Source organism: Salinibacterium sp. SWN139 (genome assembly GCF_015864625.1).
GTDB lineage: Bacteria > Actinomycetota > Actinomycetes > Actinomycetales > Microbacteriaceae > Rhodoglobus.
Window position 1 is genome coordinate 346030 of sequence record NZ_JADYWV010000003.1, and the last position, 57671, is coordinate 403700.

50 protein-coding genes and 1 pseudogene (2 of these 51 only partly in view) are annotated in these 57671 nt (G+C 60.0%); 19 read left to right on the plus strand and 32 right to left on the minus strand.

What is annotated here, in order from left to right:
• The 4 genes from I6E74_RS11595 to I6E74_RS11610 all read left to right on the plus strand — a co-directional run.
• Positions 1-567: the final stretch of an ABC transporter substrate-binding protein gene (locus tag I6E74_RS11595; RefSeq protein WP_197125851.1), read on the plus strand. Its footprint begins 702 nt before the window's first position; the window shows 567 of its 1269 coding nt (coding positions 703-1269); the start codon falls outside the window, past its left edge; the stop codon is at positions 565-567.
• Between the two features lie 64 nt (positions 568-631).
• A complete protein-coding gene (locus I6E74_RS11600; protein ID WP_197125853.1) occupies positions 632-1621 on the plus strand; it encodes a carbohydrate ABC transporter permease in 990 nt (329 codons plus the stop codon).
• Positions 1622-1631: 10 nt separating this feature from the next.
• The gene (locus I6E74_RS11605; protein WP_197125776.1) at positions 1632-2513 is read left to right on the plus strand and encodes a carbohydrate ABC transporter permease; all 882 of its coding nucleotides are present in this window, start codon (positions 1632-1634) and stop codon (positions 2511-2513) included.
• A 51-nt stretch (positions 2514-2564) separates the two neighbouring features.
• Positions 2565-4880 (plus strand): glycoside hydrolase family 3 N-terminal domain-containing protein, encoded by a 2316-nt coding sequence (locus I6E74_RS11610; RefSeq protein ID WP_197125855.1) that lies wholly within the window; start codon positions 2565-2567, stop codon positions 4878-4880.
• 166 nt (positions 4881-5046) lie between these two features.
• Here the strand turns inward: I6E74_RS11610 and I6E74_RS11615 are convergent, their stop codons facing one another.
• The 3 genes from I6E74_RS11615 to I6E74_RS11625 form a co-directional block, all read right to left on the minus strand.
• The gene (locus I6E74_RS11615) at positions 5047-6897 is read right to left on the minus strand and encodes a S9 family peptidase (protein WP_197125857.1); all 1851 of its coding nucleotides are present in this window, start codon (positions 6895-6897) and stop codon (positions 5047-5049) included.
• Positions 6898-6983: 86 nt separating this feature from the next.
• Positions 6984-8501, minus strand: a complete 1518-nt coding sequence (gene glpK / locus I6E74_RS11620) for a glycerol kinase GlpK (protein ID WP_197125859.1) — start codon at positions 8499-8501, stop codon at positions 6984-6986.
• A 69-nt stretch (positions 8502-8570) separates the two neighbouring features.
• Positions 8571-10346 (minus strand): glycerol-3-phosphate dehydrogenase/oxidase, encoded by a 1776-nt coding sequence (locus I6E74_RS11625; RefSeq protein ID WP_197125861.1) that lies wholly within the window; start codon positions 10344-10346, stop codon positions 8571-8573.
• A gap of 149 nt (positions 10347-10495) precedes the next feature.
• Between I6E74_RS11625 and I6E74_RS11630 the strand changes: the two genes are divergently transcribed.
• Positions 10496-11527: a sugar-binding transcriptional regulator gene (locus I6E74_RS11630; RefSeq protein ID WP_197125782.1), complete on the plus strand. Its 1032-nt coding sequence runs from the start codon at positions 10496-10498 to the stop codon at positions 11525-11527.
• 113 nt (positions 11528-11640) lie between these two features.
• Here I6E74_RS11630 and I6E74_RS11635 read toward each other — a convergent pair whose 3' ends face one another.
• The gene (locus I6E74_RS11635) at positions 11641-13068 is read right to left on the minus strand and encodes an aldehyde dehydrogenase family protein (protein ID WP_197125863.1); all 1428 of its coding nucleotides are present in this window, start codon (positions 13066-13068) and stop codon (positions 11641-11643) included.
• Positions 13069-13279: 211 nt separating this feature from the next.
• Positions 13280-14059 (minus strand): enoyl-CoA hydratase/isomerase family protein, encoded by a 780-nt coding sequence (locus I6E74_RS11640; protein WP_197125784.1) that lies wholly within the window; start codon positions 14057-14059, stop codon positions 13280-13282.
• A 110-nt stretch (positions 14060-14169) separates the two neighbouring features.
• Here I6E74_RS11640 and I6E74_RS11645 point away from each other — a divergent pair, with 110 nt between their 5' ends.
• Positions 14170-15015 (plus strand): aldo/keto reductase, encoded by an 846-nt coding sequence (locus I6E74_RS11645; protein WP_197125786.1) that lies wholly within the window; start codon positions 14170-14172, stop codon positions 15013-15015.
• A gap of 65 nt (positions 15016-15080) precedes the next feature.
• On the opposite strand, the gene I6E74_RS11650 is transcribed toward I6E74_RS11645, so the two are convergent.
• The 10 genes from I6E74_RS11650 to I6E74_RS11695 form a co-directional block, all read right to left on the minus strand.
• Complete coding sequence (locus I6E74_RS11650; protein ID WP_197125865.1) at positions 15081-17432, minus strand: CoA transferase; 2352 nt, start codon at positions 17430-17432, stop codon at positions 15081-15083.
• Complete coding sequence (locus I6E74_RS14765) at positions 17429-18268, minus strand: MaoC family dehydratase (RefSeq protein ID WP_197125867.1); 840 nt, start codon at positions 18266-18268, stop codon at positions 17429-17431. The genes I6E74_RS11650 and I6E74_RS14765 overlap by 4 nt, the downstream gene beginning before the upstream one ends.
• A 186-nt stretch (positions 18269-18454) precedes the next feature.
• Entirely contained in the window at positions 18455-18919 is a 465-nt protein-coding gene (locus tag I6E74_RS11660; RefSeq protein WP_197125792.1) for an HtaA domain-containing protein, read from the minus strand.
• A gap of 77 nt (positions 18920-18996) precedes the next feature.
• Positions 18997-20355, minus strand: coding sequence for an MFS transporter (locus I6E74_RS11665; RefSeq protein ID WP_197125869.1), 1359 nt, complete (start codon positions 20353-20355; stop codon positions 18997-18999).
• A 109-nt stretch (positions 20356-20464) separates the two neighbouring features.
• Positions 20465-21904, minus strand: coding sequence for an aldehyde dehydrogenase family protein (locus I6E74_RS11670; RefSeq protein ID WP_231601516.1), 1440 nt, complete (start codon positions 21902-21904; stop codon positions 20465-20467).
• Between the two features lie 19 nt (positions 21905-21923).
• Positions 21924-23015: an NAD(P)-dependent alcohol dehydrogenase gene (locus I6E74_RS11675; protein ID WP_197125795.1), complete on the minus strand. Its 1092-nt coding sequence runs from the start codon at positions 23013-23015 to the stop codon at positions 21924-21926.
• Between the two features lie 46 nt (positions 23016-23061).
• A complete protein-coding gene (locus tag I6E74_RS11680) occupies positions 23062-24297 on the minus strand; it encodes an NAD(P)/FAD-dependent oxidoreductase (RefSeq protein ID WP_197125796.1) in 1236 nt (411 codons plus the stop codon).
• A gap of 2 nt (positions 24298-24299) precedes the next feature.
• Complete coding sequence (locus tag I6E74_RS11685; protein WP_197125797.1) at positions 24300-24524, minus strand: ferredoxin; 225 nt, start codon at positions 24522-24524, stop codon at positions 24300-24302.
• Between the two features lie 2 nt (positions 24525-24526).
• Positions 24527-25801 (minus strand): cytochrome P450, encoded by a 1275-nt coding sequence (locus tag I6E74_RS11690; protein WP_197125798.1) that lies wholly within the window; start codon positions 25799-25801, stop codon positions 24527-24529.
• Between the two features lie 37 nt (positions 25802-25838).
• Positions 25839-26756 (minus strand): SDR family NAD(P)-dependent oxidoreductase, encoded by a 918-nt coding sequence (locus tag I6E74_RS11695; RefSeq protein ID WP_197125872.1) that lies wholly within the window; start codon positions 26754-26756, stop codon positions 25839-25841.
• 350 nt (positions 26757-27106) lie between these two features.
• On the opposite strand from I6E74_RS11695, the pseudogene I6E74_RS14830 reads away from it, so the two are divergent.
• The 4 genes and pseudogenes from I6E74_RS14830 to I6E74_RS11710 all read left to right on the plus strand — a co-directional run.
• Positions 27107-27253 (plus strand): annotated as a pseudogene (locus I6E74_RS14830) (zinc ribbon domain-containing protein); the annotation flags it as partial.
• Between the two features lie 15 nt (positions 27254-27268).
• Positions 27269-27523, plus strand: coding sequence for an OB-fold domain-containing protein (locus I6E74_RS14770; protein WP_307784303.1), 255 nt, complete (start codon positions 27269-27271; stop codon positions 27521-27523).
• Positions 27520-28677 (plus strand): thiolase domain-containing protein, encoded by a 1158-nt coding sequence (locus I6E74_RS11705; RefSeq protein WP_197125811.1) that lies wholly within the window; start codon positions 27520-27522, stop codon positions 28675-28677. Before I6E74_RS14770 ends, I6E74_RS11705 begins: the two co-directional genes overlap by 4 nt.
• A 136-nt stretch (positions 28678-28813) precedes the next feature.
• The gene (locus I6E74_RS11710; RefSeq protein WP_197125812.1) at positions 28814-29461 is read left to right on the plus strand and encodes a GntR family transcriptional regulator; all 648 of its coding nucleotides are present in this window, start codon (positions 28814-28816) and stop codon (positions 29459-29461) included.
• A 60-nt stretch (positions 29462-29521) separates the two neighbouring features.
• Here I6E74_RS11710 and I6E74_RS11715 read toward each other — a convergent pair whose 3' ends face one another.
• Both I6E74_RS11715 and I6E74_RS11720 read right to left on the minus strand, forming a co-directional pair.
• Entirely contained in the window at positions 29522-30772 is a 1251-nt protein-coding gene (locus I6E74_RS11715) for an MFS transporter (protein ID WP_197125883.1), read from the minus strand.
• A 255-nt stretch (positions 30773-31027) separates the two neighbouring features.
• A complete protein-coding gene (locus I6E74_RS11720) occupies positions 31028-32467 on the minus strand; it encodes an NAD(P)H-quinone dehydrogenase (RefSeq protein WP_197125885.1) in 1440 nt (479 codons plus the stop codon).
• A 164-nt stretch (positions 32468-32631) separates the two neighbouring features.
• Here I6E74_RS11720 and I6E74_RS11725 point away from each other — a divergent pair, with 164 nt between their 5' ends.
• On the plus strand, positions 32632-33468 hold the full coding sequence (locus tag I6E74_RS11725) for a purine-nucleoside phosphorylase (protein WP_197125887.1): 837 nt from the start codon (positions 32632-32634) through the stop codon (positions 33466-33468).
• On the plus strand, positions 33465-35132 hold the full coding sequence (locus I6E74_RS11730; protein ID WP_197125889.1) for a phospho-sugar mutase: 1668 nt from the start codon (positions 33465-33467) through the stop codon (positions 35130-35132). Before I6E74_RS11725 ends, I6E74_RS11730 begins: the two co-directional genes overlap by 4 nt.
• 61 nt (positions 35133-35193) lie before the next feature.
• Here I6E74_RS11730 and I6E74_RS11735 read toward each other — a convergent pair whose 3' ends face one another.
• From I6E74_RS11735 to I6E74_RS11755, 5 genes are read right to left on the minus strand one after another with little or no spacing between them, the layout of a single operon-like run.
• Positions 35194-35466 (minus strand): PTS sugar transporter subunit IIB, encoded by a 273-nt coding sequence (locus I6E74_RS11735; protein WP_197107762.1) that lies wholly within the window; start codon positions 35464-35466, stop codon positions 35194-35196.
• Positions 35463-35912, minus strand: a complete 450-nt coding sequence (locus I6E74_RS11740; RefSeq protein WP_197125891.1) for a PTS sugar transporter subunit IIA — start codon at positions 35910-35912, stop codon at positions 35463-35465. Before I6E74_RS11740 ends, I6E74_RS11735 begins: the two co-directional genes overlap by 4 nt.
• A gap of 2 nt (positions 35913-35914) precedes the next feature.
• Positions 35915-37036: an adenosine deaminase gene (locus I6E74_RS11745; protein ID WP_197125892.1), complete on the minus strand. Its 1122-nt coding sequence runs from the start codon at positions 37034-37036 to the stop codon at positions 35915-35917.
• A 57-nt stretch (positions 37037-37093) separates the two neighbouring features.
• A complete protein-coding gene (locus I6E74_RS11750; protein WP_197125893.1) occupies positions 37094-37777 on the minus strand; it encodes an IclR family transcriptional regulator in 684 nt (227 codons plus the stop codon).
• Positions 37777-38955 (minus strand): adenosylhomocysteinase, encoded by a 1179-nt coding sequence (locus tag I6E74_RS11755; RefSeq protein ID WP_197125894.1) that lies wholly within the window; start codon positions 38953-38955, stop codon positions 37777-37779. The genes I6E74_RS11750 and I6E74_RS11755 overlap by 1 nt, the downstream gene beginning before the upstream one ends.
• A 48-nt stretch (positions 38956-39003) precedes the next feature.
• Between I6E74_RS11755 and I6E74_RS11760 the strand changes: the two genes are divergently transcribed.
• Positions 39004-39951, plus strand: a complete 948-nt coding sequence (locus I6E74_RS11760) for a nucleoside hydrolase (RefSeq protein ID WP_197125895.1) — start codon at positions 39004-39006, stop codon at positions 39949-39951.
• Here the strand turns inward: I6E74_RS11760 and I6E74_RS11765 are convergent.
• From I6E74_RS11765 to I6E74_RS11800, 8 genes are all read right to left on the minus strand, one after another.
• Positions 39948-41465 (minus strand): MFS transporter, encoded by a 1518-nt coding sequence (locus I6E74_RS11765; RefSeq protein WP_197125896.1) that lies wholly within the window; start codon positions 41463-41465, stop codon positions 39948-39950. The genes I6E74_RS11760 and I6E74_RS11765 overlap by 4 nt on opposite strands.
• A gap of 69 nt (positions 41466-41534) precedes the next feature.
• Positions 41535-42851 carry a thymidine phosphorylase gene (locus tag I6E74_RS11770; RefSeq protein WP_197125897.1) on the minus strand — a complete coding sequence of 439 codons (1317 nt, stop codon included), beginning with the start codon at positions 42849-42851 and terminating at the stop codon, positions 41535-41537.
• Complete coding sequence (locus tag I6E74_RS11775; RefSeq protein WP_197125899.1) at positions 42844-43260, minus strand: cytidine deaminase; 417 nt, start codon at positions 43258-43260, stop codon at positions 42844-42846. Before I6E74_RS11775 ends, I6E74_RS11770 begins: the two co-directional genes overlap by 8 nt.
• 4 nt (positions 43261-43264) lie before the next feature.
• Positions 43265-44545, minus strand: a complete 1281-nt coding sequence (locus tag I6E74_RS11780; RefSeq protein WP_197125900.1) for an ABC transporter permease — start codon at positions 44543-44545, stop codon at positions 43265-43267.
• Positions 44545-45831, minus strand: a complete 1287-nt coding sequence (locus I6E74_RS11785; RefSeq protein ID WP_197125901.1) for an ABC transporter permease — start codon at positions 45829-45831, stop codon at positions 44545-44547. The genes I6E74_RS11780 and I6E74_RS11785 overlap by 1 nt, the downstream gene beginning before the upstream one ends.
• Positions 45828-47342: an ABC transporter ATP-binding protein gene (locus tag I6E74_RS11790; RefSeq protein ID WP_197125902.1), complete on the minus strand. Its 1515-nt coding sequence runs from the start codon at positions 47340-47342 to the stop codon at positions 45828-45830. The genes I6E74_RS11785 and I6E74_RS11790 overlap by 4 nt, the downstream gene beginning before the upstream one ends.
• 123 nt (positions 47343-47465) lie before the next feature.
• Positions 47466-48605 (minus strand): BMP family protein, encoded by a 1140-nt coding sequence (locus I6E74_RS11795; RefSeq protein ID WP_197125903.1) that lies wholly within the window; start codon positions 48603-48605, stop codon positions 47466-47468.
• Between the two features lie 88 nt (positions 48606-48693).
• The gene (locus I6E74_RS11800; protein ID WP_197125904.1) at positions 48694-49815 is read right to left on the minus strand and encodes a mannose-1-phosphate guanylyltransferase; all 1122 of its coding nucleotides are present in this window, start codon (positions 49813-49815) and stop codon (positions 48694-48696) included.
• 90 nt (positions 49816-49905) lie between these two features.
• Here I6E74_RS11800 and I6E74_RS11805 point away from each other — a divergent pair, with 90 nt between their 5' ends.
• The 6 genes from I6E74_RS11805 to I6E74_RS11830 all read left to right on the plus strand — a co-directional run bounded on the left by I6E74_RS11805 (position 49906) and on the right by I6E74_RS11830 (position 55187).
• On the plus strand, positions 49906-51036 hold the full coding sequence (locus tag I6E74_RS11805) for a glycosyltransferase family 1 protein (protein ID WP_197125905.1): 1131 nt from the start codon (positions 49906-49908) through the stop codon (positions 51034-51036).
• A gap of 68 nt (positions 51037-51104) precedes the next feature.
• The gene (locus tag I6E74_RS11810; RefSeq protein WP_197125907.1) at positions 51105-51539 is read left to right on the plus strand and encodes a MerR family transcriptional regulator; all 435 of its coding nucleotides are present in this window, start codon (positions 51105-51107) and stop codon (positions 51537-51539) included.
• Positions 51540-51754: 215 nt separating this feature from the next.
• Entirely contained in the window at positions 51755-52165 is a 411-nt protein-coding gene (sdhC, locus tag I6E74_RS11815; RefSeq protein ID WP_374221069.1) for a succinate dehydrogenase, cytochrome b556 subunit, read from the plus strand.
• A 2-nt stretch (positions 52166-52167) separates the two neighbouring features.
• Complete coding sequence (locus I6E74_RS11820; RefSeq protein ID WP_197107795.1) at positions 52168-52614, plus strand: succinate dehydrogenase hydrophobic membrane anchor subunit; 447 nt, start codon at positions 52168-52170, stop codon at positions 52612-52614.
• The gene (sdhA, locus tag I6E74_RS11825; protein WP_197125910.1) at positions 52615-54429 is read left to right on the plus strand and encodes a succinate dehydrogenase flavoprotein subunit; all 1815 of its coding nucleotides are present in this window, start codon (positions 52615-52617) and stop codon (positions 54427-54429) included.
• Complete coding sequence (locus I6E74_RS11830; protein ID WP_197125912.1) at positions 54429-55187, plus strand: succinate dehydrogenase iron-sulfur subunit; 759 nt, start codon at positions 54429-54431, stop codon at positions 55185-55187. Before sdhA ends, I6E74_RS11830 begins: the two co-directional genes overlap by 1 nt.
• Positions 55188-55371: 184 nt before the next feature.
• On the opposite strand, the gene I6E74_RS11835 is transcribed toward I6E74_RS11830, so the two are convergent.
• Entirely contained in the window at positions 55372-56994 is a 1623-nt protein-coding gene (locus I6E74_RS11835) for a sigma-70 family RNA polymerase sigma factor (protein ID WP_197125913.1), read from the minus strand.
• Positions 56995-57590: 596 nt separating this feature from the next.
• Positions 57591-57671, minus strand: the final stretch of a protein-coding gene (gene ptsP, locus I6E74_RS11840; protein WP_197125914.1) for a phosphoenolpyruvate--protein phosphotransferase. Its footprint extends 1566 nt past the window's final position; the window shows 81 of its 1647 coding nt (coding positions 1567-1647); the start codon falls outside the window, past its right edge; it ends in the stop codon at positions 57591-57593.

The following is a 57671-nucleotide window of genomic DNA, read 5'->3' on the forward strand; positions in this document are numbered from 1 at the left end:
GCTCTCGACGCCATCGATACGGGCATCAGCTCACGCACTCCGTCGTGGAGTGAAGCGTGGAACGCCGGTATGAACAACGGTGACTTCGCCGTGCTTGCCGCACCAGCGTGGATGATGACGTACATCTCCCAGCAGGCGCCAGACACCTCAGGAAAGTGGGATATCGCAGCGGTACCCGAGAACGCCGGCAACTGGGGCGGCAGCCAGCTCGCTATCCCCGCTAAGTCAGACCACCCCGAAGAGGCATTCGCCTTTATCGAGTGGCTCATGTCGCCGGAGCGTCAGCTCGAGATTTTCCAGGCCCACGGCAACTTCCCGTCGACCCCGGAACTCTACGAAACGGAAGACATCCAGAACTTCACCAGTGAGTTCTTCAACGATGCCCCTGTCGGACCGATCTACGCCAACAGCGTGGCGTCCATCGAGCCGATCTTCGAAGGTCCGCAGCAGCGCATCATCGACACCGCAATCTTAAACTCGCTCTCGCAAGTCGAGAACGGTGAAGAACCTGCGGCTGATGCCTGGTCCACTGCACTTAAGAACGTCAAGACTGCCCTAGGCGGCTAGTGCTCCCGGGGCGGGCTCACTCGCGTGGGTCCGCCCCTTCCCATCCCCTGTCAAGGAGTTCGCCATGGTTCTGTCTGCCCCTCCCCGTTCCACCCCCGCGCCTCAGCGCCCCCAGAGCACCAAGAGCGCCAAGAGCACCGGCCTCAAGCCTCGCCGTCGCATCAAGTCGGCGTCGCGAGTGGATGCTTTTGCCCCCTACATGTACATTGCGCCGTTCTTCGCGCTCTTCGCCGTGTTCGGCCTGTTCCCCACCGTCTTCACGTTCTACGTCGCTCTCTTCGACTGGAATCCGATCGGCGGCCAGACCTTCATCGGCCTGGACAACTTCGTCACCCTCTACGGCGACGAGCGTTTCTGGAACGCGATGCGCAACACCTTCAGCATCTGGATTCTCTCGACTGTTCCGCAGCTGCTGCTCGCCCTCTTCCTTGCTCAGCTACTCAACAACGCTCGATTGAAGTTCGCGAACCTTTTCCGCATGACGATGCTCGTTCCTTACATCACCTCGGTGGTGGCGACAACGATCGTCTTTGCCTCGCTCTTTGGTCGCGACTACGGCCTTATCAATAGCTTCCTCAACTTCTTCGGAGTCGAGTCGATTGACTTCGCGGCCAACACGTTCGCCAGTCACATCATGGTTTCGACCATGGTGCTGTGGCGCTGGTTCGGGTACAACACTCTGATCTATCTGGCGGCGCTCCAAGCGATCCCCAAGGACATCTATGAAGCTGCCGCCATCGATGGTGCGGGAGGTTTCAAACAGTTCTTCTATGTGACGATTCCCTCGCTTCGTCCCGTCATCATTTTCACGATTATCGTTTCCACCATTGGTGGCCTTCAGGTCTTTACGGAGCCTCTACTACTCTCCGCTCCTGGCCTCACGGGCGGTTCCGGTCGCCAGTTCCAGACCCTCAGTCTGTTTATGTACGAGCAAGGGTTCGGCAACTTCCAGTTCGGCTACGGCTCCGCCATCGGCGTGACCCTGTTCGCCCTGATCGTCGTGTTCTCTGTCATCAACTATCTGCTCTCTCGTCGCATCACCTCAGACGACTAAGGACGCCATCATGACTACTTCCACCCCTGACGCTGTCGTCACCACTGCTCCTCGCCTCCGCAAACGTGCTTTCGCCGGTCGCGTGCGCTGGTGGACCTACGCGTTCCTCTTCGCCTCGGTCGCCGTGAGTGCGTTTCCGTTGTATTGGATGTTCGTCGTCTCGACGAATGACTCCGCAGCGGTTTCCCAAACTCCCCCGACTGTGGTGCCGGGCGGTAACTTCTTTGTTCTCGCGGAGCAGGTCTTTACGACTGTGCCGTTTGTGCAGAGCCTGGCGAACTCATTCGTCGTGGCGGGAAGCATCGCGATTTCTCAGATGATCTTGTGCACTCTCGCCGGCTTCGCTTTCGCGAAGCTGGAGTTCCGTGGGCGCGATCCGCTCTTCATCATTGTGCTCATCACGATGATGGTTCCCACCCAGCTCGCGGTGATCCCCCTGTACATGATCATGTCGAACCTCGAGTGGATCGATACCCTTCAGGCGCTGATCGTGCCCGGCATGGCAAGCGCCTTCGGCATTTTCTGGATGCGCCAGCACCTCTCGACCGTTCTCAACAACGAGCTCATGCAGGCGGCAAGAATCGACGGCTGCAGCACCTGGCAGATCTATTGGCGCATCGCCTTCCCCCTCGTGCGCTCCGCTGGATTCGTGCTCGGACTGCTCGCGTTCGTCACGGCGTGGAACGACTTCCTCTGGCCCCTGATCGTCATCCAGTCGCCCGAAAACTACACGGTGCAATTGGCCATCAAGGCGCTGCAACGGCAGTACTTCGTCGACTACGGCCTCGCGATGTCCGGGTCATTCCTCGCGACGATTCCGCTGCTGATTCTCTTCATTTTCGTCGGCCGCAAGATGGTTGCCGGCGTCATGGATGGTGCCTTCAAGGGGTAATCACCTTCCCCTGTCGGCATCACCAATTCGCTTCCACCCCAGAAAGAAACCATGACTCTCTTTATCACCACGCCCGCTGGCGCCAGCGAAACCAACGATCAGGTCGAGCACCTCATCGCACAGATGACCCTCGAAGAAAAACTCGCCCAACTCGTCGGCATCTGGGTAGGCGCTGGCGTCGATGGCCAGAGTGTTGCCCCCATGCAGAGTGCGCAAGACGACGGGGCCGACGACTTCAACGAATTCTCGAAGGACGGCCTCGGCCACCTCACCCGCGTGTTCGGCACCGTGCCGGTCAGCCCTGCCGCCGGTCGCTCCGCTTTGGGCCGCACCCAACGGTGGTTGCGAGACAACACTCGGCTCGGCATCCCGGCGATCGCCCACGAGGAGTGCCTGACCGGTTTGGCAGCGTGGCAAGCGACGACGTTCCCCACTCCTTTGGCGTGGGGCGCAACGTTTGATCCGGCCCTCATCGAAGAGATGGGGCACGCGATTGGCGAGAGTATGGCGAAGCTTGGGGTCCACCAGGGCCTCGCTCCCGTGCTCGATGTGATCCGCGACGTGCGCTGGGGCCGCGTCGAAGAGTGCATCGCCGAAGACCCCTTCGTCGTGGGGGAACTCGGTTCCGCCTACGTCCGTGGACTGCAATCCACGGGCGTGATCGCGACCCTCAAGCACTTCGTCGGGTACTCCAATTCGCGAGCGGGGCGCAACCTGGCTCCCGTCCATGCCGGCCCGCGCGAAGTGGCCGACGTGCTGCTTGTTCCCTTTGAGATGGCGGTGCTGGATGCGGGCGTGGGCTCGGTCATGCACTCGTACGCCGAAATTGACGGCGTGCCCGTGGCATCCGACCCCACTCTCTTGACCGACCTGTTGCGTGAGCGCTGGGGCTTTCGGGGAACCGTGGTGGCTGATTACTTTGGCGTCGCTTTTCTCGAATCGCTGCACCAGGTGGCGAGTGATCTCGGTGACGCGGCCGCTCAAGCCTTGACCGCCGGCGTCGATATCGAGCTACCCACCGGCAAGGCCTACTTGGCACCGCTCGCCGAGAAGGTTCGTAACGGCGACGTCGATATCGCCCTCGTCGATCGCGCGCTGCGCCGGGTGTTGGCACAGAAACAACAGCTCGGCTTGCTCGACCCCGAGTCCGCCGCTTTCTCAGTGGACGCGACTGACGAGGAGATCGATCTCGATCCCCCGCACCACCGCGCGATCGCCGCGGCCATCGCCGAGAAGTCGATCACGCTGCTGAGCGACGGCGGTATTCTGCCGTTGGCTCCGGATGCTCGCATCGCCGTTGTGGGCCCGAACGCTCACCGCACCGCTGCCCTCTTCGGCTGCTACTCCTTCACCAATCACGTGCTCGGACAGCATCCGGATGTCGCCATGGGCATTGAAGTCGAGACTCTGTTCGAGAGCCTTCACCACGACTTCGGTGGGGTGCTCGGCTACGCGCAGGGCTGCGCTGTGGACGACGACGACACCTCGAAAATTGCGGAGGCCGTAAAGCTGGCCACCGCTGCAGAGGTTGCCGTCATCGCCGTCGGTGACCACGCCGGCCTCTTCGGCCGCGGCACCTCGGGCGAGGGCTGCGACCGCGACTCGCTCGAGCTTCCCGGCGTACAGCGCCAGCTTGTCGAAGCCGTGCTCGATACGGGAACCCCGGTGGTGCTCGTCGTCATTTCCGGACGCCCCTACGCCATCGACTGGGCTGCTGCTCGCGGTGCCGCCATTATTCAAGCCTTCTTCCCCGGCGAAGAGGGAGCGAAAGCAATCAGCGGTGCGATCTCCGGCCGCATCAATCCCTCAGGCCGGCTCGCCGTTTCGGTGCCCCGCTCAGCAGGGTCGCAACCGTACTCGTACCTTCACCCGCGCCTCGGCGAACCGAGCGAAGTATCCAACCTCACGACGGCTCCCGCCTTCCCCTTCGGCTTCGGGCTCAGTTACACGAGCTTTAGCTATTCGGATGCGGGCGTCGCCTCCGAGACGATCGCTGCGGACGGCCGGTTCGACATCCAGTTCACGGTGACGAACACAGGCACTCTCGAAGGCGATGAGGTTGTTCAGGTGTATGCGCACGATGTCGTGGGTTCTGTTACCCGGCCCACGCGTCAGTTAGTTGCGTTCACTCGAGTGACGCTGAAGCCGGGCGAATCGCGCACTCTCGCGATGAGCATCCCGACCACGCGCATCGCGTTCAGCGATCGCAGCCTGACGCGCGTCGTCGAACCCGGCGACGTGCGGCTGTGGCTCGGCAGTGATTGCGAGACCGAAGCTGCACCGCTCGGAACGGTCACGATCTCCGGGCCCGTTCACTCCGTGACGACGAACGACAGCCGAAACGTCGATATCACCGTCGTCACCTAAGCGACCTGGCTTTCGGCGGGCGACTGAGCATCCCCCGCCGAAATAGCGGATGCCGCACCGCCCGCACTTGTCCCGCGGGCGCGCGGGCTCCGCGCACAACAGCGCCCCGGTCAAGATGGTGACCGGGGCGCTGCTGGAGCCGATCAGATGATCGGAGAGGGCGTACTTACGCTGCGGTGAGCGTGTTCGATACCGAGATGAGGGTAACGATTGCCGCGTTGATGAAGCCGGCGATGTACGGGTTGTTCGTCTCACGGTAGATCTTGCGCGAGATGACGGCGGTTACGGCCAGGATGAGGATGACCGGGTAGAGCCAGATGCTGAAGATTCCGCCGAAGCCGTCGATCGTGTACCCCGTGGTGAAGAAGTTGGTGTACTGAGCAACGACGAGAACGATGGGTGCCAGAGCGTTGAAGAACGCGAGCAGTGCCGTGTTGATCCACTCCTTGCCGCGGATGGAGAAGCGGTTGAAGGCGTTGACCGCCACCGAGTTCGCCACGAAGTAGATCGCGAAGAGCGGCAGGTACATGAGTGCAATGCCGACCTTGTCAGGCGTGAAGGCCTTGACAGCGACAACCCACCAGCGGAAGTCCGTCTTGAGGAAGTAGTCAAGCACGAAGACGATCGCGTACGCCGAAACAACGACGACAAACGACAGACCGAGTCCGTGGAAGAACTTCTTCCAGCCAGGCAGCACTCCAGAGGCACGAAGGTCGAGACCGTTCTTGCGCCCGAAGACCAGGTACGAGATCGTCATGATGATGATCGCGGCAATGGCGTTGACCGCAGCCCAGAAGGCGACGAAGAACACAGCGCCCTGAGGCATGAAGAACTGAACAGCGTTGAACGCAATCGCGCCCACCCACGGGGTGTTAGCGAGGATCAACCAGCTCCAACCGGAGATGATTGCCGAAACAACCAGTCCGCCCCAGAACCACGCGAGTCCCTTGCGGGTAGCGGGCACCACTGCTGCTGCAGGGGTACGGAGCCCAGCGAAGGCGCGGGTCGAGAGCATGGCACGCGTGAACGCGAGCAGGAAGATTCCGAAGCCGATCAGACCGAAGAGCGTGAAGGTCTCCTTGACCTGCCACACCTGTGAGCCCGAGGCGATCTCGTTGGGAGCACCGAATGCTTCTTGGAAGAACTCGATCTGGCTAGCAACCGTTGTCTGGGAGATGGTTCCCCACGGGTGGTTTTGTGCTGGCGTGTAGACAATACGGAGAGCATCCGTGCCATCGACGGAGTCGGTGTAGAACTCGCTCGCTTCGCGAACGTCAGAGGAAACCTCTTCCGGGTTTGCACCGAAGTGGAGGAACGACTGAGCGTTCGGGGTTCCGATGTAGTCGCGCGGCGGCGTGAGAACTTCGCCCTCGGGGCTGTAGCTGCGGAAGAAGAACTCGTCGTACTGGTCAGCAACGATTCCGACATCGCGGGCACCGTAGAGGTTGAAGTACGCGTTATCAGCTTCGGCATCCGTGTAGACGGCGTCGTTGTCGACGAGCAGGATGGCCGAGATGAGCTGTTCGTCAGCGGCGTTGTCGAGCACGGTCGAGAAGTTTGCTGCGCGCGCACCGTTCGAGTGACCGCTCACACCAATCTTGTCGGTGTCAACGTAGGGGAAGTCGGCGACGAGCTTCACAGCGTCGTACATACCGGTTCCGCCGAGCGTGACGTCCGTGGTCAGCGGCGAAGAGTTGCCGTGGCCGTACATGTCGATCGACACGACAACGTAACCGCGACGGGCAAGCTCAACGTAGTTGGCGTCTTGCATTTCGCGGTTGTTCCACCAACCGTGGCTCACCACGATGACCGGAGCCTTGTTGTCGACGGTTGCCGAGTCGGGCTTGAAGAGCAGTGCGCTCATCGTCTGACCCGACGAGGTCTCCCAGTTCATGTCCTTCACGCTGATGGAGCCTGCACCGGTTTGAACGATGGACGCACCAATGGAGGTGACCACCATCATGACTAGCGAGAGAACGAGCCAGAAGCTGTTCCTCTTTACTAACGAGGTTTTCATTGATTCCCTACCCCTTCGTGGGTATCGATTGCTGTGTGGTTATGAACGTGACTGACAGCACGTCCGTCATGGGTAAATCAGGCAGATTAGGTCTCCACGTCCTCATCAACCCAGCCCATGGTCTTGGTTACCGCTTTTTTCCAGTTGCGGTAAAGCTGATCTCTCTCGAGGCGCGCCATTTGCGGCTTCCACCTCTTGTCTTCGTTCCAGGTCGACAGCACATCGTGCTCGCTCTCCCAGAAACCGATCGCGATCCCGGCTGCAAAGGCGGCGCCGAGGGCGGTGGTTTCGGTGATGCGGGGGCGGATGACATCCACGCCCAGCTGGTCAGCCTGAAACTGCATGAGAAGTTCGTTTGCCACCATGCCGCCGTCGACGCGGAGCTCCGCGAGGTCGACTCCGGCATCCGCATTCATGGCGTCCATGACCTCGCGCGTTTGGTACGCGGTGGCTTCGAGCGCTGCACGAGCGATGTGGTTCTTGGTGACGTAACGGGTGAGTCCGAGAAGGGCTCCCCGAGCATCCGGTCGCCAGTAAGGAGCGAAGAGGCCGGAGAAGGCCGGCACGAAGTAGGCGCCACCGTTGTCTTCGACTTCGAGAGCGAGACGTTCGATATCAGGGGCGTCGGCGAACATGCCGAGGTTGTCGCGCAGCCACTGCACGAGCGATCCGGTGACAGCGATCGACCCTTCGAGGGCATAGACCGGAGCAGCATCACCGATTTTGTAGCAGACGGTCGTGATGAGGCCATTGTTGCTGTGCACGCGCTTGGTGCCCGTGTTGAGCAGCAAGAAGTTGCCGGTGCCGTAAGTGTTCTTAGCCATTCCTTCGTTGAAGCACGCCTGACCAAACGTGGCCGCCTGCTGGTCTCCGAGGATGCCCGCAATGGGCACTCCGGGCAGCGAACCGTGATCGCGGCAGTGGCCGAAGATCTCGCTCGATGAACGAATTTCGGGCAGCATCGACATCGGGATACCCATATCGGCGGCGATATCTTCACGCCACTGCAGGGTGTCAAGGTCCATCAGCATGGTGCGGGATGCGTTGGTCACGTCGGTCGCGTGCACTCCCCCGTCGATACCGCCGGTGAGGTTCCAGAGCAGCCACGTGTCAATGGTTCCGAAGAGCAGTTCACCGCGGTCGGCCGCTTCTTGAGCACCGTCGATGTAGCGGAGAATCCAGGTGACCTTGGGTCCGGCGAAGTACGGTGCGAGCGGAAGGCCAGTGATGGCTTTGTACTTTTCGAGTCCCTCGGCGCCCGCGAGCTCGTTCACGATGTGCTGAGTGCGAGTGTCTTGCCAGACGATTGCGTTCGTGACCGGCTTGCCCGTGAGCTTGTTCCACACCACCGTGGTTTCACGCTGGTTGGTAATGCCGACGGCGGCGATGTCCTGGTACGTGAGGTTCGCACGCGACAGCGAAAGGCCTACTGTCTCTCGAACGTTGTCCCAGATTTCCATCGGGTCATGTTCGACCCAGCCGGCGCGTGGAAATATCTGTTCGTGTTCGAGCTGCCCGTTCGAGACGATACGCGCGTCATGATCAAAGATGATCGAGCGAGAGCTCGTCGTTCCCTGGTCAATTGACAAGATGTACTGTGTCATTTTTGGCGTATCTCCATTGATCGTCTGTACTTCTGTAGGGCAGTTTCGTGCCCGGTTTCAGTAGTTCGGTTACTTCGATTCGAGTGCTGCGGGCGGGGTAACGAGCGGCACGATTTGCGGTGCTGCTTCGCGCACGGTGGATGCGGCTTCGTCATCGCGGGTGAGCGCGGCAGCAGCCACGGCATCCGCCATCTGGTGGTACACGGCAACTTCGTGAGCGGTGGTCTGCTCGTCCCAACCGAGCAAGCTCGCTGCGATTTCAGCGACCTCCGGCACGGCGGCCATTCCCTCGTTGAGGTACTCGTAGTTCATTCGAGTGCGTCGCGTCATGAGATCTTCGAGGTGCAAAGCGCCTTCATGCGTGATGGCGTAGGCGATCTCGGCACGAAGGTAAGCGGACGCGTGCGTGAGCGGCTTGCCCATCGTTGCGTCAGCATCCGCCATTGCAGCGATTTCGCTGATGTTTGCGCCATAGCGGTGCAGGAGGTGGTCGATCATCTGATCGCTCCAGCCGTACGTGGCGCTGAGGCCGGCGGCACTAGCGCGGGCCTCTTCGAGACCGTCAGCACCGAGAAGCGCAACACGAGCGGTGGTCGAAGGGTTAGCTTTGGCAGCGTCTTTGCCGATGGCAAAGTCGACGGCATCCTTGGCCATGACGCGGTAGGTGGTGAACTTTCCGCCGGCAATCACGGTGAGGCCGGGGATGGGCGACGCCACGGTGTGCTCGCGCGACACCTTGGCAGAGTTGGTGCCTTCCATCGTGCCGGGCTGCAGCAGGGGGCGAAGACCTGCCCAGGTGCCGATCACGTCGGTGCGGTCGATGGGGTGGGCGAGAACGGCGTTCGCTTCGGCGATGACGTAGTCAATGTCGTCGGCAGTCGCTGCGGGGTTGAGCAGGTTTTCTTTCCACGGGGTGTCCGTGGTGCCGATGACCCAGTAACGCGACCACGGAATAACGAAGAGCACGCTCTTGGACGTCTGCAAGATCAGCCCAGCTTCACCCTTGATGCGTTCACGAGGAACAACAATGTGGATGCCCTTGGAGGCCAGCACCTTGAGTCCGCCGCTTTCGTGGGCGAGCTCTTGGGTCTCGCCCGTCCAGACGCCGGTGGAGTTAATGACGGCCTTGGCGCGAACGGGGAAGGTCTTTCCGGTTTCGAGGTCGACCATGACGGCACCGTTGACGGCGCCATCCTCGTTGTGAGTGATTTCAATGACCTGGGTGCGGCTGGCTGCTGCCGCGCCGTGGGCGGAAGCGGTGCGGATGACGCTCACGACATAGCGAGCATCATCGACGTTGGCATCCCAGTATTCGATCGCACCAACGGCAGCGTCGTGAGCGAGGCCGGGGAATCGAGCCGCGAGTTGCTTGCGCGACAGGTGGCGGTGCCACGGCACGCTGCGCTTGCCGCGAGAGTTCTTGACCGTGACGGACGCGAGGAAGTCGTAGAGGGCGATACCGGCGCCGACGAAAGCGCGCTCCCACACGTGGTGGCGCAGCGGGTAAAGGAAGGGCAGCGGACGCACGAGGTGCGGTGCCACATTGTTCAGCAGCAGATCGCGCTCGGTGAGGGCTTCGTGCACGAGCTTGAAGTCGAGCATCTGCAGGTAGCGCAGTCCACCGTGGATGAGCTTGCTGGCGCGGCTGGAGGAACCCGCGGCCCAGTCTTGGGCTTCGACAACGACGGTGTCGAGACCCCGAGTTGCGGCATCCAGTGCGATTCCCGCACCGGTGATTCCTCCACCAATAACGAGCACGTCAAGCTCACGACCCGGCTGTGCACTATCAACGAGGCGCTGGATAGCGCTGTCGCGGGTTTCTCGAGTGAGGGACTGATCAGCCATGAACAATGCTCTTCTAACGTGTGGTGGTGGTACCGCCGAGGGCGGCTGTGAATCCTCTGAGATGAGTCACGTTGAGCAGCGTATTACGGTAGCTATACCCCATGACAAACTGAGCAGCACATCTGCACGAACGTGCAAGGATGGAAGGCATGGAACGCGAAGAGGCAATGCTGTCGGCATCATCGATGTATTACTTGCAAGACATCAAGATGGACACCATCGCCAACCACCTACATATGTCGCGCTCGAGCGTGTCTCGGCTGCTTCGAGATGCTCGCGAAAGTGGTCTCGTTGAGATCACTCTGCGCCCCACCCCCACGCGCGGTCCCGGTCTCGCGAAAAAGATCGAGGGTTGCTTCGGCGTCGAGACCCACGTTGTCCCGGTTGCTGACCTGGCGGATGAGGCAGAACGGCTCGATCAAGTGGCCCGTGCCACCGCCAGAATGGTGACCAGCTGGTTCGACTCCGACATGATTATGGGGGTTGCTTGGGGTACCACTTTGGCCGCGATCTCCAAGTATTTAGGCAAAAAACCCACCCGGGGAAGCGCCGTTGTTCAGCTCAATGGTGCGGCGAACGTGCGCACCTCGGGAGTCGAATACGCGGGTAATCTGATCGCCAACTTCGGTGACGCCTTCGATGCCCAGGTGCACCTTTTCCCAGTGCCCGCGTTCTTCGATTACGCGGAAACCCGCAACGCGATGTGGTCAGAGCGGTCAATTGTGCGCGTGCTCGAATATCAGCGCCGAGCCGATATTGCGCTGTTCTCGATCGGTGCGATTGCGGGAGAGGTGCCCAGCCACGTCTACTCCGCCGGCTACCTCGAAGCCGGAGACATCGCCACCCTCGACAGCGAAGGGATTGTGGGCGACGTGTGCACCATTTTCTTGCGTGAAGATGGCACCTACGAAGACCTCTCGATGAACGCACGTGCAACGGGACCGACCCCCGCCGAACTGCGGTCAATCCCCCGCCGCATCTGCGGCGTCGCCGGCGACAACAAGGTCATTCCGCTACTCGCAGCTCTGCGGGCAGGCGTTATTACTGACCTCGTAATCGATGAACAGACCGCGACGAGACTCGTCGAACACGTTCTCGAGCTCAAGGATGGCGCGGCATCCGACGGCGAAATCGCCTTCCAAGGCGAGCAGCGCAACGATGAGGCGGGTACCCCGAGCTAGGGCTCGTGGTATCCGCCTCAGTTTTCAGTTCGAAGTGCGCTCGCTAGTGTGGTTGGAAGAAAATGATCGTCTTGAGGTTTTACCGCGCTTCGTAGCGTGGCACTATCGAACGGTCATACGCGCGGAGGCCCTGCGACGACTTGAAGTTCGGTGAAACCGTGAAGCCCCCAGGGACCATTCTCAACGCCGACACCGCTCCACTTATGCCCGCCGAACGGGAGGTGCGGCCGCACACCACGCCCGTGCTCGTTGATCGAAACCTGACCGGCATCGAGCTCGCCGGCGATGCTATAGGCACGCTCCGGATCACCCGACCAAACGGATGCCGTCAATCCGTACTCACTCTTGTTTGCACGCTTGATTGCGTCATCGATATCGGTGTATGACAAAACGGGCAACACAGGCCCGAACTGCTCTTCAGCAACGACCCGTGTGCTGTCAGAAACATTGTCGAGAATCGTAGGTTGGAAGAAGTATCCGTCCCTGTCGATTCGTGAGCCCCCAGCAACGGTGCGTGCGCCGTTGCTTGTCGCATCCTCGACCAGCTCCGCCACGCGGCTCAACTGGGGTTCGTTGTTGATCGGGCCGAGCTGTGCTCCGGCCACAGTGCCGTCATCGACCTTCACGGAGCGAGCAATCTCACCCAGTGCTTCGGTGAGCTCAGCGCGAATGCTCTCGTGCGCGTAAACCCTCTTGACGGCATAGCAGAGTTGACCGTTGTTGTAAAAGGCATTCCAGAACAAAGTCTCGGCTACCTCGGAGACGTTTACGTCCGGAAGGATGATCGCCGGGTCGTTGCCGCCCAGTTCCAGAGTGACGCGCTTGAGGTCATCCGCTGCGTTAAGGGCGACGATCTTGCCAATCTCAGTGGAGCCCGTGAAACTCACCTTGCGCGGAATTGGATCCGAGACCATAGCCGACCCCAGGGTTCCCGAGACCACGTTGAGCACGCCGTCCGGAACGATCCCGCGGAAAAGCTGCCCCAGCGCAAGAGTTGACATAGGGGTGAATTGCGATGGCTTGACCACCACGGTGTTGCCCGCACGAAGCGCCGGGGCGATCTTCCAGACGGCGAGTGCGATAGGGAAATTCCAGGGAGTGATCGCGCTGACGACTCCGAGCGGGCGCCGGAAGATTTCTTCGTAACCGGCTGCATCATCGCGGATCACCTCGCGCGGAATCTCTAACTCTGCGTAGTAATCGAACCATGCAGCCGCGGCCATCAGTTCGCTCGCCGCCACATCCAATGGCTTCCCCTGCTCGGCAGTGAGAATGGGCGCAATCGAACTGACTCCGTTCCGAACCGCGTTCGCCATCTCTCTGAGCACTTCGCGGCGGTAGTTGTCGTCCCTCTTCCACGTAGCAAAAGCAGACTGAGCCACTTCGAAGACACCGTGGAGCTGCTCTGCGGTGATCGAGGGTGCCTCCGCAAAAAAGCGACCCGTCGCTGGGTTAATGACAGAGAAGGAACTGGACGCGTTAAGGTCCTTTCCGCCACTGGTGGCCGCAATTTTCAGCATCTGCGTGTCGGAAATCGTCATTGAAATCTTCCTCTCGTAACCGAGGTCATCGACTCCGACGACCTGGTGTTGCTAAACCCTTTGACGCCGTTGAAAGCGTACTCGCCAGAATAGTCCGACGTGCGTTGTTTGTATACTTTTTAATCTGAAAATGTGGGGTATTCATCCTCACAGGGATCCTAAAACGCAAGATTGTATACATCATGCATTCTTGCGACACAGGGCGTGACAGCTAGTCGCGCCCCCACACGAACCTAGGTTTCTCCCGTGCGGCGAAAGCTGCGGCCCCGATCGAGGGGTCCTCGCTCACCTTCAGCTCTTCCCACCAGCGCGCGTAGAGCTGCTCGACATCGCCATCGCCTGACACGAGAGCGCCGATGAGCTGCTTAGTAGAATGAATCGAGAGCTGAGATCTAGCCACCAGATCGGCACAGAGCGACTCAAGGCTCGATGGGAAATGTTCATCCGCGACGACCGAAGTGATCAATCCCATTTCGTAAGCCTCGGTAGCCGAGACGCTATTGCCAGTAAAGAGCAAGTACTTGGCCCGGGCCGGGCCGACGATATTCACTAGCCTCGTGATGCCCGACAACGGGTAGATGATGCCAATTTTTGCCGGCGTTATGGCCAAACTTGAACTCGTGGCCGCCACACGTAGGTCACAGGCCGCCGCAACTTCCCAACCACCGCCAAAACAAATCCCCTCGATCGCGGCCACTGTCGGCTTGGGGAAGGCAGCGATCGCCTCCTCTGCACGAGAAACCCACCCTCCTAACCCCACGCTTGGATCAAGGATGGAATCGAGCGAGCCAATATCTGCGCCCGCCGAGAAGTGCCCCTCCGCACCGCGAATCACCACGACGGTGACGGTTGAGTCATCCGCTAGCCTCGCCAGAGTCGGCTCGAACGACTGCCACATCGATAGCGTCATCGCGTTTCGTCGGGGCGGGTTGGAAATTGTGATGGTCGCGACGGCACAGTCCTGCGTCACGGTGAGGTTTCCGTCCGTCATCACGCGAGACCGATGTTGTATACCAATGAAACAATTTCTAAGCGATTCACGCCTAACAGTCTAGCGTTCTGGGCGCAAAAGTATACAATACGCAGATCGAAAGGAACACGATGAGCACCGAAGCGATCAACCAGCAACTAGCAATCGGCGGCGACCTCCCCGTGCGTCGAATCGGCTACGGAACCATGCAACTCACTGGGCCCGGCGTTTGGGATTGGCCAACCAACCGCGACGACGCCGTCGCGGTGATCAGACTCGCTGTGGAACTCGGCGTCACGCTGATCGACACCGCAGACGTCTACGGCCCGTACGTCACCGATGCCCTTATCCGAGAGGCACTTCACCCCTACCGCAACGATGTCGTAATCGCCACCAAAGTTGGATTCACCCGACAGGGCCCCAACCAGTGGATCCCCCTTGGTCGCCCCGAGTACCTTCGTCAGCAGACTGAGCTAAGCCTGCGCAACCTCGGCCTCGAACGCATCGACCTATTACAGTTGCATCGGGTTGACCCGACGGTTCCACTCGAGGATCAAGTCGGTGAGCTGAAGGCGCTGCAGCAAGAAGGCAAGATTCGTCACATTGGACTCTCCGAGGTAACCGTCGAGCAAATCGAGCAAGCTCGCGCTGTCGCCGAGATCGTCACCGTCCAGAATCGCTACAACCTTGGATTCCGCGACTTCGAGAATGTACTTGATTACGCCGCAGCCAATGGGATTGGTTTCATCCCGTGGTTTCCGCTCGATACCGGCAACCTCACGACGGCAGACGCCGTGGTTCGCGTTGCATCGGAGACGGGAAGCACTCCCGCGCAGGTCGCCATCGCTTGGCTGCTCAAGCGCTCAGACGTCATGCTGCCAATTCCAGGTACATCGTCTCAACAGCATCTTCGCGAAAATCTCGGAGCGGAAGAAATCACTCTGACTGACGAGCAATTCGCTTCACTCCACGGTTAAACTCGGCTTCCGGCCCAGCCGCATAGCGGTACTGGGCCGGAAGAGAGTCACTCTGGCTTGGTCCCCTAGCGGTACGCGATCGGCAAGACGTGCTGCACAGGGCCGCCCGTCCGCACAGCGCCAACCTCAAGCAACGCAGTGATCTCGTCGTCGTCGAACCCGGCTGCTGTGAGCACGGCTACCGTGCTTTGCCCGACCCCATCCGGGCTCAAAGGCCCGCGGCGCTGAGTCCGACTGAATCCGGCATAACGCGCTGTCATCATGAAGCTGCTCTTATCGTCGGCTGTGCGCACATGCACTGCCTCTGCGTCAAGCAAACGTGGATCACGGAGCACTGAACTCAGCGGCCGCGCTTGCACTGCACGAAGCCCTGCCGCCGAAACAGCAGCCACCGCCTCCTCGCTCGTCAACTCGCGCAACGACTTTGCCAGCGACTCACGAACAGCGTCCATGTCACCGGAAGAAGTGTCTGAGTTTATGAGTTCCGCGAACACCAGCATCGAGGTTGCTGCTGCCGGCCCTCCCTTGACGAGCGTGGAATCAACGTAGATCCACCCATCCGAAGTCTCATAGTATGACTGCACTGGTGAGAGGCCTCGAAGGTCGCTGCGCCCAACGGCCAGCTCCGGACGGCCATCGTACTTGACCATGTCTCCCATCTGCAGGAAGACCGAAACCGCCGCCAGCGAGTCCCAGGTGCGCTGCCCCCGACCGGTTTGCTGCCTGTCGTAGAGCGCTAGAACGCACGTGAGCGCAGAGAGCGCGGCTGCAGTCACGTCGTTGATAGCGATCGTATTTGCAACAGGGTCATCCTCCCCGCCCCACGATGTCATCATTCCGCTCATCGCCTGAACGACCATGTCGACCCCCGGAGCCTGCGAGAGCGGCCCACCTTCACCATAGGCAGAGAGCGACATCGTGACGATATTTTGGTTGATTTCGGCGAGTTTCTCGTAGTCGATATTAAGACTGGACATCACCCCAGGGCGCATGCCGTCGATCACGACATCACTGACCTTGACGAGCCGATGGAACGCGCCCTGCCCTGCCTCAGATTTCAGATCAATCGCAAGACTGCGCATCCCTCTGTTGTAGGCGTAACCCGAACCGCGGAATGGGTCGCCTGTGAGTGGCTCAACCTTGATCACATCAGCCCCCAGTTCCTTCAAGAGGAATCCTGCGTAGGGCGAGGCCACAAAGGTTCCCATATTGAGTACTCGGAATCCCGCGAGCGGGCCCTCAACGAAACGGGGCGCCGGCTCCTCAGAAACGGGACGAGCGCTCCAAGGCGTGGCGCCGTTGTGTTCGCCATGCGAGGGAGCATGGCGGTCGAATCGTGCTGGTGTGCGTGTGAGATTAATCGCTGAGCCAGGCATTACGACACGACCACGGGCCGGATCGTCGATCTCCACCCGCATACCGATTCCGCGAATCTGTGGGTGATCGAGCCATTCTTCCCTGCTCATCGCGGGGCCGCAAGGAATGCCAATGCTGGAAAGCAGCGCGAGCGATTCCTCCCGCGTGCGCGAAGCGAAAGCGTCGACGAGTTTTGGCAAACACCATTCGAAATTCTCCGTGAGCGCCATTCGAGCTGATACCCCGTCGATTCTTGGGTCAGCGAGAATGTCGTCGAGGCCGAGGGCTTTCAGCAGACCCGTTTCAAACTTCGGGCCGAGAGCACCACAGGAAATCCAGGTACCGTCGGAACAGCGGAACTGACGGTAGGTAGGATGACGCCCCGCTGGACCAACTTTCATCGAGGGGTCAGGCAGGGTGGGATCGACGCTCATCGCAGTGACTGTTGCCTCGATCAATCCTTGAACACCAGTGACCGTCACCACTTGCCCGAGCCCGGAAACCGTGCGTTCGACCAACGCAGCAACTAAACATGCCGCTGCCCACACGCCATGGATATAGAGGAGATACGGCGACATGGTCTCGATCGGACCGCCCGCGACTGACGACTGCCGCATCGCTTGTCCGCCATATGCTGCCAAGAGACCATTTGACTCACCCTCCCACGGTGCGTAACCGTCAAGGTAGGGCGGCATTCGAAGCTCGATGAGTCTGATGTTTGCCGCAGCCGCAGACTCAACCTCCGGGCCCCAGGCCGCTAGGCTGTCTGCGGCGCCCAGAATGCACACATCCGCGTTGCCGATGGCAGCCACTAACCAGTCTCGGTCCGCTTCCACCGTCGAATCAATGACGACGGAGCGCTTGTTACGATTCCATACAGCGGCACCGGGCAGCGAATCGTAGACGTCTGGTTCAGGCGAGGCGACTTTGATCACGTCTGCGCCGAAGTCACCAAGGAACATACTCGCGACGGGCGCCGCGATTCCGGTGCTGAGATCGAGTACTCGGATGTCTGCCAGTGCGCTCGTATCGTCGCCCCCGGCCTGTTTACGGACGCTCATCGTAGCGTCATCGATCCGCGGTCGAGCACAACTTCGCCCGCACTATTGAGCGTCTGGAATCGGGCGCCCGAATCCTCCGACCACATCCGCACAGTGAGCGTCTCCCCGAGGGAAACGACCTTTGTGAATCGTGCGTGCATACTGCCGAATCGCGACGGATCGGAACCCGCGATGCCGTGCAGGAGTGCTCGGGCGGTGAAGCCATAGGTGCACATGCCGTGCAAAATCGGCGCCGGAAATCCTGCACGTGCGGCAAATGTTGGGTCGCTGTGCAACGGGTTGCGGTCGCCAGTCAAACGGTAGAGCAGTGCTTGTTCTGGGCGAGTCTCGTAGGTGATGATGACGTCGGGTTCTCGATCGGGCTGCTCCCAACCATCGCCGGGTCCACGCTCGCCTCCGAATCCGCCTTCACCGCGCACGAACATTCCCGACTGTAGACGCGCAACGAGCTCTCCACTAGCCGTGTCGACCACGTCGGTAGCGGTTGATACTAGGGCGCCTGAACCCTTGTCAAAAATTCCAGTGATCGAAGCGGTGGATGTGACGTCTCCGCTGGCATCCAAGTCGCCGAACAACTCGAACCCCATGTCCGCGTGCAGCATCTTGGTCATATCGATGCTGAAGCCGTCGGGCAGTGGTCCGCCAGCCGCGACACAAATGAATGATGGCAGCACGCGCTGTTGAACAGCAGAATTCTCTGTAGTGAACTCCAGCTCGGCTGACGCATCGCCCTGACCCGCGCCCACAGCGACCGCATAGAGCAATGCATCTTTTGATTCCCACGTGCGCCGCAGCGGGGCGCCAGTTTTACCTACGTATGACGTATCGATGGCCACGATCGAACTCCTTTGTTTGATGGATCCAGATTAGCCGGATTTAGACTTTTTGTATACATTCAGCGCATTCAATTCAGAAATTGAGGCTCAAACCGCCTGAATCGTGAGAAATGTATGCATCGCCGGAACTCGCGACGCCGCTACAGGGAGAGGTGAACTCGATTTAGGAATGAACTGCTCTGACGCTCACGTAGAAACAGAATGGCGAACGGGGTCGAGCTGCGTGCCGGCCGCGTAGCGGAAATCGAACGCTACAGCGCCCTCTGAAAGCAACGCTGCTTCGAGAAGAACTGAAGAAACATCGGCCCCCTCGGCGCCGTGAGCCGGAGTGCTCAACTGCGCAAGGAACAAGCGGAGCCCGGCAGTGCGGGTGGCCTCTGTGCCAGCAACGCTGAGCCGACTGCCGTCATTATCCACGTGGACCCAGGGGTCCGAGATCAACAAGTTCATGGCTCCAGCGTGGGCACTAAACCGAACCGCTCCACCGAATTTCAGAACCCCGTCGCCCTCCGCAACAAACGGGAACAAAAAAGCTTGCTGCTGCTTTGCCGCACCATCAGTCACCTCGATAGTTCCACCAACGTCTTCAACGTAAGAGCGGAATGCCGTTTTTACATTCCATGCCAAATAAGGGCTGACCGGTCCTGACATATGGTTACTCCTCAGTGGTATTGATGTGCGCCGCGCAAAAAACTGATTCCTGCGCGGCGCACTCAAACAAACGGGTACTACTTGGTCAGCACAGTCTCACTTGCCTCTGCCTGCGAGTCCTCCTGCCGAGCAAGTTTGCTCAGCGCTTCAGCAGCGGCCATTTCATCTGTCGCCGCGACCTTATCGAAGCCTTCGATAGCGGGGTAGGGGTACTTACCGAGAAACGCAATCGTGATCGCAGAAACCACGAGTACACCTGCGAGTACCGGAATCACCGGCTCGTACGACCCGAATGTGTCGTAGGCAAGACCGAGCAAGAGCGGGCCGAACGCGGTTCCCAGCAGGAAGGCAGAAAGCACGACGCCGAGGATACGTCCGAAGTGCTTCATGCCGAGGTAACGGCTGACAAAGAAAGCGATCAAGTCCGCTTCAATTCCGTACGCAAGCCCGATGAGACCGACCGCGATCGCCGCGCTCAAGAAGGGGGTGTGAAGGAAGAAAATGCCGATGGCCGGAGCGATAATCACGATCGGGCCAATAATGCGCCCATCAATCCTGTCGATGAGCACGCCCCCAACAAGTCGCCCAACGAGCGATGCGAGCCCGAATATCGTCACCAGCAATACCGCTTGCGGCACACCAAGCCCGCGGTCCGACATCATGGGCACCAAGTGAACTTGCAAGCCAACGATTGTGACACCGACAAAACCAAGTGCGAGCGCGAGCATCCAGAAGTGGCGCCCTCGCAGCGCCTCTCCCAAGGTGAGCCCTGGCAATTCAAGGCTGACAACCTCGCCATCTTCGACGGACTCGGTAACTAGTCGCCCCTTAACACTGCGCTCGGCACGCACGCGGACAAACGCAAAGGTCATGGTGAGCGCGACAACCAAGGCGATGAGAGCCATCAGCGGGTAGGCGGTACGCCAACCGTAGTTGCCAATAAATACACCCGCGATGATGGGCACGAACGAAGTACCGAGCCCAGTAATCGCTGCCATGACACCGACGGCGAGTGCCCGCTTGTTGTCGAACCAACTCATTAACGCCTTGGTGAAGGTGAGCGATGTTCCTGCTCCGAAGAAGCCAAGCAGGAAGAAAGGTACCAAGAAAAGTACGACGTTATCAGCCGGCGTAAGCGCGATGACCGCGGTGAAGGCTGTGAAGCCGGTCCAGCAAATCACAAGGACCGGGCGCAACGCATACTTGTCAACCATACGGCCGACGATGGGAAGTCCGATGGCCATGCCGATAGCCGCCACAGAATAGGCGCCAGTAACGACAGTCCTCCCCCACCCCGTCTCATCAGTGATCGGGATAACAAAGATACCGAGGGTGCTGAGAACGACCGGACCGGGACCGAACGCGCCAGCGACACCCCCGCCAAATACCACCCACCACGGGCTCCGTCTTTTTCGAACAGCGGTAGTCATGCTCATTATTTCTCCTCATTGAGTTTCATGTAGCGGCTACGGTCGCCCGACCAGTTGGCCTTGATAGACCGAGGTGACGCCTGCACGCCACCCCGGAAAATGGTGTTCTAGTCCTTTAGTTCTTCTTTCGCGGTGGGCCCGCGACGACCTGGAGCTCGGTGAAGCTGTGCAGCCCCCACGGGCCGTTCTCAACTCCAACGCCGCTCCATTTGTGGCCACCGAATGGAAGGTGTGGCAACACTCCTCGCCCATGGGCGTTGATCGAAACCTGCCCACTGTCGATGTGTGACGCGACCGCAAGCGCGTGCTCGGTATCGGCTGACCACACTGATGCGGTGAGCCCGTACTCGCTGTTGTTCGCCCGGTCGATTGCATCGGATTCATCGGTGAACTCGAGAATCGGCAGAACAGGTCCAAACTGTTCTTCGTCAACAACTCTGAAATCATCCTCGACACCGTCGAGAATGGTTGGCTTGTAGAAGTAGCCGTCCCGGTCAAGCGCTTCACCACCGGCAACCACCCGAGCTCCCCGCCCCACAGCGTCGCGCACAAGGTCTTTCACTCGCTCGAACTGTGGCTTGTTATTGATCGGACCGAGCTGCACCCCGTCAGTCATACCGTCATCGATGCGGGCCTTACGCGCGATCTCGCCGAGTGCTTCTACCAGTTCCTGCTTGACATCTTTGTGCGCATATACACGTTTGACGGCTAGGCAAATCTGGCCGTTATTGGCGAACGCGCTCCAGAAGAGGCTGTCTGCGACCTCCTGGACATTGACGTCCCGGAGAATAATGGCGGGGTCGTTGCCGCCCAACTCAAGAGTGACTCGTTTGAGATCTTCTGCGGCTGCAACAGCAACGCGCTTGCCCACTGCGGTCGATCCGGTGAAGCTGACCTTACGCGGAACTGGATGCGAAACCATTGCGGCACCAAGCGGATCCGGCCCCGTAACAACGTTGAGCACGCCATCCGGCAACACCCCGCGCAAAACCTTCGCGAGGGCGAGTGTAGCTAGAGGCGTATAGGGAGAAGGCTTCACCACAATTGTGTTTCCAGCGCGCAATGCTGGTGCGATCTTCCACATAGCGAGCGTGATGGGAAAATTCCACGGCGTTATGGCGCTCACGACGCCCATCGGGCGGCGCAAAACCTCTTCGTACCCTTCGGCGTCGTCTCGGATTACTTCCCTCGGCACCTCGAGCTCCGCGAAGTAACGCAGCCACATGGCAGCGCCGAGAAATTCCATCCGTGAGTCAGCGAGCGGTTTCCCCTGTTCAGCGGTGAGGATAGGCGCCAGTTCCTCGACGGCAGCCTCAATCGCGGCTGCTGCGGCCAGCAGGCCGGCACGACGGAACTCGTCGTCCCGCTTCCACATCTGGAAGGCTCGATCCGCTGCAGCAAAAACGAGATCTAGCTGCAGCGGAGTCACCGCGGGTGCTTGGGCAAAGACGGCGCCTGTCGACGGGTTAATAACGCCAAAGGTTGTTTCGGTCGCAAAATCTGCGCCGTTCACTGTCGCCAGAGCTGGCATCGAGAATAGGTCTGCACTTCTCATGATTGTTTCCCCCCCTCGATCAGGCTTCGCTGACAACGAGTACAGGCTTGATCGTCACGCCCGACAATGAGTCGGCTTCCGCCTGGTTGATGTCCGCGAGCGGGTAGGTTCGAATGAGCTTCTCAAAGGGAAACAGCCCCTTTTTCCAAAATTCGAGCAACTGCGGAATGAAAATTTGAGGTATTGAGCTACCTTCTAGGGCATACGTCACGGTGCGTCCCGCGAGGAGATTGGGGGCGACAACTAGGTCTCCACCACCAGCGCCGACAAGAACAGCTTTGCCCGGACGAGCGAGCACGGTGATGGAGGTTTGGATCACTGAGCTGACCGCGGTCGTCTCGAACGTGAAGTCAACCCCACTGCTGCCTGCCACCACTGCCGCCTGAACGTCAGGGTCGTCGCCCCGCACGACGCGGGTCGCTCCGAGCTCAAGCGCCATCTCCAATCGGCTCTCATTGAGATCGATCACGACGATCTCACTGGCGCCCGCAATTTTGGCGGCCATCACTGCGGAGAGACCAACAGCACCCGCTCCAAAGATTGCAATGCTCTGGCCTGCGGCAAGCTTCATCTCGTTGAGCACTGAGCCAGCACCGGTCTGGATGCCGCAGCCAAGCGGCCCGAGAAGATCAAGCGGCACTTCCTTGTCGACTACAACAATGTTGCGCTCTGTCGCAATCGAGTATTCGGCGAAAGAGGATTGGCCGAACCAACGGTTGGCGACTGGATCCCCAGACTCGGTCGTCGCGCTGACGGAGCCGTCAGCACGACGACCTGTCACGTTCCGCAGCTCGAATTCAACGCAATACGCCGGCGCTCCGCGAAGGCACGATTCGCACCAGCCACAGGAGTCAAAGCTCATAAGTACGTGATCGCCAACGGCGGTGCGGGTTACGGCCGAACCGATCTTTTCGACCACACCTGACCCTTCATGTCCGAGGACTACCGGCGCGACCATGGCACCGAATTCGGGGATCCGAGGCAACATGTCTGTGTGACACATGCCTGCTCCGACCACGCGAACAAGCACCTCGTTCTGAGCGAGTTCGCCTAGAGTGACCTCTTCCACTACGAACGGCTGGTCGTGGCCTTTGAGTACTGCTGCTTTCATTTCTTTGACAACTTCCTTGTTGAATACTGTTGAAATGGGGGTGGGGTCAGCGGCTGGAGGATGCCGCTGTGGCGGGCTGAAGAATGTCGCCTGCACGATCGAAGTCGCCGCGCTCAGCGATGAAACGACGGTATTTCATGATTCGTCGTGGCTCGTTCAGCGTCGCTACCCCGACGAGGCGGTCTCCTGCACGGTAGAGCGCGACGAACTTGTCTTCGTCGGGACCACCGGAGACAAAACTCACGCTGTCGGCAATTGCCGTTCCTACGAACTGGATCCGATTGCCATACCAATCGCTCCAGAAGTAAGGCACAGTTTCGTACTTCTTTGCCTTTTCAGAGAAGAGCGCGTTAGTCGCGGCCTGCGTGCCTTGGTCTGCGGCATTCGTCCAATTCTCGAGGCGCATCGTAGAATCCATGAGCCCATTCGGCCAGTGAGCGACATCTCCTGCCGCGTACACACCCTCAGCAGATGTCTGCATGAAGGCGTCGCAGACGATGCCACCGTCAATAGGGCTCATTTCGAGGCCCGAGTCGGCAAGCCAGCTGGTTGCTGGTGCGGCTCCTACTCCCACGATAATGAGATCGGCAGGAATGATCTCGCCGTTGTTGAGGCGCACCGCCTCGACATGATCCGTTCCGATTACCTCATCGATTTGTACGCTGGTGAGCAGGCGAGTTCCGTTTCTCCCGTGGAGCGCAGAGATTGCCTTTCCCACAACTTCGCCGACCGCACGCACTAGCGGAACAGGTGCGGCTTCGATCACCGTGACCGTCGCACCTCTGGCCTGCGCCGAGGACGCGATCTCTGAACCGATGAAGCCTGCACCGATGACAACAAGGTTGCTACCTTCGCCGATTGCATCGCGGATCTGACGCGCATCCTCGAGGGTACGTAGCGTCAGAATGCCGTCAATCGCGGGAAGGTGCGCAAGTACCCGTGGCTCTGCGCCCGTTGCAATGATGAGGCGTTCATAGGGAATCTCTTGATCGCCAACCGTGACCACCTTTCGTTCCGTGTCAACGCCGTCGACGAAAGTACCCAACCGAAGATCTACGTTGAGCTCAGTGCGAAGTTCCTCTTCTGTGAGGAAGTAGTCGGGAGACGCTCCCTCAGCGAGGAATCCTTTTGACAGCGGAGGGCGGTCGTACGGGAGATAGATCTCGGCCCCGATGAGTGTAATGGAATCGGTATACCCACCACGTCGCGCGGATTCAACCGCGCGAAGGCCGGCCAGGCTCGCTCCAACTACAACGAGCCCGGCTCCTGCTTCATTAGTCATTTTCAGATTACCTCTAGCTTGAGCGCTTTTGCTGGGCACGAGCGCACGGCCGTTTCTACGTCTTCTAGATCAGCATCCGTGACTGTTTCGCTGAGCAGCAGCAGTGACCCATCGTCACTGACTTCAAAGTGCTCGGGTGCCAAGGATTCACAGATGCCAATGCCAGTGCAGCGGCCGCGGTCAACAACGATCCTCATGCGTGCCGCTTCGGTGTGAACGTCACTCATGATCAGCTCACCTTCACTGGAAGGTTCTTGACGCCATTAATGAAATTGCTGTACAGGTTCACTGGCTCACCAACCTCCATGTTCGGCAGCTTGGTCGTAATCTCACTGAAGAGCGCGTTCAGTTGAGCCTTCGCGACACCATTGCCGAGACAGAAGTGCACTCCACCGCCACCGAAACCAACGTGTGGGCTGCGTCCACGGGTGAGGTCGAACTTGTGAGGATCCTCGAATTCGCGTTCGTCACGGTTTCCCGATCCGTAGAAGATGACGACCTTGTCGCCCTTGAGAATCTTCTGTCCACGCAGCTCGATGTCTTCGCGTGCGGTGCGCGCGAACTCAATGACGGGCGATGCATGGCGAACGAACTCTTCGATCGACCCAGCAATACGGCCTTCGTAGTCTTCCATGAGCCAGTCGCGCTGGTCCGGGTTACGGTCAAGTGACACAACAGTCCGTGACGTCGTCTGCTTCGTCGTATCGTTGCCGGCGACGCTCAACAACAGCATCATTGCGCCGATGTCGTCATCGCTCAACGGTTTGCCGTCGAAATCGGCATTTGCCAGTGCCGTCGCAATGTCTGCAGCAGGGTACTTGCGGCGGTGATTGACAATGTCGACGCCAATCTCCTGCAGAATTGCGATTTGCTGCAGCACGAAATCTAACGGATTCACTCCGGCCGGAAGAATGTCAGGGTCGCTCGCACCAACCTGATTGTCGCCGGCTTGCGCGAAGGCCCCTACGAGGTCTTCTGGAACACCCACCATGTCCGCAACAGTCAGCATCGGCAGCTTTGCCGACACTTCGTGCACGAAGTCGAATTCACCAGCGCCGACGACCCGGTCGACAATCTGTGCGGCTCGTTCTTTAATCTTGACGCTCAACACACCGACTGCCTTGGGAGTGAAGGCCCGGCTCATGATCTGGCGGTATCGGGTATGAAATGGAGGGTCCATGCTGAGGAATGTCGGCGGAATCAGAAGCCCAGGATAACGAGGCGCCAAACTGATGTGTCCTGGCTCAGCGGAGCTAAAGATCTCGTTGTTCTCGCTAACGAAGCGGATGTCTTCGGCCAGAGTTACAGCCCAGAACCCAGCTTCCCCATGCACCTCCTGAGGCATTGTCGGAACCTCAAGCGATCGGTGCCAGCTGACGGGATTATCCTTGCGAAGTCGCGCGAATGTTTCGTCTCGCTGTTCAAAACTCTTTCTCCAGAAATCTTCGCTGGAGATGTCTTCGTCGGTCGTCAACTCGTGCTCTGTGGAATAAACTGTCGTCATTGACTTTGCTCCTATTTCTTTGTGCTCGTTGAACGAGCTACTTCTTTGTCTGGGACGAGAACGGGCTCGGAGCGAGGCCCTCAGCGAGGGGGCGGAACGTGCTCTCGATCTCGGTGGCAAGATCCTGAACTGCCCACGGCTCGTCGCCTGAGATTTCCGCAATCTGCTCGGGCACGTTGTACAGTCCGACCTTGTAGCCGGCGGCAGCGACAACTCGGCCGCTCATCCAATCTGAGCGATCCGAAGCGAGATACACGGCAACAGGTGCAATGTTGTCCGGCGACATAACCCTCTCGTCAGCCGGCGCCTCACCCATCTTTTTCCCATCCGGGATCGTAGCGACGAGACGAGTCGCGGCGCCTGGTGCGATTGCGTTGGCCGTTACGCCGTAGCGAGCCAATCCCTGCGCGAGCGACTGAGTAAGTCCGACGACGCCCATCTTCGCTGCAGCGTAGTTGGGCTGTCCCGGCGAACCGTGAAGGCCCGATACCGAGGTGAAGTTGATGATTCGGTAGTTTCCCTCGGGGTTGCGCTGCTCACGCCAGTAGGCGGATGCAGGGCGCACGGTGCTGTACACGCCTTTCATGTGTACACGGATGACCGCGTCCCAGTCTTTTTCTTCGAGGTTGAAAATCATACGGTCGCGAAGAATGCCGGCGACGTTGACCACGATGTCGAGCTTTCCAAAGTTCTCAATAGCTGCGGCGACCAGGCGCTCGCCGGTCGCGACATCAGCGATATCTCCGCCATCGGCGACAACGCGGAGCCCATTTACGTTGAGTTCAGCGGCGATGTCTGTTGCAGGCCCAGCGTCAAGCCCGGTGCCATCTGCGGTGGAACCGAGGTCATTCACTACGACCGATGCGCCTTCTTTGACGAAGGCGCGGGTAATGGAAGCGCCGATGCCCCGTCCGCCGCCCGTAATGATGGCTACTTTACCTTCGAGAATTCCCACAATCACTCCTTTGTGTTCTGTTTTATCTTTGACTTAGCAGAACAATAGCCGTCATTCGGCAACTTGTATACAACTGTTGCAAATTGGCGACAATTATCAGGTTGTCGAATTTATCTTCCCACGCGCGCAGACATTAGGACTGACCATCGTGCCATCGTGAAACTGAACAATTTTCTTGATTTTTCGGCCTGAATTGGAGTTTCTTAACCCAATAGTCGCAACGCGAGAGGGGTCGGATAATCCTCACTCGTGCGCCCCTTTTGGGCTTTTTGTGTACAGAACGTGAAATTCGTATACAGTGGGCGTCAGCAGCGCGGATCACGCGCCGACATCGTCGTCGAAGGGCAACCATGACAGCCGGGCCGGTACCCCTACCCACTCCCCAGACAGCTCCGTTCTGGGACGGAACGCGAAACAGTGAATTGCGGGTGCAACGCTGCCGCGCATGCAGCCGCCACTTTTTCTATCCCAGACCGATTTGTCGGTACTGCCAGTCGTCAGACTTGGAGTGGGTGACGACTTCTGGACGAGCAACGCTCGCGTCCTACATCATCAACTACCGCCCGTTGCCGTTCTTCGAGACGAAGGAACCCCAAGTCATCGCACTCGTTGATCTGGAAGAGGGGCCGCGAATGGTCTGCACCCTCATCGGCGTGGAACCGCGCCCCGAAGCCATCTCTATTGGGATGGCTCTATATGTGAGCTTCGAAGAGCGAGGCGACCAGATGCTGCCGGTGTTTGGCCCAGTAGAAGTGAGAAACAAATGACCTCGATGCACGGTGGCGATGTAGCAATCGTTGGCGCTTCAGAATCCACCCGTCTCGGGACCATCCCGGATATGTCTGTTCTTGAGCTGCACGTAGAGTCCGCCCTTAACGCGCTCGCTGACGCCGGCCTGACCCCGGCGGATGTTGATGGCATCGCTAACGATGTAATGCCGGCGTATGAAGTTGCCGACATGCTCGGAATTCGTCCGCGGTGGCTCGACGGCACTTCGGTCGGAGGGTGCAGTTTTATGCTGCACGTCCGCCACGCCGCTTCCGCCATTGCTTCTGGCGCAGCCAACGTCGTGCTCATTACGCACGGTGAATCAGGACGATCCCGTGTCGGCACTAAGCCCTACGTAGGCGACCCGTCTTCCTTGGCCGGACAGTTCGAACACCCCTATGGCGCCCTCGCCCCGTACTCGAGCTTCACCCTTCCCGTCATGGGCTTCCTTGAGTCTCGAGGAATGTCCAGGCGAGATCTCGCTGAAGTTGCTTCAGCACAGCGCTCGTGGGCGGAGCGCAACCCTCGAGCGCTTCGCCAGACTCCCATCACCGTTGACGAGGTGCTCGACGCACCCCCCGTCGCGTACCCCTTTACGCGCGATATGTGCTGCGTTGTAACGGATGGCGGCGGCGCGCTCGTCATGATGAGCGCGGAACGGGCCAAAGACCTTCCTTCCGCTAACCGGGCGATTTATCTGCTCGGGTCTGGAGAGTCGTCAGAAAGCGCCATCATCTCGCAGATGGATGATCTCGACAGCTTCGGCGCGTTCCGCCGATCAAGCGATGAAGCATTTCGGACAGCAGGCATCGAACGCGCCGACGTCGATCACGCGATGTTCTACGACGCTTTCGCGCACCTTCCTCTTTACATGCTCGAAGACACAGGTTTCGTGGGCCGCGGAGAGTCTGGCGCGTTTATTCGCGAAGGTCACACGCGTGCCGGTGGTTCGTTACCCATGAATACCAATGGCGGTGGTCTCTCTTACACTCACACCGGCAAATACGGCATGTTCGCCATCCAAGAGGCCGTACGCCAGCTTCGCGGCGAAGCCGCTGCGCAAGTTCCTGATGTCGAGATCAGTTTCGTTCAGGGAGTGGGGATGATGTTCGGCGCCGCTGGCAGCCTGGTGCTCAGCAACAAAGAGAACTAGCGCGCTCGCGATGCCTTCGCTAAAGCGAGAAAAGCGCGAAACTCCGGAATCGGGAAAAAACGGCGAGCAACCTCGCTTGCCTCCACGCACAAGCAAAAAGAGTGCTCGGGGGAAACCGAGCGCTAGTATGACTCCTATGCGTGCTAGTGAAACTGCCTATCGTCGACTGCGGGATGACATCATTCAATGGCGGCTGCAGCCCGGCACGCCTCTCGGTGAAGTGGAAACCGCCGCACGCATCGGCGTCTCACGGACTCCGGTTCGTGAGGCTCTTTCTCGCCTTACGGCAGAGGGGCTAGTTGACACCGTCAATGGAAGAACCGCGGCCGTGTCAAGCCTCTCGCGCGCCAACGTCATCGAGCTCTTCGAACTACGCGAAGCGCTCGAGGCACAATCTGCCAGGCTGGCGGCACGCAAACGAGATCCAATCGTTTTCGAAAAGTTGCGAGCAGACTTCCTTGCCGGACCAAGTGAGACCGAACCAGAAGGTCTCGATCAGCCACGTCCTTATTTTCTTGCTGACGCACTGGATCTCGCCATCGATCAGGCCGCGGATAGCATTTACCTGCGGAATGCTCAGACCACTCTGCGGGGCCACCTCGCTCGAGTCCGACGCAATGCTCATTCCGTTCCCGGTCGACTTCAACGCGCTACCGAGGAGCACCTCCTCATCGTCGAAGCGATCCTCGAGCAAAACGAAGCTCTCGCGGTGCACGCTACGGCTGTACATCTCCACAATAGTCTTGCCAACGTATTGTCAACGCTTCCGCTGACTGACGACTAGGCCCCAGCGCCGCGCACTACACACAGGCTCCGCTTATCGGCGACGAAGCTGCGTGCTGCTCTAACCCAGTTCCGGCCGGTTGTACGGAGCGGTCGGCCCGGTTTGGTTTGCGCCAGGGAAGGTAGGGCCCAAAGATCGACCCGCCCGGAGCACGAATATCAACGTCGTCACCACGAGCATTGCAGCGACTACATAGGCGGCCCCGAAGCCCAAGCTCTCAGCGAGCAAGCCGCTAACGAGCGGCCCAAGGATTCCGGCAAGGTCGCTTCCAACCCAGTACGCCGCGAGACCAAATCCAGAACGGCCGACCTTGGAATCGCCCAAAAGAGAGATAGCGGCTGTCGCGATGAGGCCACCCGCAAGTCCCAAAGTCATGAACGTGATGACCGCAATAGTGAAGTACTCCGAAAAATTCAAGCCGACGGCTGCTAAGAAAGCGAGACCGAGTCCGACGACGAGGGGTTTAATGCGCCCGATTCGGTCGGAGATGGTACCACCAGTGGATGACCCGACGATCTGCAGAACTGCAGAAATCGAGAGCAACAGTCCAATGACGCCTACCGAGTACCCGATGCTGGAGAGGTTGAGCGGCAGAGTGGTAGTGCGCATTCCATAGAAAACCCACCCCACTAGAACCTGACATGCAACAGCGGCGACGAAGAGCCGATCGGAAAAGATCGCGGCAAAAGCAGCTCTACGACCACCGATTACTCCCCCTTCGGGAGCGACCTCGGCGGGGACCGCTTTTACATCACGTGCAGAGCGGAGCAAAACCACAGTGACCGCGGATGCTAGGGCCAGCGCACCGCCATAGCCGAGAAGAGGCAACCGCGGATCGAAAATGGCAAGCAGGCCGCCAAGGGCTGGGCCTGCCACTGTCCCCAACGCCGTTGAACTGGCGAAGACGCTCATGGCCCGGCCTCTCACGGCGACGGGAGCCAGCACGAGCAGCAGCGCCGAGGATGCGATTGTGAACGCCGCGCTACCGACACCGCTGATGGTTCTGAACGTGATAAAGCCGAGATAATCAGGAGACAAGCCCGCGATAATGCTGCACACCGATTGGACCAAAAGGCCGACCCACAGAACCGTTCGGAGTCGAAGCCGGTCGAGGTATTTGGCGAACGCCAAGTTCGTGATGAGACGGGCGGCAGCGAAACCGCTAATGGCCAGGCTCATAAGAGTGGTGCCAGCATTGAACTCGCGGCCGAGCGCCGGGAGCGACGGCCCGATGACTCCGAACCCCAGCGTGACGATGAACCCTATCAGGGATACGATCCACACTTCTTTGGGAAGCCGCGCCCTAACCATTCGTTCTCTCTTCTGTCGAATTCTTCACCGCGTCCATTTCCCTGCATACAATTTAGGGGAAATCGCGCGATGTCACCTCCAGTAGAACATGGTTTGGTGGTTTAGGTATACAACAAACCGATTTGGCGTGAATTGGACCAAGATGCGGTCGCCGCAGGAGGCCACCCACACGCGTATGTGGGAGTGCGAAAATTGCGACATCAGAGAATCGAGCTGGCGTCAATCGCGGAACCGTGCGGAAAAAGCTCCGGCAGGCTACTCGGCGACGACGTGCATGGCGCGGGCGGCATCCGTGATGCTTCCCGTCAGTGACGGGTAAACAGAGAACGCGCGAGCCATTTGGTCGACGGTGAGACGGTGCTCTACCGCGAGCGCGATCGAGACGATGAGCTCGGAAGCGTTGGGGGCAACGATCACGCCACCGATCACCGTGCCCGAGCCGGTGCGAGCAAAGAGCTTCACGAAGCCGTCTTTGATGCCCATCATTTTGGCGCGCGGGTTCGAGGCGAGCGGCAATTTGTAGATCGTGCCCTGCACGAGCCCGTCTTCGATCTGCTTTTGCGACCAGCCGACGGTAGCGATCTCAGGCTGAGTGAAGATGTTGGATGCCACGTTGCGCAGTTCGATCGGCGTTACGCCGTCGCCCATCGCGTGGAACACGGCGGTGCGGCCCTGCATCGAGGCCACCGAGGCGAGCGGGAAGAAGTCTGAACAGTCACCCGCCGCATAGATCGATGGCATTGAGGTGCGGGCAACCCGGTTGACCCGGATGTGGCCAGACTCGGTCAGTTGCACGCCAGCCTCTTCGAGTCCAAGACCTTCAGTATTCGGCAGCGAGCCAACGGCCATGAGGCAGTGACTGCCTTCTACCGTGCGTCCGTCGCTGAGCGTCGCAATCACGCCATCTTTGGTGGTGGTGACCGATTCGGCCCGCGACTTGGAGAGCACGGTCATACCGTTGCGCTTGAACACGTCTTCAATTACGCGGGCGGCATCTTCGTCTTCCCCGGGCAGCACGCGATCGCGCGAAGAAATCAGGGTGACTTTGGCGCCGAGCGCGGTGTAGGCCGAAGCAAACTCGGCACCGGTGACACCAGAACCGACCACGATGAGGTGTTTGGGGGTTTCGGTGAGGGTGTAAAGCTGCGTCCACGTGAGGATGCGCTTGCCATCGGGCATTGCCGAATCGAGCACGCGCGGGCGGGCGCCGACCGAGACTATGACGGTGTCGGCATCCACTTCATCGAAGTCGGTTCCGGCTTTGCCCTTGCCGGTCGAGACGACCAGACGCTGGGGGCCATCGAGACGGCCTTCACCGTGGATGATGCGCACGCCAGCCTTGATGAGCTGCGACTTCATGTCGTCTGACTGCTGCTGGGCGAGGCGCATGAGGCGCGCGTTGACGGCGGCAAGGTTGACGGTGATTTCAGGGCGAACGGCACGACCGGAATCGGAGCGCGAGTAGAACTGCACGCCCAGCTCTGCGGCATCCCGAATCGCGTTGGTTGCTTCAGCAGTAGCAATGAGTGTCTTCGACGGCACCACATCGGTGAGCACGGCAGAACCGCCAACACCTTCGCGTTCAACGAGGGTCACCTCCGCGCCGAGTTGCGCGCCCGCCAAGGCTGCTTCGTAGCCACCGGGGCCACCGCCGAGTACTGCAATTCGTTGGGTGCGCTCGAACTCATAGGCCATGCAGCAATTCTCTCGCGGTTCTGCCTCAGCGACAAACCACACACTCACACGTGTGCGTTAGCGCGCTGCTCAGGCCGAATCACCCGCGTCGTGCGCGTCCGTGTGCTCACATTCGCGCTGAATGCACCGGTGAGTCGCAGTCACCACCGTTTAGAGTGGATGCCATGTCACAGTCGCCCACCACAAACCCCCTCGACGACCCCACCGCAGACCCGTTCGCGGTCGCGAAAGACGCCGCTGCAGCAATCGCAGCCGCGACCGGAGTCGAGAAGCACGACATTGCCCTCACGCTCGGAAGCGGGTGGGGCAAAGCTGCCGACCTGATTGGTGAAACCACCGCCACGATTCCGGCCTCGGACATCCCCGGTTTCTCGAAGCCGGCCCTCGAAGGCCACGTCGGAACGCTGCGCTCCATTCTGTTGCCAAGCGGTAAGCGCGCCCTCGTGATCGGCGCTCGCACCCACTACTACGAGAACCACGGCGTACGCCGCGTTGTTCATTCCGTGCGCACGGCTGCCGCTACTGGCGCAACAACCATGATCCTCACCAACGGTGCCGGTGGCATCAAAGAGACCTGGAAGCCGGGCACCCCGGTTCTCATCAGCGACCACCTCAACCTCACTGCCGACTCCCCCCTTGAGGGCGCGACGTTCATCGACCTCACCGATCTCTACAGCAAGCGCCTACGCGAGATCGCGAAATCGATTGACCCGAGCCTCGACGAGGGTGTGTACACCCAGTTCCGCGGCCCGCACTACGAGACCCCGGCCGAAGTGCAGATGGCTAAAACAATCGGCGGTGACATCGTGGGAATGTCCACGGCGCTCGAAGCGATTGCCGCGCGCCAGGCAGGCATGGAAATCTTGGGAATGTCCCTCATCACCAACCTTGCTGCTGGCATCCAGTCCACTCCCCTCAGCCACGAAGAAGTGATTCAGGCGGGCAAGGATGCTGAAGTACAGATCAGCAGTCTTCTCGCCCAGATTGTGACCGCACTATGAGCACCGAAATTCTCAGCACCGCCGACCTCATCGCCGCCGCGAACGCGTGGCTCGAGCAAGACCCCGACGCCGTCACCCACACCGAGCTCGAGGCTCTGATTACGGATGCCGCCCAGGGGGACGAGGCCGCCATCGCTGGCCTTCATGACCGCTTCGATTCGCGGCTCGCGTTTGGCACGGCAGGGTTGCGCGGCGAGCTCGGTGCCGGCCCGAACCGCATGAACCGGGTGTTGGTCACTCAGGCGGCTGCGGGACTTGCCGCCTATCTGCTCACCCATGAGCTCAGCCCGAGCATCGTGATCGGCTACGACGGTCGCATCAATTCTGAAGTTTTTGCTCGCGACACCGCAACCATCATGGCCGGGGCCGGTGTGCGCGCCATCCTGTTGCCCCGACTGCTGCCCACGCCCGTGCTCGCCTTCGCGGTGCGCCATCTCAACGTCAGCGCTGGCGTGATGGTTACGGCCAGCCATAACCCGGCCAACGACAACGGCTACAAGGTGTACCTCGGCGGCGACAACCACGGCTCACAGATCGTGCCGCCCGCCGACGCCGACATCGCACACGCCATTGCGATCGTCGCCAAGGGCTCGATTGCCGAGCTGCCACGCTCCACCGATTTCGTCACCACTGACGAGGGTGTTGTTGACGAATACATTGCCCGCACGGCAGCCCTCGCCGGCCCCGTCAAGGACGTCGTCTACACCTATACCGCCATGCACGGTGTGGGTTGGGAAACCAGCAAGGCCGTGTATGAGAAGGCCGGATTCGCCGCCCCCGCGCTTGTCGAAGAACAAGCGCACCCCGACGCCGCGTTCCCCACCGTCGCCTTCCCCAATCCCGAAGAGCCGGGCGCCATGGATCTCAGCTTCGCGAAAGCACGCGAAGTCAGCGCCGACCTCGCCATTGCCCACGATCCCGACGCCGACCGCCTCGCCGTGGCTGTGCCCGGTCGCGACCGCGAATGGCGTCGGCTGAGCGGAAACGAAGTGGGAATTTTGCTGGGCTGGCGCGCGGCAGAACGCGCCAACGGCACTGGTGTTCTCGCGGCATCCATCGTCTCGTCTCCAGCGCTGCGCACAATCGCTGCGGGTTACAACCTGGACTATGCCGACACCCTCACGGGCTTCAAATGGATCTCCCGCATCGACGGCCTCGTGTTCGGTTACGAAGAGGCCCTTGGCTACCTCGTTGATCCCGACAAGGTGCGCGACAAAGACGGTATTTCAGCGTCGGTCGACTTCCTCTCGATGGCCGCCGAGCTCAAGGCCGAAGGCAAGACGGTGCTTGAGCGTCTCGACGAGTTTGCGGCCCGCTTCGGTGCGTTTGCCTCCCGCCAGGTCTCGCTGCGCTTCACCAAGATTTCAGAGATCGGCGAGACGATGACGCGCTTGCGTGCCAATGCTCCCGCCACCGTCGGCGGCCTCACGGTTGCCTCGTTCGATGACTTCGAGAATGGTGTCGACGGCTTCGCGCCTAGCAACATTGTTCGCATGCAGTTCGAGGGCGGAGCACGGGTGATCGTGCGCCCCAGCGGCACGGAACCCAAACTCAAGTTCTATGTGGATGCCTCGAGCACGTCAGGCGAGGGCGCTGAGCGTCAGGCTGCGGCCGAAGCGGTCGCGAGCCAGCTTGCAGCGGGCATGCGCGAGATTCTCAGCTAATACCGCTAGCGCTACTGCCGAACAGCAGTGCGCAGAGAAACGTGAAGAGGGCGTCCTCGGCTCAGCCGAGGGCGTCCTCTAGTTTTTGGGCAAGCTCCGATGTGTCAAAGAGGTTCACAATCACGATGACATCGGCGTTCGTCTTGCCGATCGCCTCAACGAACTCTTGCGTCGTGAGAATAATCTGAGCATCCGCGGCAACCGTGCGAACGGTGCTCACTTCAGCGGCAACGACTGTGGCTTCGAGATCAAGCGCGCGCAACGCTCGTTCTGCGTTGACTTTGAGCACACCGGAACTGCCGATTCCCGCACCACAGATGGTCACGATTTTCACGACGGATTCACTCCCATGATGCGTTGCACCTCGGCGGCGCTCGTTGCGGCCGCAAGCTCGTTTATCGCCGAGGAGTCATTGAAGATGTTAGCGACAGCCGCGACCGCTGCCAAGTGTGCGCCTGCCTCAGAAATAGCGAGGCCAAGCACCACCCGAACCGGATCGTTGTGGGCGTGACCGAACCGCACAGGTTCTTTGAGCGTGACAACTGAGAGTCCGTTAGCGATCACTTGCGGACCGGGGCGTGCATGAGCCAAAGCAAGACCGGGCGCGATCACCACGTAGGGACCGTGATCCTCGATCATGCGGATCATCTCGTCGGCATAACCCGACTTGGCCGCGCCGGAACGCACAAGGGCTTCACCTGACAACCGCACGGCGGCACGCCAGTCAGCCGCGAAGGCATCAATTTCTATCGCTGATTCGGGCAGCGGAGGAAGGGACATAACTACGCTCTTTCAAAACCGACGCTGATGGCCTCGGAAAGCTCTTCGCGTTCTTCAAGGGGCAGGAACGCTGCGGCAGCAGCATTGAGTTGGAAGACCTCAAGGTCCGTGAGGTCGTACCCGAACGCTTCGGTGAGCAGCGAGAGTTCGCGACTGAGGGTCGTGGCGCTCATGAGGCGGTTGTCGGTGTTGACCGTCACACGGAATCCGAGCTGGTAGAGCAAGTCGAAGGGGTGGTCGATGATTTCGTCGCCCCACTGCTCGATGGCACCGGTCTGAAGATTGGATGACGGGCTCAGTTCGAGCGCGATCTCGCGATCCTTCACCCACTGCGCCAAGTCGCCGAGCGTCACATAGGTATTCTCGTCGTCTTCGTTGGCGATCGTGATGTCTTCGGCCAGGCGAACGCCGTGACCGAGACGCAGGGCGCGCCCGTTGAAGAGTGCGCTACGGATGCTGTCGAGGCCATCCGCCTCCCCCGCGTGAACAGTGGCGGGAATGTAATTGTGCGCGAGCAGATCGAAAGCTCCGCGCATCCGGCTCGGCGGGAAGCCGGCTTCTGGGCCTGCGATGTCGAAGCCGATGACGCCACGATCGCGGTGACGGATGGCCAATTCGGCAATGTCAGTGCCACGATCGGTCTGGCGCATAGCCGTGAGCAACTGACCAACGCGGAGGCTGCGGCCGCTCGAGCGCACCGAATCCACACCCTGCTCGAGACCCTCTTGCACTGCAGCAACGGCCTGATCGAGGTCGAGTCCCTTCTGCAGGTGCTGTTCGGGTGCCCAACGGATCTCGCCATAGATGACGCCATCGTCAGCGAGGTCTTCGACGAATTCCCGTGCGACCCGCTGGAGACCCTCGGTGGTCTGCATGACGGCGATGGTGGCGTCGAAAGTCGCGAGGTAGTTCACGAGCGAGCCAGAATCGGCCTGAGTCGCAAACCACGATTTCAGCGCCTCCGAGTCATTCTCGGGGAGCGCATAGCCGACCTCGTCGGCAAGTTCAACGATGGTCTGAGGCCGCAACCCTCCATCGAGGTGATCGTGGAGGGAAACCTTGGGAAGCGCAGTAATGCTCGCGCCACCTCCGGGCATCAAAAAGTTTTCAACAGCGGCGTTCATGCCTCTAAATCTACCGTGGATCACGCTGAAAGCGCGCTGTGCCTCCGCTGAACGGCGTTACGATCCGGTGAAAGCTTCCCCGCTGAGCAGAATCGCAATTTCTTTTGCGGCGGCGGAGGCTAATTCTTGAACACGGTCCACATCCACTTCGCTGAACGTTGGTGCCACGTATGGCACCGTCAGCGCGGCCACCACCGCGCCACTCGCCCCGAGAATCGGCGCCACTACATCGGTGATTCCTGGGTGCAAGGTATCGGCGCGCACGACCGTGTCAGCCGTCAATGGTGATGTTGCCGAAAGCACCGAACCTGTCGCCGTCGTCGTCAAATCGAATGTTGCCCCGACGCGCACTCGAAAACCGAAGTCGGCGGGAGACTCCACCTGGGCGACGACACGCACTTCACTGCCATCGAGCACGGCGAGGTTGCACGATTGCCGCACCTGCTCCGCGAGAACCTGCATGATGGGTTGCGCCACGCTGACCAATCCCCGAAGTGGCGGATGCCGGTGGGCGAGCTCAAACAGCTTCATAGCCAGCGTGTAGAGCCCCGATTGCTTGTCGCGGAACACGTAGCCGCGCCGTTCGAGCGTCGACAGCACGCGGAAGATCTGACCGATGCTGCGCCCGGTTGCTTCTGCGATCTCCGACTGGCTGAGGGCGCCAGAGGTCGCTGCGAGCAGTTCGAGAATGTCGAGCCCTTTGTCGAGGGCTGGCGCGGTGTACTCGGGGGCGGTCGCCATTAGCGGTCCGCTTTCATCGTGGCGAGCATCCGACGCGCCGCTTCACGGTTGATGCTATCGGGGACGGGCTGAGCACCCGGTTCGAGCGTGCCAGCCGCTGTCGCGATGCGTTCGAGGGAAAGCGCTTGAAGCAGAAACCCGAGATCCATCGATTCGATCGAGTTGCCCCGAGCCTCGCGCCCCGCGAGATTGATCATGCGGCCGTCCGCGAGCAAGGTGATGTGACGGTTTCCCGGGAGGTCAACTCGCTCGATTGCACCGTCGATCACTGTCGTACTCGTCGCCACATCACGCAGAGCCAGAACGTCGATTTCCCAGTCGAAGTGACCGCAGTTCACGAGCATCGCTCCGTCTGCGACAACCTCGAAGAAGTCGGTAGCGAGAACCTGCGGATGGCCGGTTGCCGTGATGAAGACCTCGCCCCAACCGGCGAGGTCGAACACATTTGCCACTCGATAGCCATCGAGTGCTGCCTCAAGGGCCTTGATCTCATCGACCTCTACGACAGCGACTTTGCCACCCAGAGCACGAAGATAATGCGCCACGCCGCGACCACACCAGCCGTAGCCGACCACCACGAAGCGGCGCCCAGAGACCATGACGTTCGTGACACGCATAAAGCTCTCAACAACTGACTGTCCTGCCGCATGCTTGTTTTCGTTGATCACAGTCAGTGGGTTGTCGTCGATAACGATGATGGGAAAACGGATGTGCCGAGCGAGCTCCTCGCGTAGCCGGTAACTTCCTGAGGTGGTTTCTTCGGTACCGCCGACGATGCGCTCGGTGTCCCCGAGCTCAACGAGACGAGCAACTAGGCCCGCGCCGTTGTCGAGGATGATGTCTGGTTTCGACTCCACCACGTTCCGGATATGCGCCTCGTATTCGCACTCAGAGTCATCGCGGGCACCAAAAATCGTCATTCCCTGCGAGCGCAAATAGGCAACAACATCATCCTGCGTCGACCCGAGATTGCCGGTCGCTACGATCTCCGCTCCCCCGGCCTTCAGGGTTTCAAGCAACACTGCGGTCTTCGGCTCGAGGTGCATCGCCATGCCGATGCGGTGCCCAGCGAAGGGTTTCGTCTGCTCGAATCGCTCTCGCACTTCGGCGAGCAACGGCATGCGAGATCTCACCCAGAGCAACCGGGCGGTCGCACCCGCAATAAGATCATTTGTCATATCTTCACTCTACATATATGAATGGGGTTTTCATATATGCTTTTCGCTATGGCTGAAAAAATTATCCTCGACTGCGATCCCGGGCACGACGACGCGATTGCGATCCTGCTCGCTCACGGTAGCCCCCACATCGAACTCCTCGGAGTCACGACTGTGATGGGCAATCAGACCATTGAGAAAGTCACTCGCAACGCTCTAGCCGTTGCCCGCGTCGCCGGCATCACCGATGTGCCCTTCGCTCGCGGAGCCCACCGCCCGCTTGTGCGCGAAGTCGAAGTAGCCGAATCCATTCACGGCGAATCCGGTCTCGACGGCCCCGTGCTCCCCGAACCCCTTATTGAGTTGGACGCTCGTCACGCCGTCGATTTCATCATCGACACCGTGATGCAGAACGAGCCAGGCACTGTCACTCTCGTACCCACCGGAGCCCTCACCAACCTCGCCCTCGCCGTGCGCAAAGAACCGCGCATTGCGCAGCGCGTGAAGCAGGTCGTCATGATGGGTGGCGGCGTCAACGTCGGCAATTGGAGCGCGACCGCCGAGTTCAACATTGTGATCGACCCCGAAGCAGCGCACATCGTCGTCAACGAATCCTGGCCGCTCACCATGGTGGGCATTGACGTCACTCACGACGCCCTTGCAACCGACGACGTCGCCGCTGCGATCGCCGCCGTGGGCACCGCTCCCGCAGCATTCGTCGGCGAGCTTCTTGAATTCTTCGGCACCACCTACCGCGAAGCTCAAGGCTTCGAGCACCCTCCCGTGCACGACCCGTGTGCCGTCGCCTTTGTGATCGACCCGACCATCATGGAAACCGCAAAGGTGCCCCTCAACGTCGAGCTCACGGGAACGCTCACCCTCGGCATGACCGTCACCGACTTCCGCGCACCGGCTCCCGACGACTGCACGACTCAGGTCGCACGCAATATCGACGTTCCCAAGTTCTGGGGCATGATCGTCGACGCCCTCGAACGCATCGGCGACCCTAAGCTCTAAACCTTCAGGGCACGCGCGCGACGCTTGCGTGCGCCAAGATCGACAACACCGATAAGCATCGCGATCGAGAAGAACAGCGTGGTGGCGAGCATCCCCGTGCCGTAAGCATGGTGGTACAGCTCGACCGTGCTGTCGCCGTTGTTGCGTTCGTTATAGAGCGTGGAATAAAACAACGACAGCGCTACGGCGGTGCCGATTGCCGTGCCAATGCGTTGGCCAAGTTGCCCCACGGATCCCGCCAGGCCGCCCTCGACGGGCGAAATGTCGTGCAGCGTGAGGGTCTGGTTTGGCGAGACGACGAGCCCACCGCCGGCGCCTCCGACGATCAAGGCTGCCGCCATGACGTAGGGAGTCAGCTCGGGCGGAGTCAGTATCGCGGCAGCCATGAGAAGCCCGAGCCCGACGAGCAAGATCGCAAGCCCCACCACCACGAGCGACCGGCCATAACGTTCGACGAGGATGCCCCCGCGCCACGACGACACCGCGCTCGTGAGCGCAAAACCAATCGTTACCATCCCCGCGAAGACGGGTTCGAGACCAAGCCCCAACTGCAGGTAGAGCGTCGTCATGAGGAACATCGCTGGCATCGCCGCAAAGTACACGGTCGCGAGCAACGTTCCGTTGCGGAACGAGCTGATGCGGAATAGCTGAAGCGGAACGAGAGGCGCCCGTCCCCCTGCTGCGTAACGACGCTCCCACGAGACGAAAGCGGCGGCAGAAAGCACAAAAAGCACCAGCAACCACCAGCGGTTCGGGTCATCCGTCGGAGCACCCGTCGTAAAGAGGAACGGCCACATCAGCGCAAGCACCGTGACACCGAAGATCGCGATACCGACCGGGTCGAGGCTGAGACGCTCGTAGCTGGCTTTGGAGGTAGCGGGGAGAATGCGCCACGCCAGAATGAGGGCGATAATGCCGAGAGGCACATTCATCCAGAAGATGTAACGCCAGCCGTCGTCAGCGCCGCCAATCGCGATCATGAGCCCGCCAAGGGTGGGGCCGAAGGCGGTGGCAACACCGATCATCGCGCCAAACAGGCCAAAAGCGCGGCCGCGCTCCGGCCCACGGAACAACTGCTGAATAAGGCCAATGACCTGAGGCATCTGGATGCCAGCCGCGACACCCTGCAACAATCGGAACACCAACAACAGGGTCGCATTCGGGGCGAGCGCACACGCGACACTGGCGAGAGTGAAGAGCGTCAGCCCCACGAGAAACAGCTTCTTGCGCGAACGCTGATCGCCGAGGCGGCCCGCCGGCACGAGAACAAGGCCAAATGTCAGCACATAGCCCGAGACGATGAGCTGCAGTTGAGTGGATGTTGCGCCGAGAGCATCCTCGATCGACGGAAGGGCCACGTTGACCTTCGAGAGGTCAAGGATCGTGATTGCGGCGACCACAACACACACCCAGAAGGCACGCCACTTAGCCGAGTGTTCGGCTTCGGTTTCGGTAGTGTGTGCGCCACTCAGGGCCGGATCAGCGCTGGCGGCGGTCTCATCCGCGGTCGTCATTGAGACAACATTACGTCAGCGGATGAGACCCACCGTTCAGCTTACGAAGCCAGAATGCAGGGGCGTGCTCTAATCGATGCGCCCAGCAATAAGCGGGCCACCATCGTGGATGGTGTCCCCGGCGTCACCGATGCGGTAGGCGCCCTCGAGCGACTCAAGTGCGCGCTCAAAACGAGCAGGCTCGTCGGCGTGCATTGTGAACAACGGCTCGCCCTTGCGCACAGCGTCGCCCGGCTTGGCATGCAGATCGATGCCAGCGGCGTGCTGCACTGGGTCTTGTTTGCGAGCACGACCGGCGCCCAGACGCCACGCAGCAACACCAAACGGGAGAGCTTCTTGTTCGACGAGTACGCCATCGCGCTCGGCGACAACAACATGGCTTTCCTTGGGCTGCGGCAAGGCAGCATCCGGGTCTCCGCCTTGAGCGGAGATCATGCCGCGCCAAGCATCCATCGCTTGGCCATTGTCGAGAGCAGCTTCCACATCCGCATCTTCGTGACCAACCTGAGCCAACATTTCGCGGGCAAGCGCTACCGTCAGCGCACGCACGTCGGAGGGGCCGCCACCGGCAAGAACCTCCACCGACTCGCGCACTTCATTAGCGTTTCCGATGGTGAGACCGAGGGGAACGTTCATGTTGGTGAGCAGCGCAACAGTCTTGACTCCCGCATCCTTGCCCAGGCGAACCATGGTTTCGGCGAGCTCGCGACTGCGATCGGCATCCTTCATGAAAGCGCCAGAGCCGAACTTAACATCGAGCACGAGGGCCGACGTTCCTTCGGCGATTTTCTTACTCATGATCGAGGATGCAATCAGCGGAATTGCCTCGACGGTTCCGGTGATGTCGCGCAGGGCATACAACTTCTTGTCGGCCGGAGCGAGACCCGAGCCTGCGGCACAGATAACGCCACCGACGCCGCGCAGCTGCGCGTAGAACTCTTCGTTGGTGAGGTCTGCACGCCAGCCCGGGATGCTCTCGAGCTTGTCGAGGGTTCCACCGGTGTGGCCAAGACCGCGACCGGAAAGCTGCGGAACAGCAACGCCGAAGGAAGCGACAAGCGGCGCGAGCGGCAAGGTGATCTTGTCGCCCACTCCACCGGTGGAGTGCTTGTCGGTCGTGGGCTTGCCCAGTCCTTTGAAGCTCAGCGTCTCGCCGCTGGCGATCATCGCGAGCGTGAGGTCGCGGATCTCTTCGCGCTCCATGCCATTGATGAAGATGGCCATGGTCATGGCAGCCATCTGCTCGTCGCCGACGTAACCGCGAGTGTAGGCATCCACGAGCCAGTTGATCTGGTCGGTGCTCAGCACACCCTTGTCACGCTTGGTGTGAATAAGATCTACGGCGTCGAAACGCTCGATTGCTGGCTCTGCTGCTGTGTTATTCACCGCGGTACTCCTCAAGGGTGCGTGGCCCGAACGCGTCGGGGATCACTTCGTCAATCGTTTTGATGCCAGAAACCGTCTCCAGCAGCATGCCATCAGCGGAGTGCTCAAAGAGCAACTGACGACAGCGGCCGCACGGCATGAGGGCGTTGCCCTTGCCATCAACACACGTGAAGGCGACGAGCTTGCCGCCACCCGACATGTGTAGCGCTGACACCATGGAACATTCGGCGCACAGCGTGAGGCCATAGGAGGCGTTCTCCACGTTCGCGCCCGAAATTACCCGGCCGTCGTCGACAATTGCGGCGACGCCGACCGGGAACTTCGAATAAGGAACGTAGGCGTGGGTAAGGGCTTCTGTGGCGACGAGCCTCAGCGCATCCCAGTCAATAGATTGCGGCTCGATCGTCATAGCGTTACCCCTTTATGTATGGTGTTCCGGATGCTGCTGGCGGCCGGGACTTTCCGACCAGACCGGCAACGGCGATGATTGTCACCACGTACGGCAGCATGAGCATGAACTCGCTCGGCACCGGCGAACCAACAACGCTGAGCGCGTTCTGCAGGTTGCTGGCAAAACCGAAGAGCAGCGCAGCGAGCGTGGCCTTGATGGGATCCCAGCGGCCGAAGATCACCGCGGCGAGAGCGATGAAGCCGGCGCCCGCCGTGACATCCTTGCCGAACTGACCTGTCTGGCTCAGCGTGATGAATGCTCCACCCAGTCCGGCGATCGCACCGGCAAGGGCGACGTTCCAGAAGCGGGTGAGCGTCACATTGATACCGACAGTGTCAGCAGCCTTGGGGTGCTCACCGACCGCGCGCAGGCGCAGTCCCCAGCGAGTGCGGTACAGCGCGAAGGCTACAGCGGCAACGATGATGTACAGCAGGTACACGATCAGAGTTTGCTTGAACAGCACCGGTCCGATGATCGGGATGCCGCTCAAGATCGGAATCGATAGCGTCGAGAACCCTTCAGGATTGTTCAGCTGCTCGGGGTTGTCCGTAAGCCACGTCGAGTAGAGGAATCCGGTGAGCCCGGATACCAGAACGTTGATGACAACACCAACGATGATCTGATTGACGAGGTACTTGATCGCGAAGACCGAGAGCAAGAACGAGACGAGCATTCCGGCGACAGCTGCCGCAAAGAGTCCCGCGAATGCGGAGCCAGTGAGGGTTCCGACGACGGCGGAGACAAACGCACCGGCCAGCAATTGGGCTTCGATAGCGATGTTGACGACACCGACGCGCTCGGAGATGACGCCACCGAGAGCACCGAACACGAGTGGAACGGCAAGCACAAGCGAGCCAGCCAGCAGTTCAGGAACGCGAAGCGTCTCATCGGCAGCAGCCCACGTGAGGAAGCCGGTGAGAGCGAGAATCGCACCCACGATCGGAATCCACTTAGGAACTGCGCGATCCTTCGAAATCATGAATGCCGAGCCGACCGCGATGAGCGCGGTCAGGATCGTCACGATAACACCGGTGGCCAGAGCAGGCAGGTGAACGATGGGCAACTGAATCAGGTCAGTGCCCGTGGAGAGGTTGAACCCGGTGGGGGCGTCCTCAGCGAACCCGATGAAGAGCACGCCAGAGATGAGCGAAACAATCGCAAAAGCGATCGGGAGCTTCCAACTACGACGATCGATCTTCGATCCGCCGTGAGTCTTGACTTCGGAGGTTGTGGTGAGAGTCATTAGCTGACCACCTTCTTTGCGCGAGCGCCGGGTTGCGGCAGTCGGAACACAGCCCTCACGAGCGGCGGAGCTGCGATAAACAGAACGATGAGGGACTGGACAACCAGCACGATGTCGATCGGGATGCCCTGAGACGCCTGCATCGTGAATCCACCGGCTTTGAAAGCGCCGAACAGGATTCCTGCAGCGAAGGTTCCCCAGGGAGTAGAACGGCCGAGGAGCGCGACGGTAATGGCATCGAAGCCGATTCCCGCATCGACCCCAGAGGTAAATCCACTCGTGGTCGTTCCGAGCACCTCGGTGCTCGCAGCGAGACCGGCGTAGCCACCTGCAATCAGCATGACGTAGATGTAGATGCGCTCAACCTTGACCCCGGCAACGCGAGCCGCGTGAGGGTTGAGGCCCACAGCGCGGAACTTGAAACCGAGGCTAGAGCGGTCGATGAGCCACCAGGCCACAACGGTCGCGGCAACCACGAGCACGAAGCCCCAGTGCAGTTTGAACCCGTCGCCGAAAATGGGCTGCAGAATCGCGTTTTCTGCTGCCGGCGGTGTCTTCGGGTTGTTGGAACCAGGGTTCTTGAGCAGGTCGGTACGCAGCAAGAAGCTGATCAGGTAGTAGGCAACGTAGTTGAGCATGATCGTGACGATCACCTCATGAGCGCCGGTGCGAGCTTTCAAGAGGCCAGCAATCGCACCCCAAAGGGCACCACCGATGATTCCCATGATCACTGCAACGGTGACGTGGATGACGATGGGCAGATCCCACGCGAAGCTCGCGTAACCAGCGAATGCGGCACCGACGATGATCTGACCGCGGCCACCAATGTTGAACAAACCAACACGGAACGCGATCGCGACACCGAGGCCGGCGGCGATCAATGGAGTTGCGAAGACCAAGGTTTGTGTCAGCGGCTTGATGGCCGAGAGAAAGTCGTCACGACGGAAGTCGTAGATCGATCCTTGGAAGAGAGCCAGGTAGGCACCACCGACGGCAGAGCCAATAGCAGCGAAGAAATCGCCGGGGCGCGCGAAGAAGTATCCGGCCGCCTCTTGCACGTCGGAATCGGTGAAGGCAATGAGCACGCCACCAATCAGGATGGCCAAGACGACGGCGAGCAGCGACAGCAGTGCGTTGCCCGAGGCGATTTCGCGGAACGCATTCGTCCAGCGGACGGTGTCCTGATTTGTTTCCGAGGTCGTGGCAGTCTCTGTCACGGCCGCTTCTTCAGCTTTCAGGTCTTCAGGCTTCTGGTCTTCAGGTTTCTGTGGTGTTGGCTCGCTCATGCTGCCTCCTCCGTAATGCGTTCGCCGGCCATCATGAGGCCGAGTTTTTCGCGCGGGGTATCCGCAGGCACGATTCCAACAATTTGTCCCTTGTACATGACCGCGATGCGGTCAGCGAGGGAAACGACTTCGTCGAGTTCAGTCGAGACGACGATCACGGGCACACCGCGATCACGCACTCGAACGATCTGCTCGTGAACAAACTCGATAGAACCAACGTCGAGTCCACGCGTGGGCTGCGAAACGACCAACAACGACAGCTCGCGGCTGAGTTCTCGAGCCAGCACTACCTTCTGCTGGTTACCACCCGAGAGCTTCGAGACGAGCTCGCCAATGCTCTGAGCGCGGATGTCGTATTCTTCAAGCTTCTCGGTCGCGAACTCGGTGAGCACGTCCGTTTGCAACGTGCCGTACTTGACGAACGGTTCCCCGTCACTACGGTCGAGCATCAAGTTTTCGGCAACCGAGAACGCACCGACGAGACCATCGAGAGTGCGGTCTTCCGGCACATATCCAACGCCGGCATCAAGGATTTGGCGGGCGTTGAGCCCGAGCAATTCGATGCCGTTCAACGCAATTGACCCGGATGCTCGCTCTTGCATGCCGAGCAGCGCTTCGGCCAGTTCAGTTTGACCGTTGCCCTGTACGCCCGCGATGCACAGGATCTCTCCACCCTGAATCGTGACGCTGAGGTCTTTGACTGCACGGTGCCCAAGTTCATCAGCGATCGATAGTTTGTCGATCACGAGGGAGTTGTCGGTGAGCTGCGCCGGAGCCTTGTCGATGGTGAGGTCGACAGCGCGGCCGACCATAAGCGATGCCAGTTCTTCCTTGTTCGCACTCGGGTCTGCTTCGCCGACAACTTTTCCGAGGCGGATGACGGTGATGCGGTCCGCTACTTCGCGGACTTCACGCAACTTGTGCGTGATGAAAACAATGGAGGTGCCTTCGGATTTGAGCTGGCGCATAATGGCCATGAACTCGTCTGTCTCTTGAGGCGTGAGCACGGCGGTCGGCTCATCGAAGACCAGAATTTTAGCTTCACGAGAGAGCGCCTTGACGATCTCTACACGCTGCTGCACGCCAACCGGTAGATCTTCAACGAGAGCGTCCGGGTCGATGTCGAACCCGAAGCGAGCGGATATGTCGCGCACGAGGGTGCGGGCGGCTTCGAGGTTGAGGAGCCCGGGGCCATAGACCTCTTCGTGGCCGAGCGCCACGTTCTCTGCGACCGTGAACACGGGGATCAGCATGAAGTGTTGGTGGACCATGCCGATACCGGAGCGCATCGCGTCTCCTGGGCCCGCAAAGTGACGCACCTCGTCATCGATGAGAATTTCGCCCTCTTCAGCCTGATACAGGCCGTAGAGCACATTCATCAACGTTGACTTGCCCGCGCCATTCTCGCCGAGGAGGCAGTGGATTTCGCCCTCTTCGACAGTGAGATCAATATGATCATTCGCGATCAGGTCACCGAAGCGCTTGGTTATACCTCGCAGCTCAAGCTTCACAATCTCTCCTCAGTACTGTGACGGGCATCATCGCCGTCGTCGGGTTTCTCAAGAATAGCCTCAGAAGACTAGTCCAAAACGAAGGGGGCTGACCCACAGGCCAGCCCCCTCAGTGCTATCTAATTAGTTAAGGTACGACGTTACGGCGATGTCGCCGGAAATGATGCCGTCCTTGACGGTGACGAGCTCAGCTTCGAGACCACCGTCAACCATCGACTCGAAGTCGTGGAACGGCGCGATGCCAACTCCACCGTTTTCGAGGGTTCCGATGTACGGCGTGTAGTCAAGCGTTCCGGTGGAAGCTTCGTTGACAACGTCTTCGACAGCAACACCGATCTGCTTAAGGATCGAGGTGAGGAACAAGTCCGCTGCTGCGGTCTCGGTCTCGGTCAGGTCAGCGTCTACACCGATCATGGCGATGTCCTTGCCGGAGTCGCGGATTGCCTCAACCGCGCTCTGGAAGATGGGTCCACCAGCAGGAAGCAGAACGTCTGCACCCTGGTCGATCAGGTTCTGAGCTGCTGCACGCGAGTCGGTTCCCGGAGCGAAGGTACCGATGAAGGTTCCGTCCTGCGCTGCAATGTCCCAACCACGAACGGTGACGTCGGTGCCCTTTTCGGAGTTGTAGTACTCAACACCCTGAGCGGTTCCGTCGAGGAAGATCGAAACGGTGGGGAAGTTCATTCCGCCGTACATTCCGATAACACCGGTCTTGGAGTAGCTAGCCGCAGCGTAACCCGCGAGGAATGCAGCACCAGCGGTGTCGAAGAGGATCGGCTTGATGTTCGGAGCGTCGATGGTGCCATCGAAGTCGTTGTCTGCCGCGTCATCGACAATTGCGAAGTCGATGTCGGGGTTCGCGAGAGCGAACTCAACGGTGGCTGCGGAGAGGTTGAATCCGACGGTGACGATCAGGTCGCAACCCTCAGCTACGAGGCTTTCGATGTTGGGTGCGTAGTCTGCATCGCTGGTCGACTCGACAGCGTTGAATTCAACACCGAGTTCGTTGGCTGCCTTTTCGATACCTTCGTAACCGAGCTGGTTGAACGACTTGTCGTCGAATCCGCCCGAGTCAGAAACCATGCAGGGAAGGTAGTCAAGCATTTCGCCTGATCCGGCTTCGGTCTCTTCGGGTGCTGCAGCGCAACCGGCGAGTACGAGTGCGCTCGTTGCAACAAGCGCCATGCCGCTGAGTGCGCGGCCGTGAGTGCTGATTCTCAAGGTGTCCTCCAAGATGCTGTTCGACAGAAATTGTCGAAACATAGTGAACCTACGCTACCGAAGAATCAAGCGTTCCATTGTGCGAATATGAGCGCCGAAGCCGAATGGTTACAAACGCGAAATACGGTTGTCACAACACATCATTGCGTCCGGAGACTTTTAGAGCATCCACTACAGATTTCACTCTCTGAGCGTTTGCAGTTGTAGTAACCAGCAAAGCATCGGGCGTATCGACCACGACAATGTCGTTTACCCCAATTAGGGAAATAAGCCGATCAGTCTGGCTAATGACCACTCCGGTCGACTTATCGGCCAAAACGCGAGCGTTCTCTCCGAGAATCGCGAGGTCTGATTTGCGCCCACCCGAGTGCAACTTGGCGATCGAGGCGAAGTCTCCAACGTCGTCCCAATCGAAGTCTCCGGGGATAACAACGAGGCGGCCCTCTTCAGCGGCCGGTTCGGCCACGGTGTAGTCGATGGCGATCTTGGCCAGATGCGGCCACACGGCATCCACAACGGCGCCGCGCTCAGGAGTGTCCCAGACCTCGGCAAGCTGAGTGAGCCCCGCGAGCAGTTCAGGCTGCGCTTTGCCGAGCTGTTCGAGCAGCACGTCGGCACGCGAGATGAACATCCCTCCATTCCAGAGGTAGTCGCCACTGGCGACGTACGCCTGGGCAGTCTCGAAGTTGGGCTTCTCGACGAATGACTTCGCCATGACCGCACTCGGAGCACCTTCAATTTCAAGAGCCTCACCGCAGTGGATGTAGCCAAATCCGATGGCGGGCTCAGTGGGGGTGATGCCGATCGCGGCGATGTAGCCGGCGTTGGCCACGGCGATTGATTCGCGAACACTGCGCCTAAAGCCGCGGATGTCGCGAATCACATGGTCAGCAGCAAACGATCCGATAATGACGTTGGGGTCGCGTTTGAGCAGGATCGCGGCCGCAAGCCCGATCGCTGCGGAGGAGTCTTTTGGCTCGCTTTCAAGAACAACGTTGGGGTCGCTGAGCTCGGGCAACTGCTTTTCGACAGCGGCACGGTGCGCGCGCCCTGTGACGACCATGATGCGGTCGGCACCGGAGATCGGTGCGAGGCGGTCCCAGGTGTCCCGCAGCAAGGTCTGGCCTGATCCGGTGAGGTCGTGCAAGAACTTGGGGGCGTCGGCACGCGATAGCGGCCACAAGCGTGACCCGATACCACCCGCGGGGATCACGCTGTAAAAATTGTCGAATGGTGCCTGGTTGTGGCTCATTCCTCCACCTTAGACTTCAGCACCCGTTAACTCGCCGGTTATCCGCACCTTCTACAGTCAGGGTCACGACAACCGATTGAGGTGCTGATTGTGCGAGTCGCCATTGTGAGCGAAAGCTTCCTCCCCACTGTCAACGGCGTCACCAACAGCGTGCTGAAGGTGCTCGACTATTTGAGCGCCGAAGGCCATGAGGCCATTGTGATTTGTCCATCGGCCGGCGCCCCCAAGACCTACGCGGGATTCACGGTGCATGCGGTGCCCGCACTGGCTTATCGGCAATTTCCTGTTGGCTTGCCTAATCCGCAAGTCCACAAACTGATCGCCGATTTTCGCCCCGATGTGGTGCACGCGGCTGCTCCCTTTCTTCTCGGTGCTCAAGCGATATCGTCAGCGAATCGCCTCGGCATCCCTGCTGTCGCAATCTTCCAAACGGATGTCGCTGGCTACGCGCGCCGCCACCGCCTCGGTCAGGCGACCAAGCTGGCGTGGCGCATCGTGCGTTGGATCCACGATGGTGCCGAGCTCACGCTTGCCCCGTCGAGCACCGCTATGACGGATCTGCGCGCTATCGGCCTCACCAAACTTGAACGCTGGGGTCGCGGCGTGGACCTCACGATGTATCACCCCGCGAAGAAACTCTCGCCCGCGACGGTGAAGCTGCGCACGCGCCTCTCCCCCCACGGTGAAGTCGTCGTGGGGTACGTGGGACGCATCGCTCCCGAGAAGCAGGTGGAGCGGCTGCGATCACTTCAGGGACTCAGCGGGGTGCGGGTAGCAATCGTGGGAGACGGTTCATCTGTGCCTCTTGTTAAGAGGGAGCTTGCCGGCATCCCGGTGACATGGTTGGGCAAGTTGGGGGGCGAGGAGCTCGCTACCGCTTACGCGGCGTTCGACATTTTTGCGCACACGGGAACAGAAGAGACCTTTGGCCAAACCTTGCAAGAAGCACACTCGGCGGGCTTGCCCGTAGTAGCGCCCCGCTCTGGCGGCCCGATTGACCTGATCGACCATGGCACTAACGGCTTCCTGTTCGAAGCCGACAACGAGGATCAGTTGCGCGCCTATATAGAGGCACTCGCCATCGACCCAGCACTGCGAGCTCGAATGGGTGAAGCCGGCCGGCGCACGGTGCTCGGCAAATCGTGGAGCGGCATCTGCGCCGAGCTCGTCCAGCACTACGAAGCAACAATCGCGGCAGTACCCGCACCGCTTCCTCGCTAACTAGTTGCGCACTGTGGCCACAGTGACTTGACTTAGAGTGCGCTCTAGCAAGGAACATAGGTGGCACGATGACAACGGCTAACGAACGAGTACTCACCATTGGCGAAGTTGCGGAAGCGACTGGAGTCACTGACCACACGTTGCGCTACTACGAAAAGGCGGGCCTGCTGGTGGTGCCCCGCCTAGCTAATGGCCAACGACGCTACCGCGAGATGGATGTCAAGGCCGTCGAGTTCATCGGCCATCTTCGTCGCACCGGAATGCCCATCCGCACCATCCGGGAGTATGCCGATCTGGTGCGGAGCGGCAAAGACACCTCAGCGGAACGGATGCGCTTGCTCGAGCAACACCGCGAAAACGTTGTGCGCGACTTAGCCGAACAACAGAAGCACCTCGACGGGATCACTCTGAAAATCGAGTGGTATCGAGCAGCGATGGATCAGCGACAAGATTCTGGTGCACAGTTCGCAGAATCTTTGTCGTCAGCTGTGCTTGCGCAGTAGATTCGGCGCTGCATCGCCAGAAGGCCTCGTTAAGTTTCACAATATTCTCGAAAACATTCCGGATATCTCCCTATTTAGGGTCGACTGGGAAGCGAGCGGCCCCGCGCGGGAATAGAATAGGAGAGTCCGCCTGTGCGGACACTCATCGGTCGCGGTGGACGCGACCCCACACCGCAAGGAGGGTCCTCGTGCCAGAGAAGTCGGCGAGTAACCTAGTGGCGGAGCCGCAGTCGCCGCCCAAGATTCGCTCACCCAAGAGACCTGCTGGCACCCTGTACCGGGGCAAAGAGGGCATGTGGTCGTGGGTGCTGCACCGTATTACCGGTGTTGCTATCTACTTCTTCCTCCTCGTGCATATTCTCGACACCGCGCTCGTGCGTGTGAGTCCTGAGGCCTACAACGCGGTGATCAACACCTACAAGACGCCCATCATGGGTCTGGGTGAAATCGCGCTGGTTGCGGCGATCGCGTTCCACGCATTCAACGGCCTCCGCATCATCCTGATCGACTTCTGGGCATTCGGCGCCAAGCACCAGCGCACCATGTTCTGGGTCGTCATTGGTCTCTGGGTGGTTCTGCTTGCCGCGTTCATCCCCCGCCAGCTAATGCACGTCTTCGGAGGTTGAGCATGAGTCTCATCGAAGCCCCCCGCACCCCCACCCGTGGCCACCGCACCGGTGGAATCAACTGGGAAAAATGGGGATGGATCTACATGCGCGCCTCTGGCGTCGTGCTGATCGTTCTCATCTTCGGCCACCTCTTCGTCAACCTTGTTGCCGGCGAGGGCGTCAAAGCCATCGACTTCGCATTCGTCGGCGGCAAGCTCGCTGACCCGTTCTGGATTGTGTGGGACGGCCTCATGCTGTGGCTCGCACTCATCCACGGCGGCAACGGAATGCGCACGCTCGTGAACGACTATGCAACCAACCCCAAGGTGCGCAAGGTTCTCCTGATCGGAATTGCCGCATCCACGGTCATCCTGATTATTTTGGGAACGCTCGTGATCACCACCTTTGACCCCTGCCCAGCCGGAGCTGACCCAGCTCTGCTCCCCAGCTTCTGTGAGGCATCTTAATTGGCAACGATTAACACCGGCGACATCGCCGACGGAACCGTTATTGACGGAATCCACTACCACCAGTTCGACATCGTCATTGTGGGTGCCGGTGGTGCTGGCATGCGCGCCGCTATTGAAGCTGGCCCGCACGCCAAGACCGCTGTGATTTCCAAGCTCTACCCCACGCGTTCGCACACCGGTGCAGCGCAGGGCGGTATGGCTGCGGCTCTCGCCAACGTTGAAGAAGACAACTGGGAATGGCACACCTACGACACCGTCAAGGGTGGCGACTACCTTGTCGACCAAGACGCGGCAGAGATTCTCGCCAAAGAAGCGATCGACGCCGTTGTAGACCTTGAGAACATGGGTCTTCCGTTCAACCGCACCGAAGACGGCAAGATCGACCAGCGTCGCTTCGGTGGCCACACTCGCGAACACGGCAAGGCTCCGGTTCGCCGCGCCTGCTACGCCGCTGACCGCACCGGCCACATGATCCTTCAGACGTTGTACCAAAACTGCGTCAAGCTCGGCATCAACTTCTTCAACGAGTTCTACGTGCTCGACCTGGTCATGACCGAGGTTGATGGCGTTGACGAACCGTCGGGCGTTGTTGCCTACGAGCTCGCTACCGGCGAGCTGCACGTGTTCCAGTCGAAGGCGATCATCTTCGCTACCGGTGGATTCGGCAAGATCTTCAAGACGACGTCCAACGCGCACACCCTCACCGGTGATGGCGTCGGAATCATCTGGCGCAAGGGCCTGCCGCTGGAGGACATGGAGTTCTTCCAGTTTCACCCCACCGGGTTGGCTGGCCTCGGCATCCTGCTCTCCGAAGCTGCTCGTGGAGAGGGCGCGATTCTGCGCAACTCCGAGGGCGAACGCTTCATGGAGCGCTACACGCCGACGCTCAAGGACCTCGCGCCGCGTGACATCGTTGCGCGTTCGATGGCCACTGAGATTCGTGAAGGCCGTGGAGCTGGTCCCGACAAGGACTACCTTTTCCTCGACATCACTCACCTCGAGCCTGCTGTCATCGACGAGAAGCTCCCCGACATCACCGAGTTCGCTCGCACCTACCTGGGCGTCGAGCCGTACACCGAGCCCGTTCCCGTGCTGCCAACCGCGCACTACGCGATGGGCGGCATTCCCACCAACGTTCAGGCCGAAGTGCTGCGCAACAACACTGATGTCGTCAAGGGCCTCTACGCCGCTGGCGAGTGTGCGTGTGTTTCCGTTCACGGATCCAACCGTTTGGGAACCAACTCGCTGCTCGACATCAACGTCTTCGGAAAGCGTGCCGGAAAGGCAGCCGTCGAGTACGTCAAGACTGCTGAATTCGTGCCGCTGCCCGAGAATCCTGCCGGGGGCGTCAAGAACATCCTCGACATGGTTCGTGCTGGCGATGGCACCGAGCGCATTGCCGTTATCCGCAAGGAACTGCAGGTCTCGATGGACCGCAACGCGCAGATCTTCCGCACCGATGAAAGCCTCGAAGAGGTAACCAAGCTCATCCAGACTTTGCGCGCTCGCTACAAGAACATCCGCCTCGACGACAAGGGCAAGCGGTTCAACACCGACCTGCTCGAAGCCGTAGAGCTTGGCTTCCTGCTCGACCTCGCTGAAGTGCTCGTGTTCTCGGCTCGGTCTCGTAAGGAAAGCCGTGGCGGCCACATGCGTGAGGACTACCCCGATCGTGACGACGAGAACTTCCTCGTGCACACCATGGCGTACCTCACGGGCGACCCAGAATCAGAAGAGGCGGGTGACCACATCCGTCTCGACTGGAAGCCGGTAGTGATCACTAACTACCCGCCGATGGAAAGAAAGTACTAATGAGCACTGCCGTCGCTGATAACAAGCCTGCCGCAGCAGAGGTCGTTCCGACCTTCACTGCGACGCTCATGATTCGTCGATTCGACCCCGAGGTGGATGAAGAACCGCGCTGGGAAGACTTCGACGTCGAGCTGTACGAGACCGACCGTGTTCTCGACGCTCTTCACAAGATCAAGTGGGAGATGGACGGGTCGCTGACCTTCCGTCGCTCCTGCGCACACGGTATTTGTGGTTCGGATGCCATGCGCATCAACGGCCGCAACCGCCTCGCCTGCAAGACGCTGATCAAGGACCTCGACATTTCGAAGCCGATCTACGTGGAGGCCATCAAGGGTCTCCCCCTAGAGAAGGACTTGATCGTCGATATGGAGCCGTTCTTCGACTCCTTCAAAGAGGTCAACCCGTTCCTCATGGCTGGCCCTGTCAAGGGCGGCAAGGAACGCAAGCAGAGTCCTGTGGAGCGCGCCCGCTTCGACGACACCACAAAGTGCATCCTGTGCGCTGCGTGCACGTCGAGCTGCCCCGTGTTCTGGACCGACGGACAGTACTTCGGTCCTGCTGCCATCGTGAACGCGCACCGCTTCATCTTTGACTCGCGCGATGAGGGCGCCGGCGTTCGCCTCGACATCCTCAACGACAAAGAGGGCGTGTGGCGTTGCCGCACTACCTTCAACTGCACCGACGCGTGCCCCCGTGGCATCCAAGTAACTCAGGCAATCGCTGAAGTGAAGCAGGCCATCATCAAAGGCAAGCCGTAACCGTACGCTCGCTTAAACAAGATCGCCCCTGGCGCTACCGAGGTAGCTCCAGGGGCGATTTGTTTGTGTGCGTCCGTCACCCACGGCGAACGCCCACAGTAGGCATTCGGGTTGCCTACTAAAAGAGACTGGTCTCTCGACACATTATGACGAGAAGAATGTGCAAACACCCCCGAACTGGGGTTTAGCTCAGTAAACGAACGTTGACGCCTTGGTTGTTACCCGACGATAGCTGGAGCGGTTCAATGAGGTCATTGATGAGGCCATCGACGGTGCCGAGGAGTCCCCCGAGCAAGCCGCCGCCGCCCACCAGGCCGCCCAAATAGTCACGATCGACGGTCTGCACCAAGTCGAGCGATGACAACCCACCCGGGATACCGGTGACGTTGAGCGCAAAGGTACCGTCGCTTGACACAGTCGTCGTCGCGTAGACGAGCCCCGCCGCCTGCAGCGAGAGGTGCGCGCCCGGAGTGGCGGTTCCGATGAGGTGCAGGTCGATGTCGGCACCCACAACGCCGCCTGGGGCCGTGTGACCTTCGGGAGCAGCTCCTCCGGTGACAGTGCCGATGACGGAGTCGACAAGCCCCCCGACGACATCTCCAACAGAATCGACGAGCCCACCCGAGCCGGTTGTAATGCCACCGGTATCGGTGCTCGCCTCAATGGAGGGAACCGTGGGGACCGTAGGAATCGTGATGTCGCTGGGATCGGTGCGAGAACCGCCGAGGTTGTCACTGACTCCCGAGTTCGTCACGTCGGGGTTGCCCTGACCGTCAGAGGTTTGGCTCGTCGCTGTGCCCTCGGCACTCGTGGATCCGGGAGTTGTCGGAGCAAGAACAACAAGTGAGCCGGTAAGGGCTAGCGCGGCAGCAAGCGTGCCGGCGACCGCGACGGGAAGTACCCCGGCGCTGGCTCCGCCTGCGGCAGCCACGCCGCCAGCGCCCACCAGATGCGTACTGGAGACCACCGCTGCTGGCATGGCCGGCGCTGCTGCTGCGGTAAGCGACGCTGCGCCGCCCTGCCCGAAGGCACTCAGGAAACCGCCACCAGCAACGCCGCCCAGCAGCATCGGGATCATCACGAGTGCTAGGCGTGAACCAACCTCGTCGACCTCTTCACACACGATCGCACAGCGAGCGCACGAAGCAAGATGGGCTTCGATGCGTGTGGTGTCTCTGCCGCTGAGGCTCTTGCGAGCATGCTCGCCAAACTTTGACATCGCCCACTGGCATTCGCCGGATGCCGTTGCGTCGTTGATATGGGCTTGCAACCAGGCTTTGCGAAGACCTTCACGCGCGCGGTACGACAGCGCAGCGACGCTGTTAGCGCTCATGCCCAGTAGTGGCGCCACCTCGTGAGGGTCCATGCCTTCAACCTCGGTGTACCAGAGCACTGACTGCCAGCGTTCCGGAAGTTCACGGAAGGCTTTGGCGGTGAGCGAGTGATCGAGCGCAACGGCAATGGGGTCGTCGAGAGTCTTGGGGTCTTCGAAGTCGGCGATCTCATCCACTTGCACTTCGCGGGATGCAGCGCCCCACGTCGACGCGAGGTTGCGGATGGTCGTATAGAGGTAGGGGCGAAAGGCACCCTGTGGGCCGCCACCCGCCAGCACACGCTGGTAAATACGCGCGAACGACTCAGACACGAGATCGTCCGCGTCTATCGACGTGTACTGACGGGCAACACATATTCCCGAGCGGTAGTGGCGACTCCAGAGCTCGGCAAAGGCGTTTTGTACCCCCGTACGCGCCTGTGCCAGCAGCTGCTCGTCCGAAGTGGTTAGCTTCGGTGCCACGATTCCGCTCATCCCCCTGATCCATTTCCCGGGCCTCTCTTTGTCCCTTTGGGGCGAAGATTCTAGAAACAAAACCTTCTTACCCAAAGAGACCGATGAACCCGTTCTCTATGACGCAGACTATCGACTTTTCTCGAAAAATTGTGCCCCCACTAGGGGGGAACAGATCGTTCTGACCCGAATAGTGCCGCGTTCTAGCGGTTTTTAGACTAGCGGCGCACGCCGACGCATTGCCTCCCGAACTAGACCACCTGCGCCGCTGGAGAGCGCTCTCTCTGCCGGAATCTCGGCTGCCCATTAGCAACCACGCTGACCACTTCACGGCCGCCAGCGAAAACCACTTTTGCCGATCAGGACCACCTTCCGCGGAATACACCAGAACCACTCACCTGTGTTCCATGTACCCCGATCACCTTCCTCGGCGTGCTTGGGAAGCCCACACCACCCCACTGCAGACCCCGCGACCGTCCCTATAATCAGCCTTCAGAGTGGACCACTTCGCGCTCACAGCGCACGAGTGGAGCGAGCGCAGCACCAGCGTGAGCCCCCTTTAACGACGAAGTGCCGCCACCCGTATTGGGGTGGCGGCACTTCGTGTGTTCTAGGTCTTAGGCAGCCTGTGCAGCAGCTTCGCGAGCCGTCGGCCCGGTCGTTGCGTTGATAGCAGCAGCAGCGCGAGCCTTAGCCTG

What these genes read in the sequence shown, in the direction of transcription:
- I6E74_RS11795 (WP_197125903.1), bottom strand. Translation starts at nt 48,605, where the DNA reads ATGTTTCGACAATTTCTGTCGAACAGCATCTTGGAGGACACCTTGAGA.
- I6E74_RS11740 (WP_197125891.1), bottom strand. Translation starts at nt 35,912, where the DNA reads ATGTCCCTTCCTCCGCTGCCCGAATCAGCGATAGAAATTGATGCCTTC.
- I6E74_RS11835 (WP_197125913.1), bottom strand. Translation starts at nt 56,994, where the DNA reads ATGAGCGGAATCGTGGCACCGAAGCTAACCACTTCGGACGAGCAGCTG.
- I6E74_RS11685 (WP_197125797.1), bottom strand. Translation starts at nt 24,524, where the DNA reads ATGAGTGACGTTCACACCGAAGCGGCACGCATGAGGATCGTTGTTGAC.
- I6E74_RS11645 (WP_197125786.1), top strand. Translation starts at nt 14,170, where the DNA reads ATGAGCACCGAAGCGATCAACCAGCAACTAGCAATCGGCGGCGACCTC.
- I6E74_RS11775 (WP_197125899.1), bottom strand. Translation starts at nt 43,260, where the DNA reads ATGACGATCGAGCCGCAATCTATTGACTGGGATGCGCTGAGGCTCGTC.
- glpK (WP_197125859.1), bottom strand. Translation starts at nt 8,501, where the DNA reads ATGACACAGTACATCTTGTCAATTGACCAGGGAACGACGAGCTCTCGC.
- I6E74_RS11720 (WP_197125885.1), bottom strand. Translation starts at nt 32,467, where the DNA reads ATGGCCTATGAGTTCGAGCGCACCCAACGAATTGCAGTACTCGGCGGT.
- I6E74_RS11650 (WP_197125865.1), bottom strand. Translation starts at nt 17,432, where the DNA reads ATGAGCGTCCGTAAACAGGCCGGGGGCGACGATACGAGCGCACTGGCA.
- I6E74_RS11630 (WP_197125782.1), top strand. Translation starts at nt 10,496, where the DNA reads ATGGAACGCGAAGAGGCAATGCTGTCGGCATCATCGATGTATTACTTG.
- I6E74_RS11640 (WP_197125784.1), bottom strand. Translation starts at nt 14,059, where the DNA reads ATGACGGACGGAAACCTCACCGTGACGCAGGACTGTGCCGTCGCGACC.
- I6E74_RS11635 (WP_197125863.1), bottom strand. Translation starts at nt 13,068, where the DNA reads ATGACGATTTCCGACACGCAGATGCTGAAAATTGCGGCCACCAGTGGC.
- I6E74_RS11725 (WP_197125887.1), top strand. Translation starts at nt 32,632, where the DNA reads ATGTCACAGTCGCCCACCACAAACCCCCTCGACGACCCCACCGCAGAC.
- I6E74_RS11680 (WP_197125796.1), bottom strand. Translation starts at nt 24,297, where the DNA reads ATGACTAATGAAGCAGGAGCCGGGCTCGTTGTAGTTGGAGCGAGCCTG.
- I6E74_RS11690 (WP_197125798.1), bottom strand. Translation starts at nt 25,801, where the DNA reads ATGACGACAGTTTATTCCACAGAGCACGAGTTGACGACCGACGAAGAC.
- I6E74_RS11780 (WP_197125900.1), bottom strand. Translation starts at nt 44,545, where the DNA reads ATGACTCTCACCACAACCTCCGAAGTCAAGACTCACGGCGGATCGAAG.
- I6E74_RS11670 (WP_231601516.1), bottom strand. Translation starts at nt 21,904, where the DNA reads ATGAGAAGTGCAGACCTATTCTCGATGCCAGCTCTGGCGACAGTGAAC.
- I6E74_RS11810 (WP_197125907.1), top strand. Translation starts at nt 51,105, where the DNA reads ATGACAACGGCTAACGAACGAGTACTCACCATTGGCGAAGTTGCGGAA.
- I6E74_RS11760 (WP_197125895.1), top strand. Translation starts at nt 39,004, where the DNA reads ATGGCTGAAAAAATTATCCTCGACTGCGATCCCGGGCACGACGACGCG.
- I6E74_RS11605 (WP_197125776.1), top strand. Translation starts at nt 1,632, where the DNA reads ATGACTACTTCCACCCCTGACGCTGTCGTCACCACTGCTCCTCGCCTC.
- I6E74_RS11765 (WP_197125896.1), bottom strand. Translation starts at nt 41,465, where the DNA reads ATGACGACCGCGGATGAGACCGCCGCCAGCGCTGATCCGGCCCTGAGT.
- I6E74_RS11675 (WP_197125795.1), bottom strand. Translation starts at nt 23,015, where the DNA reads ATGAAAGCAGCAGTACTCAAAGGCCACGACCAGCCGTTCGTAGTGGAA.
- I6E74_RS11715 (WP_197125883.1), bottom strand. Translation starts at nt 30,772, where the DNA reads ATGGTTAGGGCGCGGCTTCCCAAAGAAGTGTGGATCGTATCCCTGATA.
- I6E74_RS11730 (WP_197125889.1), top strand. Translation starts at nt 33,465, where the DNA reads ATGAGCACCGAAATTCTCAGCACCGCCGACCTCATCGCCGCCGCGAAC.
- I6E74_RS11615 (WP_197125857.1), bottom strand. Translation starts at nt 6,897, where the DNA reads ATGAAAACCTCGTTAGTAAAGAGGAACAGCTTCTGGCTCGTTCTCTCG.
- I6E74_RS11705 (WP_197125811.1), top strand. Translation starts at nt 27,520, where the DNA reads ATGACCTCGATGCACGGTGGCGATGTAGCAATCGTTGGCGCTTCAGAA.
- I6E74_RS11820 (WP_197107795.1), top strand. Translation starts at nt 52,168, where the DNA reads ATGAGTCTCATCGAAGCCCCCCGCACCCCCACCCGTGGCCACCGCACC.
- I6E74_RS11665 (WP_197125869.1), bottom strand. Translation starts at nt 20,355, where the DNA reads ATGAGCATGACTACCGCTGTTCGAAAAAGACGGAGCCCGTGGTGGGTG.
- I6E74_RS11660 (WP_197125792.1), bottom strand. Translation starts at nt 18,919, where the DNA reads ATGTCAGGACCGGTCAGCCCTTATTTGGCATGGAATGTAAAAACGGCA.
- I6E74_RS11755 (WP_197125894.1), bottom strand. Translation starts at nt 38,955, where the DNA reads ATGACAAATGATCTTATTGCGGGTGCGACCGCCCGGTTGCTCTGGGTG.
- I6E74_RS11785 (WP_197125901.1), bottom strand. Translation starts at nt 45,831, where the DNA reads ATGAGCGAGCCAACACCACAGAAACCTGAAGACCAGAAGCCTGAAGAC.
- I6E74_RS11750 (WP_197125893.1), bottom strand. Translation starts at nt 37,777, where the DNA reads ATGGCGACCGCCCCCGAGTACACCGCGCCAGCCCTCGACAAAGGGCTC.
- I6E74_RS11610 (WP_197125855.1), top strand. Translation starts at nt 2,565, where the DNA reads ATGACTCTCTTTATCACCACGCCCGCTGGCGCCAGCGAAACCAACGAT.
- I6E74_RS11800 (WP_197125904.1), bottom strand. Translation starts at nt 49,815, where the DNA reads ATGAGCCACAACCAGGCACCATTCGACAATTTTTACAGCGTGATCCCC.
- I6E74_RS11625 (WP_197125861.1), bottom strand. Translation starts at nt 10,346, where the DNA reads ATGGCTGATCAGTCCCTCACTCGAGAAACCCGCGACAGCGCTATCCAG.
- I6E74_RS11745 (WP_197125892.1), bottom strand. Translation starts at nt 37,036, where the DNA reads ATGAACGCCGCTGTTGAAAACTTTTTGATGCCCGGAGGTGGCGCGAGC.
- I6E74_RS11600 (WP_197125853.1), top strand. Translation starts at nt 632, where the DNA reads ATGGTTCTGTCTGCCCCTCCCCGTTCCACCCCCGCGCCTCAGCGCCCC.
- I6E74_RS11830 (WP_197125912.1), top strand. Translation starts at nt 54,429, where the DNA reads ATGAGCACTGCCGTCGCTGATAACAAGCCTGCCGCAGCAGAGGTCGTT.
- I6E74_RS11710 (WP_197125812.1), top strand. Translation starts at nt 28,814, where the DNA reads ATGCGTGCTAGTGAAACTGCCTATCGTCGACTGCGGGATGACATCATT.